Genomic DNA, 55,314 nt, shown 5'->3' on the forward strand with positions numbered 1-55,314 from the left:
ACAGCGTCGCGCTGCCTGGCGGACGGTCAGCCCTTCGATGAGGGCTTGCGCGTAGTCTTCCCAGCACTGGGCTTTGCGTAACCGGGCCAAAGGCGTTTTGGTCAGAACGGTGCTGGTGCGCAGACACAGTTTGCAACGGTAGCGGCGCAGCCCCCGACTCCATCCCCAAGGCGCCATCTGGGCGACATCAGCCTGACAATGTGGGCAGCCACTGCATGCCGGTAACTGAGTATTGAGCGAAGTAATGGTGTGGGGTGCAGTGAGTTCCTGCTGAGCAACACGGCGCTGGCGCAGTGTTAACTGGGGAAAGAGGGACAACAGGTGTTGAAAGGCTGGGGTATCCATGATGGTAGACCTCAAGGTGATGGCCTACTTCAAGCTTAGCCTTTCAACACGTAATTAGGACAGCGCCTAATAAAAGGGGGAGCAGTTTACAACTGCTCGCCCTGTTTGATGAAAAAAGATTAGCTCTATGCAACTTTTTATTACTGCAACTCAGTCAAGCCGTAAAGACCATTCTTGCGGCTCAACATCTGGCCTCCATCCCGTGTCAAAGGAACCCATCCAATGCTTCCTTTCGCGGTTGTTGGCTTGAGCAACATCAAATCAAACGGTATCGTGACATAAATTCCTTTGGTAAAGCTACCTTCACCATACTCGTCTGCAGAAACATTGGTAAATGTTGCATACCCCCCCAAGACAACACCCGAATCAAACCGTTTTGAGAAGTCGAATGTAGCGCCTTTATCACCAGCCAAATACTGACCTACGGAGACTTTAGCGGTGACATTACTCATGAATGGTAACTGCCAATATGCAGTAACATGTCCGGTCATCACATCGTAATCAGCCATTTTCAGGGTGTTGTTCCAGTCTCGCTGTTTCACCCAGTTTGCATCAACACCAATAGCCCAAGTCTTACCATATGGACGATAAAGCACCTCACTCCCGACCCCGGCATACATCATCTCCAAATATCCACCATAAGCTTGCCCGTACCAATCTTGAGCAAGTAGTTGCATATGGGTTAACTGCAAGTTGTTGAGTAATACATTAGAAGAATCGACATACTCACGAATCCACGTCCGAACCCGTGGTAAGGCAGCGCCATCTGGAGGAGGAGCTTTATAATTGAACTCATCGTAGTTATTAACCAGATTAACAAACAGCGTACTTTGCAAACTGTTGTTTTCATTTATACGCCAATCAGCATTTGCATTAATGCCTAACTGATACATATAGAAAGACTCAGCACCACCAAATGATTGCGTTAGGTCTGGGTCAAAAGAGTATGAAAATGACTTGCGCTCAGATGAGTAGATAGATTCTCCCTGAATTTTTCCTGCAGCCTGAACCATCGATTTTTCATGTTGTTCTTCTCCCAACACCTGTACCACATTGGCACGACGAACAGATGGGAGATCGATGCGGGTTTCTTGCAACTGGAAGTTCGCCTTACGTTCAACAACATTCAGCTCATCGACCGTACCCGGCAAATAATTTGCGGCTAACAAAGAGGTTCTCTTCATCGCCTCACTCTCATCGCGATACTTGCTCTGCGTGCCGATGACAGTCACAGAATTGGTGGTTGTGTAAAATTCTGTATCCTGCCAACCAGCATTCTCTTTCAAATCGTCAGTTAGCGCCTTCCACTTCACATCCGTCATAGTGGCTGGAACTTGGTCAGGCTGATAAATGGGTCTCGGCTGATCAATATGAGCGGGTTTCATATCATTAAAGTTAGTCCGAAAAGTCACCCCCCACATCAAGGTGTTTCCTCTCTGCCAGCTTAGATGGCTATCCATATTCTCGAAAACTCGGTACACAGCCCCGACATTCCAAGGTGAATCTTGATAAAGATGGCCAGCGAACTCCTTGCTATAATCATTGCCATCATATTCCAGCTTCAACCTGAGTGGCTGCCATGGTGTTTGATACTCAACACCGCCAAAGAGTGCTGCTGGCCCATGAAACAAGCTATCAAACTCAAACTTACCACCATTACCAGAGAAGCTATTATTTCTTTGACACCAGCTATCTTTATACTCACAAAATGGGTTTTTAATATTATCACTTTCGGCCATATTTCCCCAGCCGATACCGATAGTAAAATCAAAAGGGCCATAGCGTTTGCTAGCCGTCACAAATTCACTATCAAAGAGACCAGTCCCCATTAGATCTCTAAAGCCCAGTGACACCTGTGGCAGATAGTTGGATTCTTGCCAAAGGCGGAACTTGAAATCCATCCCTTTATCTTTATAAGTTTGATCACCACTAAAATCTTCGTAGGGACTGTACTTTTTTGTTCTTACATCGGTATATCTCAGTGTTGCTTCAAACCAGTCAAATGGCTGCGCAGAGATAGACCATCGACGATATTGGTCATTATCAACATAGTTGGCACTGAACTCACCTGTTTTAGCCATTCGTGCGGTAGGCATTTGAAGCAAACCCACACCACCGAAATCACCTTGTGAAGGACCATAAGGATCAATAACAGACTCTGCAGCACAAACAGTTCCTGAAACAAAGATCGCAATATATTTCAATTTAGGCAGCATTATTCTGGTACTCGATTAGCAAGCAGACTGGCAATACGAATATTGATATCTTTATATTGCTCTGGAAGGATTTGGGGATCAAAACCGACAAAGAGCGTAGCACCCGCCATAGGTTCACGATGCAGTTTGTTCCAATTCGCAACAGGAACCTGGCTGATAGAACCGTCAGGCTGGATCAGAAATGCTTCATACTGCGCAGCGCCAGCCAACAAGCGGTAATCCTGCCAATAGCTTGCCAAACTGGCACCAGGCTGAAGTGGCTGTTTACTGCGACCGTTAATCAGTCCCACGAAGTAGATAAAATCGGGCCTTGAAGCAAGGAAAAGGGTGTACTGCCCTTTTAATAGTGGATTACCATGCGGGTCAATTCTGGACTTGGCAGGATCTAATGCGATTGACAAACGGCCACTGACAGGAACTTTGTCCAGCTCTTGTAGTAACTGTTGCGTTGACTGGATCAATGAACCTTTGTCACCTGCTCGCATCCAAAGTACTTGAAGTGCTTTAATATCCTTGAGCAATTGCTCTTTAGTCATCTGAAATTCCGCTATGGTCTTTTCATTCGCAATTTGTGCAGTACGCCAATAGATATCATCTGGTAATTGAACATTAAATAACAGGTCTGCAAGTCTGGCACCATCATGCAACTCAATCTTCGCTGTTGCATGACGCTCAAAAATCACGTTTACATCAGCTTGAGCCAAAGCAAAAAATGGTATGAGACCGATCGTCAGGTATCTTTTCATAATGCGTACGGCTTTAATATTGTCATTTCAATCACCGGTAATTCCGGCCCCAATTGCTGCTGGCTTTTTAATACTCTGCTCGTACTAGGCTCAAACCAATAGTAGTTATGCCAAGAGTTCTGGTCATGTCCGACACTGACCAACTCATCAATCAACATAACATCATGTGTTTTATCAAGGATTAACAACTTTTCTGGAACAGCAGATATAAACTTAGCCCGCATGTCATATCCACTCAGATAATCCTTTTCCCATTCGGCAGTATACTGCCAAGACATAGCATCCAGGTTCAAAGATATATCGGGTACATTTACCATTTTTTTCAATGGATCAGGCCAGGATGATGCCACTAAATAGAGATCATTTTCCAAACCCACCGTCTTGTGTAGCCGACCTGATTTGGTAACAAAAAGCTTATTATCAGAGCTCACCCAGCTCAATGAACCATCAGGGTCTGCAAACGCAAGCACAACCAATGCCTGTGGATTATCACCCACTCGCAGATAGGCGCTCGCATAAGGTAATTCACGTATTTTTTCAGTCGTAACCTCCACATCATCCGTTCCCAAAAGGGCATAGCGGAGGGTTGCATAGGTATCTAAACTGGTGGCGGAACAACCACTCAAGAGTAACAATCCCAAAGGTATAAACAAACGAAGAGAAAACATAGATGGGTCACTCAGTGGAATTGGAAAATGATTGCAAAGTGACAAAAATAAGGCTGCCAATGTGGCAGCCTTATTACAATATCGAATAACTTACTTGGTAGCAGTAGTTGTGTTAGTGCTGGTACTGGTGGAGTCGTCATTTGCGTTAGAAATAACAACCGCCGCCAGTGCAGCAGCACCAACGCCAACAGCAACTGCGGCAGTGGTACCAATAGCAGCGCCAGTGGCAGCAGCGCCGCCAGCAGCACCACCGGTGCTAGCAGCAGCAGCTACTTCTTCAGCTGCAAATGCATTTGAAGAGAGAACCAACAATGCAGCCAGAGTCAATGCGGATTTTTTCATTACTCGTTTCCTTAGTTTAAAAATGACTTAAAGTAATAACAGGATATCGTGAAACAGACCAATAAACCAGAATAAGCCGCTCAGAAGAGCCTTCTCATCTGGCGTTACGAAGTGGACGCCCCATAGCATGGCGTACCAGCACGATCATAATACCTAACATGCCCCCAAGCAAAGTCCCTAATACTGCGATCAATGCCCGTTTGGGTTTCGCTTTTTCTTCAGCAACCACAGCAGGATCAAGGGTTTTAAACACGTACTCTTGATTCACTTCGGTTAACATCAAGGTTTTGGTCTGATCCTCGATCAGTTGGTAGAACACCTTCTGCATATCTGCAACTGGGGTTTTCTCAAGCTGTGCTTTGAGATAGGTAATGTTACGTGTCGCATCGGTTTGATCACGCAATTTCATGGCCTCATTGAGATCGGCCACCAACCAGTCAACCCACTGCTTGGCAGACTCCGGAGAGTAGTACTCCACCGCCACCGTCACCAACCCTGATTTTGTATCCTGACTGATACTGGCAAGTGCGCGAAATGCCTTAACCAGCTCCCAGTCGGTTGGTTCAACCGACTTGCCAGGTGGCACCTCACGCACCCACTTTTTGGTGTCGACATCGTAGATCTTTTTATCAACAAGTAACTCACCGGTCACCTTGTCAGCTTTCATAACAGCCAACAATGGCACTTCCAACTGATGCTGGCGAATAAAATGACTTAAAAATTGACGGGATTTCCCAATCTCGACTGCAATCGCTGTCTTGTCCGAACCACCGCCACTAAGATTTATGCCAGCCAAGCTGGCCAGACCACCAAACTGGGCAGCCATGGCGGCAAGTCCCCCTCCTTGCTGATCAGCAGACGGTGCGAGCAAGGCTTCCGAGCGATAAATATTTGGCAATGATATTGCTATCATGACAGCTATCACCGCCCCCACCAAGGTACTGGCGACTATCCACCACTTACCACGCCACAGCGCTGCGAACAACTCACGTAAATCGATTTCATCTTCGCTCTCCCCATTCATTACCAATGGCAAGGGAGGGTGTTCTTTTAGTTGTGTCATAACAAACCGAATCTCAAAAGAGTCAGGTAGTCTTCACTACCTGACTGAATAGGTTGTCAAATGAACGATGTCATTACTTGATTGCACTCCATGCGACACCCAGTTGGTAGAGGATCTGAGTTGCAGAGGTCATGATGCTCAGGTTATCCAGATAATCAGAATCAACAGGTACCACGATGGTATCCCCCGGCTCCAGGCTCTTGCGACCACCAAACCAGCTATCACCTGGCAGCATCACGCTACCATTAGCCTTGATCACGTAGATACGGTCGGTATCTGCCTGTTTCTTGGTTCCACCGGCACGGCTCAAGTAATCATTAACGCTCAGGTTGCCATCGTAAACGTGGGAAGAGGGGAATTGCACCATACCCTGAATAGAGACCACATTTTGTAACGCAGGCACATAAAGCTTGTCACCATCTTGCAGCATCACATCAGCCTGTTTGTCGCCAGACAAAATAGCCGGCATATCAATGGTCATGCGACCGACAGCCTTGCTGTTTTCCAGCTGATTGACCACAGTCATCGCCTCGGCTGGCGAGCTGGTGTAGTTGGCGATACTGGATTGACGACGCAGGGTCATCGTCGCGATCTCTTGCTTGAGTTCATCACGTAGTAACTCGATGCGTTCTTCCTCCTGCTTGCGCAGCGCCTCACGAGCAAAAACTGTACCATTCGGGTTAGCATAAGCAGTGATCCCCCCCACTCTCTGGATCAACTCCTGCAGGCTTTCACCACGACGGACCGTATAAGTACCCGGATACTTCACCTCGCCAAATACCTGTACGGTAGCTTCTTCACGCCATTGCGGATGCGGCAACACATTTAGGCTGTCTTTTGATTGCACCAACGGCGAACCAGTTACCCGATTTGCAGTTGCCAAATCCAGACGCTGATTTTCAATTGCAATATCGTTCCCTCGCTCACTCACACGAGATAACTCAATCACATTCGCCTGTTCGTTAAACCCGCCCGCGGCCATGATTAAATCATGGGTACGACTATAAGACGTCAAGGGATAGACCCCGGGATATTTAACCTCACCGCGAACTTCAGCAATCTGTACCGGTTTACCTTGTGCTGCTTGTGCTTTTAAACGCTCAATAACCGGAGCGAGCAAAGCTTGGCGAGAGGCACCAACCATCGCCTCAGTCTTGGTCGTGTTAGACACACTAGCCAAAGTCATCTTATCTTCTTTAGCCAGCTGGGCACGCCTAACATCGGCACCAGTACTGGTATCTACCGCATTGGCTTGCTGCTCAATGCGTTGGTTAGCCTGATTGTCAATACTTGTCGAAGAGCTCTGAGAACTCGCCAGCTGCTTCAGTCGGTCGGTCGCGTCATTGCTAAAAATAAGCACCTGATCTCGCGGTTGCAAACGAATGTCATCTTCCCCGCCCGGCATTTGCAACGCACGGCCCAGATTGAATTGCAATACCTCGATATTACGTTGGGCATCCACCTCACGTACAACCAGGGCATAATTCAAGTCAGTGACCGATGTCAGATCGCGGTCGGCACTTTGCAACACACGACTGATCCGTATTCCTGGCTGAAAACTGAAGACGCCTTCACGAACCACGGCACCTTTTACCACGATCGCTTGGCTATATTCAGTGCTGCTCGGCTTGACAGTGACTTTGTCACCATCACGCACGACAAACTGACGATCATGCTGATTTGACAAGTTCAGGTTAAATACCCGCATCCCGGTTTCACCATAACGGGTCACCGAAACCTCTTTGAGTGCAGCAGCCTTCATGCCGCCCGCCAACCCAAGCACATTAACCAAGGCTGCTGGGCCACTCAATTCATAAATAGCAGGGCGTTTAACCAAACCATCGATACTCACTTCACTGCCTTTAGCAGGGATGAACACTGTGTCGCCGGAACGCAAACGAATATCCTGACTGGTATCCCCCCATACCAACATCTTGTAGAGGTCTACATCAATCACTTTCTGCCCCGCACGCTTGACCTGGATCTTGCGCAGCGACCCTACCGTGTCGATACCACCCGCAGCCTGCAGAGCTTGGGTCACGGTAGCCATACCATTGACGTTATAGGCGCCGGGGCGATAGGCATCGCCCATCACAAACACCTGCATGGTGCGCAGGGCACCGAAGCTGACAAACGCCTCGACCCCGATTTTTTGCTCTTTGATGCGGCTTTCAAGCTCGCTGCGCAGTTGCTGAAAGGTTTGGCCGCTGGCAGCAATCGGCCCCAGGGTCGGGAAGTCGATAAAGCCTTCGCGGCCAATCGGCAGGGTGTAGTTGGCATTCTCTTTGCCATAGAGCTGCACCCGGATCTCGTCACCAGGTCCCAACACATAATCATCGGCAACCGGCATATCAACCACTGGCACATCGGTGAGCGGCTCACCTGCAAACACGTTATAGCCAAAGGGTTGTAGCTCACCCTCTTGCGCCACACCGGCCATTAACGGCCGCTGCGACGGCTGGCTGTAATCCACGTCACGCGGAGCCGCCACCGGCGCAGTATTGACTGGGGTCACACTATTTATCGCCGATGAGGCACCCAACTGAGAGGGGTCAATACCATATTGTGCTGCCAATGCCTGCTGTTGGGCAGGGGACAACTGTTTAAATTTTGCCATCATCTCTGGCGTGATTTGCGGCGCAGCCAGCACCGGCCACCCGAACAACGCCAGTGACAGCAGCCACCCCGATTGTTTCAATTTATTTACATTCACCCGTTATCAACCCCAAAAAATGCCCCCCTATCCAATATGGGAGGCCAAAAAAATCACCAGCCTATTGTGCCATCCTGTGCCAATGGTTACCACTGAACTCAGCCACAGCAGCACAAAAATCGAATACGTTGCGCGCGCGATACTTAAGTCCTGAAACCTGAATGTTTAGCCTCTGCTATAACACATTTATCTGACAATATGAATCATAGGAGGTAATTGAGTATGGTCGTGCGAAAAATAAGCTCAAGCTCAAGCTCAAGCTCAAGATATAATTGACCTCTAGAAAATATTAAAAAGCAACACCACTCCCAATGCTAATACCAATACCAATACCAATACCAATACCAATACCAATACCAATACCAATACCAATACCAATACCAATACCAATACCAATACCAATACCAATACCAATACCAATACCAATACCAATGCTAACCGGCCTCGCAACTTACTTCTTAATTCCCCAACGTGCCATAACAGATACAAGTTGCCCATATACCCATTATTTATGGCAAAATCTAAATACAGCTGCACTCTACAATTATAAATGCTCAGCAATTTTAATGAGCTGATTGCGATACCATTCATCCTTGATTAGTTTAATACGTTTTATAGCTGCAGCAAAGCTATTGTTAGTACCCACTTGATTATTAGCACGCTGACGATAATACATCATTAGCTCAGGGTCGATAGACCAATTATATCCCTAACTACGAGCAAACGCATATAGCAACCAGTCGTGCAGTGCGATATCTTTACCAATTTGCTCATAGCGTCTTCTAACCATGCTTTAAATTGCACGGCAACTTAATATTTAAACATATAAATGCAACCAGGGCCAGTCGATTAAAATAAACAATCCAACTCCCATTGCGGCCGCGCTTTATCAATCAACACTTCACGACCATCCTCCAAAAATGCAGTTAAATTGGCAGAGTGACAGTCGTCTTGCTGAAGTTTTTCGATGCCTTTAGTTAGTTTACTCTCTAGCCGAATATCGTCTCGATCGCTAAAAAATATAATCACAACTACTTACGCCTGTATCTTTCAACAGCTTATAGATATTTTTACCTGCGCCAAAAAAAATTTCTCGCCATACGGTAATAAAATGATATCTTGATGTTTTTTCTCAGCATAAACGTTAAAAATTGAAAACGTGTCGTCATTGCTCAAATCGATGCCAATCACAAGATCAATATTGTTTTGCTACAAGATAGATACAAGTTGCACATAAATTAAAGAACCACCATTGTATGCTGCAAGTAAGATTAAAGATTCTTCATTCTTCTGATTCACTCCAAACCACCGTTAAACCATGATGATGTCAAAAATTTTTGCTAGTTAAGTTAGTTAGCACTCTGGATACTAATTTTAGTGCCATTTTCACACAACCAGCCTCGGCGTAGCAGCGCAGTTCGGGGGCATTACCCGAGGGGCGCAGGTGAATAATGCAGCCGTCATTTAAGCTCAAGCGCAAACCATCAGTAGTATCTGCCGACATCACCTGAACATCATTAAAGCCAAGCTTAACTAACAAGGTTTGAGGATCGTTAAGGCCATCAACCAATATCGCCTGGCTACGAGAAGTGGCAAAATTTTGAATTCGGTCAGAATGGGTATAACGGGCAGGTAAGGCATTCACCAAGGGTGAAATCGTCCCCTTTCCCGTAGCCGCTAATAGCATTAAAAACGGCAGCACAGCATCACGGGTTGGCAAGGCCGACAGAGGTTTACCTGCAAATGCGATATCACTACCCAACAGGAAACCGCCGTTAGCTTCAAAGCCAGCAATGCGGGTGTAATCTTTAGCCAAATGAGCAAACTCGGCGATCACATAGGGTGACCCAATCTTGGTCAGTTGCACTTTGTTAAAGCGCCCGCAATTGGCAATCACGGTATTGCTGCTAACAGGAATGGCTAACGCCTCAATATGTAATGCGCTGGCACACAATAAACCCAATATATCACCGCGTAGCCATTCACCGTTTTCGTCAGCGACCAAGGGGCGATCACCATCACCGTCGGTTGAGAAAATTGCATCCAGTTGGTATTGGACAGACCACAACCTTGCCTTGGCTTTATCTTCTTCGCCCACAGCTTCAGTATCGATCGGCACAAACTGATCGCTACGCTCAATGCGAATAACCTCGGCACCTAACGATTCAAATAGCGGAGCATAGAGTTCACGACCGGCGCTCGAGTGTTCATAAATACCGATCCGCTTACCCGCCAACATATCGGCCGCAAACAAAGAGGCATAGCGGGCACAATAACTTTCGGCCGCGCGTGGGCTGGCTATCAATTCAGGCAACACGAGTAGGTTGTCAAACTCAACCTCAGCGGCCAAAATCGCTACTTCATCGGTTTTGGTGATCTCGCCATCGGGTCGATAAAATTTCAGGCCGTTACGATCAAACGGAATATGACTCCCCGTGACCATGATACAAGGCAGCTTGTCTTGCATCGCCTGATACGCCAATGCCGGAGTTGGGATCACTCCGTAATAAATCGGTTCCACCCCAGCTTGCATTAATGCGGCAGCACAAGCCTGCGCCATGGCATAACTGCTTGGGCGATTATCAATCGCCAACGCTAATTGCTTGGGGGCAAACTCTTTGCGCAATACGGCAACAAAGGCATGAGTAAAAGCAGCACACACTTCGGGAGTAAAATCGACTACCAAGCCACGGGCACCGCTGGTGCCAAATTGCACTCCACTCGTACAAATTACATTTTTTGTATTAAACATTAGCTACCATCCAAATAATGAACATGCTCATCAATAGCCCACTCCGGTAGATGGAATACGCACAACATCATCTTCCTCAAGATAAACACCGCTACGAACTTCAATCATCTCAAGCGGGATCTTGCCTGGGTTTTCAATGGCGTGCGCTACACCAAGTGGAATATAGGTAGATTGGTTTTCGGATAACAAAAAGCTCTCTTCACCTCGCGTCACCAGTGCGGTGCCAGAAACAATAATCCAGTGTTCAGCTCGGTGATGGTGAATTTGCATCGCGGTTTTTTGGCCTGGTTTTACCATCAACTGTTTAACGTGATAACGCAGCCCATCGGCAATCGCATCGTGGCTACCCCAAGGGCGAAACACTTCGCGGTGTTGCAATTGTTCGGGGCGATTGGCCGCTTTTAACTGATTGACAATGCCTTTGATCTCTTGCACTCGGTCTTTATGCGCCACCAACACCGCATCTTTGGTTTCAATAACCACCACATCATCAATGCCGACAGTAGCGGTTAAGCGGTGCTGGGCATAGATAAAGCTGTTGTGAGTCTGCTCGGTTAACACATCACCGTGCAGCACATTGCCTTGCGAATCTTTGTCACTCACTTCCCACAGAGCAGACCAAGAACCGACATCACTCCAGTTGGCATCCAGCGGCATCACCACTGCGTTGGCGGTTTTTTCCATCACCGCATAGTCGATGGAATCATCCGGGCAAGCGGCAAAAGAATCCGGATCAAGGCGGATAAAATCCAGATCATCTTGCGCTAAAGCCAAAGCTTGCTCACAGGCCACCAACATGGCAGGGTTATGCTTTTTAAGCTCTTGCAGGTATACAGAAGCCTTAAACAAGAACATACCGCTGTTCCACAGATAACGACCATCAATGAGATATTGCTGAGCGGTGGTTAAATCAGGTTTTTCGATAAATGCTGCGACCGTGCTGGCGCCGTGGCCCACATCACAGCCCTGCTGGATATAGCCATAACCGGTTTCTGGCGCGGTGGGCACTATGCCAAAGGTGACCAACTTGCCCAGTTCGGCCAAGGGAATAGCCGCTTGCACCGCTTGGCAAAAGGCGGCAGGTTTGGCGATCACATGGTCTGCGGCCAGCACCAGCAATAAGGGATCGTCACCTTGTTTACTGGCATGCTGGGCGGCAATGGCCACAGCTGGTGCCGTGTTGCGGCCAAACGGCTCCAGCGCAATCCCGCTGTGTTGCAAATGCCCCTTGCGCAACTGCTCCGCCACGATGAAGCGGTGCTCTTGATTGCAGATGATGAAGGCTGGCTGATGCGCCAGCGGGCTTAAGCGCTGCAAGGTCTCTTGCAGCAAGGTCGCCTCACTGGTCAGGGATAAAAACTGCTTGGGGAACAGTGTGCGTGACAAAGGCCACAGGCGAGTGCCAGAGCCCCCGGCCATTACAACTGGCAATATCATGGAATTACGTCCTAGCTAAAAAATAATCTTTGGTGTGCTGATGCACGCTTAGGTCTTGCAGCAAGTCCGCCACCTCAAACCACTGGTATTGGTCATGCTGGCTGATGGGCAAAACATCTTGCTGCCCTTGCCACGCCAATTCATACCCCAGCACCACGTAATGGGTGGTGAACTCGGTGCCGGAGAAGTTATCGGCATAAAAGTGCTCATAGTGCCCAAGCAAACGGGCACTATCACGGCTTGCTGCCAGCCCTAACTCCTCTTGAGTCAGGCGCAAAAACGCCGTATCCAAGCGCTCATTTTTGCGCACCCGGCCACCGGGCACAAACCAATATCCTTGAGCTGGACGGTTTAGCCGCCGCCCTAGCAACACCTGGCCTTGGCCATTTCGCACAATTAAATCCAGTGAGATAAGTGGCGTTGCCGCCACTATCTGTTGAAATTGCGCCTTGTCTAACCAAGGACTTGGCTGACGTTGGCTCATTTACGAAAATCATCCTGATGCGCTAAAAACCACTGATAAGTCAGGGTCAAGCCTGCCTCTAACGAGCGGGTATAACGCCAGCCCAGATTGACCAAGCGGCTGACATCCATCAACTTGCGCGGGGTGCCATCTGGTTTAGTGGCATCAAACACCACCTCACCGGCAAAGCCAACCACCTTGGCCATGGTCTGCGCCAACTCGCGAATGGTGCAATCAACCCCAGTGCCAACGTTGATGTGCGACAGCATCGGCTCGGTATTGGCCTGATAAATTGCATCAGCCAGCTCCATCAAATACACGCTGGCTGCGGCCATATCATCGACATGCAAAAACTCGCGCATCGGCGTGCCGCTGCCCCACACCACCACTTCGCTGTCACCGCGTAATTTGGCTTCATGAAAACGGCGCATCAGCGCCGGGATCACATGGGAGTTTTCCGGGTGGAAGTTGTCGTTTTCGCCATACAAGTTGGTAGGCATCACGCTGCGATAATCGCGGCCATATTGGCGGTTATAGGATTCACACAGCTTGATGCCAGCGATCTTGGCAATTGCATAGGGCTCGTTGGTGGCTTCCAGCATGCCGGTCAACAGGGCTGTCTCGCGCATCGGTTGCTCCGCCAACTTGGGATAAATGCACGATGAACCTAAAAACAGCAGCTTTTGCACCCCACCCAGATGCGCACCATGGATGATGTTGCACTCCATCATCAGGTTTTCAAAAATAAACTCGGCAGGGTAGCTGTTGTTGGCGTGAATACCGCCCACTTTGGCGGCCGCCAAATAAACTTGATCGATGCGCTCATTTTGGAAAAACGCCGTCACCGCCTGCTGAGAGGTTAAATCCAGCTCGCAGCGGGAGCGTACCACCAGTTCTACATCCGCACGCTGGCTTAGCTGACGGCAGATGGCCGAGCCGACCATGCCCCGGTGACCAGCGACAAATACCCGTTGTTTAGCCTGTTGCGTTGTCATCGATCAGTTCTCCACCGACAGGGAAACATCAAAGCCATGGGCTTTGAGCAGGACATGTTGCTTGGCCTTGTTTAGGTCACTTTGTACCATCTCGGCGCACATCTCTTCCACAGTGATCTCTGGTACCCAACCCAGCTTGGCCTTGGCCTTTGCCGGGTCGCCGAGCAGGGTTTCAACCTCGGATGGGCGGAAGAAACGTTCATCGACTTTAACGATCACATCGCCCACTTTCACGCCAGGGGCGTCATCGCCGCTGATAGCGCTGACGGTGGCGATTTCATCCACCCCTTCGCCGCTAAAAGTCAGTTCAATGCCAGCTTCTTTAGCCGACATGCGCACAAATTCACGCACAGAGATCTGCTTGCCGGTAGCGATCACAAAATCTTCAGCGGCATCTTGTTGCAGCATCATCCACTGCATACGTACGTAATCTTTGGCGTGGCCCCAGTCGCGCAGCGCATCCATATTGCCCAGATGCAGGCAGCTTTCGAGGCCTTGAGCGATATTGGCGATAGCGCGGGTGATCTTGCGGGTGACAAAGGTTTCGCCGCGACGCGGGGATTCATGGTTAAACAGAATGCCGTTACAGGCATACATGCCATAAGACTCACGGTAGTTCACGGTGATCCAATAGGCATACATCTTGGCCACCGCATAGGGCGAGCGCGGATAGAAGGGCGTCGTTTCCTTTTGCGGAATCTCCTGCACTAAACCATACAACTCGGAGGTAGAAGCCTGATAAAAGCGGGTCTTCTTTTCCAACCCACAAATCCGGATCGCCTCCAACAACCGTAGAGTGCCCATAGCATCGACATCGGCAGTATATTCGGGTGACTCGAAAGAAACAGCAACATGAGACTGAGCGCCCAAGTTGTAGATCTCATCCGGCTGGATTTCTTGTACCAGGCGAACCAGGTTGGAGGTGTCAGTCAAATCACCATAATGCAGGAAAAAACGCGAATTCGTTTCATGCCTGTCTTGATAGATGTGATCCACTCGACCGGTATTAAACAAGGAAGAACGGCGCTTGATACCGTGCACCTCATAGCCTTTATCTAACAAAAACTCGGCCAAGTAAGAACCATCTTGGCCAGTAACACCAGTAATAATTGCAACTTTCATAACTTATGGCCTCAACCTTTATTAGCATAGATGGACAGTGACTTAACAATATCTAGATATTTAAACCCATAATCAAGATCCGGTTCCAGATATGCCCCTTCAGACCATTCATTCCATGCATTAATGAAAAAAATAGTTTGTTTACTCGGTGAAACAGTACGTTCAATCAACGTCCTAAATTTACACTCAAAAACATCTGGAGTTGAGTCAACATAAACTTTTGACCTATTCTTGTATCTAGGAGTATTATCCCAACCCACAAAAGCACCTTGAAAAACAGCAGATGGATCAGCATTCTTTAAAATAACATCCCACACTGATGAATAATCCACTTTTTCATATCTTGTCAACGCATGTCTAATTTTTGTAATATAATTCAACATCGACTCAGGCAAATATCTTAGCGGTTGAAAAAAACGACTTGAAAAAAATGATTTGTTAGCATTAGCACTTGAATTATATGCAAATCTAGGTTCGAAATTTAAAGTGGAACTATATGATGAAACACTATCTTCATTTATGACCTCGGATACTTTCGTATACACAAAGTGAATTCCTGGATACCCCTCTTCTCGAATTAAGCAATTCCAAAAATCAAACATCGCCGCCGAATTCTTTATGAGATGAGGATTGTATATTATAAAAACAGGACATCCATCAACCTTTAGATACCTTTCATCTGAAAAGAATTTAAAGAGATAGCGAAAGTGTTTATCCCACATATCACGGTCATTGTTATGTGTTTGCTTGAAGATTATTGTGTTGTCATCGCCGACCCAACGCTTAGACCAAGTTTCGTTTGCCCAAGAAAAACAAAACTCCATGTTAATGTCTTTTTGGTTTAAAAATGCCTCAGCTGGTTTTTCAAGAACCAGCTTGCCATCAAACCAATAATGATAAAAGCAAAAACCATCAACACCATATGATGAAGCCAGTTTGCACTGATGACTTACGACGGAAGGATCTGACTGAAGATAGTATCCATTCAGTGGAACCCTCGGCTGCCTGTGCCCCAAAAAAAGTGGTTCAGAATTTTTTACATTATCCCAATCAGTAAAGCCACTCCCCCAGTGAAAATCATTTTCAGGTATTGGGTAGAACTGAGGAAAATAATAACAAAAGAATTTATTTTTAAATTGCATTTTTGAACTTCCCACACCAAAACAACATTTTTGATATTAAAAAAGGTACTACCCCATGGTGACGTTTAAACAATAAAGATTTATCATTGATGAATGATAAATCTTTGCTAGACTTACTAAGTCCGGTAATGTCATTATAAATAGAAATCTCATCAAAATCGTGATGAAAACGGAAAAATTTAAACAATTCGATATTTAAAGCCCAATCCGCTAGCACTGGATATTTTAATGAATAACGAACCGAATCAAAAACCTTCGTAGGATATACAACCCCCTGGTGACAAACATTTTTAAAAATAAAATAAAAAAGACTGCCACTTATATTAACTGTACGTCCATCACTCAACATCCTGACAGGGAAAACATGAACGTTACTATATTCAGTATCAAATTTAAGGACATTTAAGATATTTGTGAAATTCTCAGTAACACAATCATCAGAGCCAAGGAAGTATATCCATGGAGTATTTGACAGCTTGATCCCCTTATTCATTGCATCATAAACTCCATTGTCACGTTCTGATACAAATGAAATTGAAGAATGCAATTCACAAAATGAAGAAGCTATTTCTTTAGTATTATCTGTTGAGCCCCCATCAATAATGCATACATTTATACCATTTCCAATAAATGAATTGCACTTATCTAACAAACCATTCATACAATCGTTCAAATAATCAGCACAATTATACGTCGGTATAACCACAGTGAGAATACCACTATACTTTCTATCGAAATTTCTTCCGATTAGTTGGCAACCTGTCATTTAGCCCCCGTTAAATAACCAATATAAAAAAACAAATATTTTAATTTACACTTAAAGATGAATGCTTATTAAATATATGAAAAAAATCATACACACAAACTAAACCAAACAAAAATAACACTGACGGAATAAGTAATTGAAAAGCAAGGAAGTCTTGAGAAAAAATCCACAAAAGAGGAGGCAGAGATGAATAAATGTAAATCTTAATTGTAGGTGATTGCATAATCGTCTGCATTACTTGTGAGAAGTAATAAATTATGATAGGAACCCAGCCAATTAATAATACATTTGAAATTGTTGCTCCTGGGGAAGAAAAATATACAGCCAAGGCAATAAAAGAACTATTAGCGCCAATGTCTGCAGCATCACCAAACATATTTTCGTATAAATGAACCCCCAGTGGATGGAGCTTAGGGTAAGTACCAAAAAGTGAACTTAGCGATCGTAATGACTCGCTAACGAATGAATATTCGACATTCGAAAGTAGACCTCGTAGATCAAATGCCAGTGCTCTGGCATCATTCACCAAGAAGAATCTTGAAAAAGCCAAATCAGCAAATTGCTCATAAGTTATCCCAATAAAATCAGAGATGACTACAACACTAATAGAAAGTAAAGAGAAACAAAAGACACCAAAAAAAACGAGCATAGATATCCGGAATTTAACACGAGAATAATCAACTAGTGAGATCAGTTGAAAAAGCCAGATAAAAAAAGCCCCTTTTGAACCAGATAATACCGTAAGAACAAAGATAAACGCACATATACAAATAACTATCGGGGAAATTTTTCTCTTTGTTGATATGGAAGCAGAAATTAATGCTGCAAGAAAGCACCCCATGAGATACGTAATATATGTAATATACTTATATAACGGTGACTCATTCAGGTATGATATCCGTGACCCTGAAGAAAATAGCCCAAAACCATCCGACCAAAGTAAAGGAAAATTCAAAACCAACAGCAGCAGCAAACAAAAAACAAGAATTCGATCATTTATAACAACAACGCGTAAATAATGCCTTAATCGTAAAAATGAGCAATAATATAGCAATAAAATCAGCGACTCGAATAAATAACATGAGATTAAATCAAAGACATCAACATTTCTCGGATTAATTAGAATAAATAAAAAGAAAAAACCAGATGGAAATATCACTGAAAAATTAAACAACAGAAATGAAAAAACTTCAGACACTCTATGTTTATACCAAACCCTAGTGATAATACATAATATATATATATGTACTACAGAAATTAGTAATGTCAAAAGTTTATTTTGAAGTAGAAAGTCGTAAGCAGACATAGTATCACTCCAAAATCATTTGGACATTTGCTCATAAAGTGAAATGTACTGAGCAGAAACTACATCATAGCTCCACAACTCAGCAGCTCTGGCTATAGCATTATTTGATAGTTTTCGTCGTTTATCTTCACTAGCGAAAATAACACTAGCGATCGCTTCAGACATATCTACACAGTCAAACTTATTGACTAAAAAACCAGTTTCATTATCAATGATTATATCGATTAATCCTGTTGTTCTGAAGGATACAACAGGACAGCCACAAGCTTGAGCTTCAGACGCAGTTTGGCCAAATGACTCAACCATGGAAGGAACGACCATTACATCAGCCGCATTATATAATAGCGAAAGTGAAGTATCATCATACAAATGGCCAGTCCATATTGTATCAAATGGAATTTCAGCACATCCTTCTGGCTTTGACTGACCAAAAACAACACATAAAACTTCATTTTTATTCACTATGCGATTATATAGTTTATTAATGGCTTCAACTAAAAAGTGAAAACCTTTGTTTTTATCCTTCGCTCCACCGATAGCACCAAATAATATTATTTTTCGACGTTGAGGAAGCGAAAGTATTTCCCTGCAAAATCTCTTATCCAATCTTTTAAAAACTGACATATCTAGGCAGTTTGGTATCGTTGATATTTGACTATCCCGAAATAACAAACTTTTTTCTGCGCATGAACTCATCCATTGACTAGGCCCGACGATATGAAAATTATTTCTTTTATCCCAAAATTTTATTTTTTTATTCCAGACATGTTTATCAACATCAATCCAGCGATCATTGTTACTCCTATTTATTTTCGTATATCCACCGACCCATCGAGGCTCATTATCATAGTTATAATCCACATGTTCAGAACCACAAAATGGCCACATATCATGCAGCGTCCAGACTATCGGCTTATCAATTTTACCTAAATCAGCTATTGATAGCATTTCTCCCGCAACCCAGTGAAGATGAACAACATCAGCATTAGAGTTATTAATGTAGTTAGATAACTTAGATGGCAGCCAATTACCGGTATGTAAATTTTCATTACATGTTTGTTGTAGCTTTTGAATTTGCCCACCGATTTTAATTCGGAATGGATTCAAATGAGCGCCACCAAATACTTTCACGGCAGGATCATCTGTGGATTTTATTCGCACCAGCAACGTATTCTCAACATCAGAATTAGATAACCGTAATGCATTGTGAATACGATAAGCAGCCTTTGCAGCACCACCAATGTAATCAGTGTAGCTTAGTGACAAAACCTTCATTAACTCACCCCTTTTGCAGTGTCCTGACATATAAGTATCGGCACACACTTTTCAAATGCCAATAGAAATGCATAGATAGAATACGTCTATTAGCATGCTCAGCAAGGTGAACACCATGAACACATGGAACAAATGTCAAAGAATATCTCAACTTTCTTAATCTGTAGCAAATGTCTATATCTTCACAGTACATAAAGTAATTTTCATCAAAACCGGACAAATCAGCATACACTAGACTTCTGAACAAAATAAATGATCCTGCAGCCCAATCAATAACTGTAGGCTCACTGATCGTTGACTTATCAATAATTGTTTTATTTACTTTGAATAGGAATGAACTGAAAAAATCGTATGCAGAAGGAAATTTTCGAATTGAGTTATCATATAAGGACATAGATATATCGCGGTAAAGATTGATAGCTATTGCATCAAAGCTTTTACTTTTAACATATTCTAATAACCTTTGCGTGTTAATTTCATCAATCATAACATCTGGATTTATTACGCAGAACAAGTCATGTTCGACATCCATGCCAATTTTAGAGCAATACCCAAACACGAAATTATTATTTTCCCCGAACCCCAAACCATAGTTTTCATCTAAGCAAACAATGCTATTAGAATGACAGTATTTCTTAAAGTCATCATGACTACATGCTTTATTTGTTTTTACAATTACGACCACTGATTCATATTTCGCTAGTTTAGCTAAGAACCCTAAGCGCATAATCAATTTTTCGTGACCATGAGAAACAACCGAAATATATATCTTCATACACACCAGACCAAAATAGTCGCCATTATATTAATAGATAAATAACCAGACGCTTAAATTTAAAAGAGCAATTAACCATCGTTGACATACAATATGTTTATACATCATTGCATTGGATAATACATAAACCTATCGATTTATAAATCGATAGGTTTTTTTTAGCAATGGATACATCACATTCGATGCGCATATATACGCAACAACTCTTTTCGTTGAAAACAAAATACCTTGTCCAGAGTTAATGTCTTTACATTTACCACCTTGGGAAAATATTGAAATCATAAACCTCAAGCTACATATTTTCTTTTTGTATTGAGTCCACACCAATTCATTTAAATTCCTTCCTTCATTTGAGGATATAAGCTGCCGATATAATTCAAACTCTAAAGGTATATCTTTATAGTAGACACTAATGACATTGTAATTTTTTCTGGCAACTCTCAAAAAGACGCATGGAAAATCAGGAATTTCTATTGCGTATTGCCGCTCTGGGTTATTTAACATAGCCAACCAAAAGCAACCATACGCGTGTGAGCTTCCATACAATGCGGAGAATAAATCGTCACGAATGAGCTCTTTCTTAACCAGCACGGCGCCAAACATTCCTTTGTCTCTCAAATCCATAAAGGCTTCAGAGAACTGACTATATTTTCTTGATGGTAATTTAAAGTGATTTCCGACAACAACACTATCACCATCGACCAAGGTACCATTGAATATTGCCAAATCTACATTGTCGACAGAACACAGTTTGGATAGACGAGTGAATGCGTCATTTTGAAAAAAGTCATCATCACCAAGGTAATATATATAATCACCAGAAGCCATTTTTGTCACAAAATGCATATGTTTATCTAATGGCAGTCTATCATTGTGTATAAAATATTTAATGTTTTTATATTTGAGATTGCATGCATGGATAAACTCATCAACTTCTGAGTAGTCTGCATCAGAAGCATTATTTGATATGCAAACCTCAAAATCAAAAGTGTAATGTTGCTGATTATATATTGATTTAATGCCTTCCATTAAATACTGAGGTCTATTTAGCGTTGGGATGCATATACTTATCTTCATTCTATAAGCCCTGTTTCATTTCCCAAAAACAGATTTTACTGTAAGGAAAAACAATTCTTTACAAAAAAAATAGTTGATAAAAACAGATTGAATCAATTGCGCAATCAGAGTTGATATACACGCACCAATAACACCTAACATGTCAATTAAAAAATAATTCAACGTGATACTTATCAACGCTCCAGAAATCGTCTGATATAACGCTATCCTTGAACGACCTTCATTCACTATCCATAGTGATTGACAACAACCTATGGAGACTGGAATTAAAGTTGCTATTTGAACCAAAAAAACGTATTTACTATATTCATATGATGCGCCATATAAATGTGGAAGCAGAATATAACCAACAGTACCATATAGTACGACTACTGAAATGCTGCCCCAAAACATCCAAAACAACAACCGATGAAATAGTGACTTATATTCAACCTCATCTATGGCTTTTGTTTTCGCTAAAACAGGTGCAAAACTAGTCACTAATATCATTGGAATGAAGTACACAATCTCCGCTAACGAAACACCAATTGAATAAATGCCTACATCTTTATAGCCAATTTTGCTTTCTATAAAAAAAGCTCCAGATCGCATAAAGATAACTATTGATATACCGGATAAAGCAAATGGCCATGATTCTTTAAGAATTCGTTTGAGATAAGGCCAATCAAACTCTTTGAGAGGAATTTTTATCCCTCCGTGCTTCATTACAGCAAAGCACAAAACAATCGAAGATATGAAATACTCTAAAGGAACTGCCGCGAATAAAAACATTTCATCCAAACAAGAAACTATAATACCTACTTTAAAAAATACAATCATGAAGTATGAAATAAGCTTCGAAATGATGGTGACTTTACTTCTACTTTGGCTCTGAAACCAAAGATCAATCACATCACCAACAGAAAACAAAATAGATATTGACACAATGCAGATTAGCAACGATTTATCGCCATAAAGCTGAATCGCGACCAGCATGGCAACCACTGCACATATTACTGCTGATAGTCCTCTTAGCTTGATTATACTGACTAAAATCAACTCTTTGTGGTCTTTATTAGCCATATCCCTGACAACTAAGGCATCAACACCGAGATTTGATGCCGCCTGAAAGAATGCGATAAATGCCAAGCCATACGCTAACTGGCCATAACTTTCTGGACCAAGGTATCTTGCTATAAGAATATTTAAAAAAAATCCAACTGACAGCTTCACCAGCTTATCAAATAGTAACCATCCGAAATTGTTGACAGCCTTACTTATCAAGTTGTCTTGCCGAAAAACATTGAATACTTTCACACTACGCAGCTCTTATTTTATGATAAATGAAGGATAACCCATCAGAAAATGGAGAAAGTCCACCATGGTGACAATATATATTGTTATGCAAAGTTAACGCTGCTCTTAGTTTTACAGCCAAACTAAAAAAACTTTTAACGAAAATATTCAAACCAACGTCAGATTGGGTGGGATATCACCCAAATAATGAATTTTAATAAACGCACCAGATTTAATTTTTAGGTACAATCATTAGCACTGCCGTTAGCATAAAATGCTAAATCCATTAAGATAACACAGCACATTCTTGCAAGACGACACTTAATTTACTTATTATCACCCAACAAAAGAGATATTCCATCCTCAAATGAAACACTAGGTCTGAAATGTGTATGCCTGAATAATTTTTCTTGATCTATATGGTTAAAATCGATATCAAATCCCTCGAAATATTTTCTACCCAACCCTGAATCAATTGCTGGATTTATGCGGTCTCTAACAGCCAGAATGAACTCTCTCAACGGTCTCGGATGTCCATAACCAATATAGTATGATACATTTGGAGTTCCATTCTCAGCTACTGAAATTAATGCATTAGCGACATCTGACACATAGATAAAATCAGCCAACTGATTACCATTTGTTAAAACTGGAGTCTCGCCGTTCATATATTTACCAACCAAAAAATTGATAAAATTATTCGTTCTATCACCACAACCGTATAGATTTGCAATATATGTCCAATTAACATCAATACCTAAGTATGTACTAAGACACTTTGCCATATACTCAGCTGTAATCTTTGCAATCGCATAGCAAGTTACCATTTCCGGTTCTATCTGATCTTGCTTAAGATAATCTCTATACATTATCTGAGTTATGCTGCCAGAAAAAATAACCTTCTTTGCACTTAGTTTTTTGGCTATATGAATGATATCAAGTAGACACTCGACATTATTCAACTGTAACTTGTAATCTTCCCTTCCAACCCCAGATGAACCACTCCATGCCAGATGATATATATATTCGAAATAAACACCAGCAAATTTATCTGGGAGATTCTTATATTCATTCATGTCCGACAGAACAACCTTTAGATTGTCATCATTCGGAAAACATACTATTGACTCGCTATTTCTTACGACGGCATAAACAGTATAGCCGTCATTCAATAATTGTTTGACCAAGTAGGTGCCTATAAAACCATTTGCACCGGTAACCATAACATTTTTTTGCATACTACTTACCAGTAAATTCATAACAATATTGTTTGAATGACATTGCGTTGTTATCTTTTTCAGACACTATTAAATTTTCAATATCTAATTTCGGCCAAGGTATGCATAATTCAGGGTCATCCCACTTAATGGCATTACATAAGGCGGGTTCATACTTACCTATACAAGAGTATGAGAATACACAATCTTGTAAAGCAAGAAAGCCGTGAGCAAAACCGGCTGGAATAATCAACATATCCTTGTTCTCTGCTGAGAGTATTTGATAAAAAACTCGTCCAAAAGTGTTCGACTCTTCACGTAAATCCACACAAACATCAAAAACAGAACCTTTAACAACGTGAGCTATCTTAATTTGAGATTTACCAATCTGAAAATGCAAACCCCGTAATACCCCTTTCAAGGATGTAATTTCACTCGACTCAGTAATCTCGTCTGTTATGCCGATCTCACAGAAGCTATCACGTTCATAATACTTAATGTAGTCACCCCTTTCATCCGAAAATGAATGGGGTTTTGCTGTAAACAAACCACTAATATTTGTTTCATTAAATATGATACTCATATCACATATCCCTTCTAGCTACTTATTAGTTTCTATACTGCCAGTATAACTGCGATAAAGAATACAAGAACCACATTAAACAGAGTGCTACTCCTTGATTGAGTGCGTAACTGTATATTTCTCGTCATCAGCTGGCTTTAGCAACATCAGGTAATAGTCATTTTGTTTTAACTGATCGATTAGGGGCTGTCGTCATAAGATTGAGGCCCATAGGTATGCGCAGCGGATCTGCATTGCGGCTACAAACGAGCCCGTATTTTTGGCGTATCTTATTGCAATGCCTCGCCATTGCTTCAGATGAAAGAAGGCGTTTTCCACCAAATGCCTTGCCAGATGATAAAGCACCCTGTCGTGGTCTCGTTGTCCCTTACGATTCCGTTTGGAAGGAATAACGAACTCCATCCTCTGAGCATGGACGATCTCAATCAACGCATTGGTATCATATCACCTGTTAGCCAAGAGATACGCAGCCTCCAAGCCGTCAATCGACGGTCGCAGCTTGCGTACAAGCTGCGGTTGTACCCGATGTAATGATACATTTTATCGGCATTCCATGTCCGTCGACTGCCAAATGGATCTTGATGTTCAACCCCCCTAAGTGATCCCCATATCCTGATTACAACCTCGAACACCACTGGCATGGGGATAAACCTTGATATGGCTGGTGTCAATCGTCAGCCATTCGTAATCAGGTTATTTTATCAGAAGTTCTTGAAGATGAGCCCACATTCCCTTGTCACAAAAGCGGCGATGGGTGTTTTTCCAGTCCCCGTATTCAGACGGCAAGTCACGCCAAGGAGCCCCTGTGCGCAAAATCCAGAAAATAGCTTGATAAAAAATCTGTTATCACGAGCCAATGGACCCTTTTGTCCCAATAGATGAGGTTCGGGCAAGACCAAGACACGGCCTGAAATATCGTGGCGGCGATAATCTGGTGTTGACACGATGTCATGATTTTTACGTTAAGGGGGCAGGTATTGTAACGAAAACCATCAGTTCAAGACCCCCCCCTAAACACCATCTAACACCGCAGCCAATCAGTTTGCTCAGAGCTAAATACAACAGAACCAAATGAAATATTGACTAGCAAAGTCAACTGATCATGAACTGACTAAACGAGAGGTATAATTTTTTAAATAGTAAGAACATTCCATCATGTTATTTCACAATCTACAGATTTAAGACGGATTGATTTTACACCGTAAACACGTAGGAATTCTATTCAGGGCTAGCCATATACTCTCTGATTTCATGCAAAGAGAGCTCTCGCATGTTTTCTCCTGCCAACCAAGCCTTATGCCAATTGACAATACGGCCGAGGGTGGACACCAGACCCCAACGGGGATGCCAGCCCATCCTCATTTTTGCTTTAGAGCAATCGAGCTTGAGATAATGGGCTTCATGGGGATGGTCAACACCATCCAGCCGCCAGCTGGCATTTCCCCCCCACAGTTGTACCATTTTCTCGACGATAAACTGCACTGGCTGCGCATCGTTGTCATTTGGGCCAAAATTCCAACCCTCGGCAAAACCACAGCCCTCGGTATACAGTTTTTGCGCTACCAATAAATAGCCCGAAAGCGGCTCGAGCACATGCTGCCAAGGGCGAATGGAATGAGGATTACGGATCACCACCGGCTGATCATTCTGAAACGAGCGCAGTATATCCGGGATCAGCCGATCCTGCGCCCAGTCACCACCACCAATGACATTACCAGCTCGCACCGATGCCAACGCAACGCCGTGTTTTACATAGTCCTTAGAATTGAAAAAAGAACTACGATACGCCGAAGCAACCAATTCTGCGCATCCCTTACTGTTGGAGTAAGGATCATATCCCCCCATAGCCTCGTCTTCACGATAGCCCCACACCCACTCGCGATTTTCATAACACTTGTCACTGGTAATATTGACGACTGCTTTGACTCCACCCACTTGCTTGATAGCCTCAAGAAGATAGACCGTCCCCATCACATTAGTTGAGTAAGTATCTATTGGTTCATCATAGGAGAGTCGCACCAACGGCTGAGCTGCCATATGGAAAACAATTTCCGGCTTAAAATCCGCAATGGTTTCACGTAAATGGGCAAAATCACGAATGTCGCCTTCTTCCGAGAACAAGCCTTGGCGAACATTTGCCTCTTCAAACAGACTAGGCTGGGTGGGTGCAGGCAAAGAATAGCCACGAACCTCAGCCCCCATCTCTTCCAGCCAAAGAGCCAACCAGCCCCCTTTAAAGCCGGTATGACCGGTCATAAAGACCCGTTTATTTCTCCAAAAATCAGGATTTATCACGGCCATTACTCCCATACCTTCCAGGGAGCTTTGCCTTTTTGCCAGAGCTCTTCAAGGTAGTGCTTATCACGCAGAGTATCCATAGGCTGCCAGAAGCCACTGTGCTCATAAGCCATCAATTGACCCTGTTCTGCAAGTGCCATAAGCGGCTCTTGTTCCCATGTAGTCGCATCATTATCGATCAACTCAATAACTTTCGGGCTTAAAACGAAAAACCCACCATTGATCAAGGCACCATCGCCTCTTGGCTTCTCTTTAAAAGAGTGAACTTGCTGATTCTGGATGTCCAAAGCACCAAAACGTCCAGGTGGATATGTTGCTGTCAAAGTGGCCAACTTTCCATGGGTCTTATGAAAGTCGATACTGGCTTTGATATCGACATCGGCAACACCATCACCATAAGTAAACAAGAACGCGTCATCATCTTTTACGTATTCAGCAACTCGCTTAAGACGGCCACCGGTCATGGATGCATCCCCTGTATCAACGAGGGTAACATTCCATGGCTCTGCACGTTTTTCATGCACCTCCATCCGATTTTCTGCCATATGGAAAGTCACATCCGACATATGGAGAAAATAGTTAGCAAAATATTCCTTGATGACATAGCCCTTGTAACCACAGCAGATGATGAAATCATTGATGCCATGTGCAGAATACATCTTCATAATGTGCCAAAGGATTGGCTTGCCACCAATTTCAACCATAGGCTTTGGTTTTACGACCGTCTCTTCACTCAGGCGAGTGCCCAAACCACCAGCAAGAATTACTGCCTTCATTTCGTCTCTCACTTATTTTGATACGGTAAATGCGTCAGAAAAAACTGTTTTTCTAAAAGTCCAGCATGAATAAAATCCTGTTTGGCTGCAGTAATCATTTTAGGCTGACCACAGGCATAAACACAGCTATTGGACATATCTTGGATATCTTCAACTACTGCTTTATGTACTAAACTCTTTCTTTCATTCCAATAATTGCCGTCACCTGACACTGCGGGGATGTATTTGATATTTTTAAATTTAGAGGCCCATTTAATTCGTAAGTCAGAATAAAGCTCCTTACTAGAGTTCATGCCAAAACAAATGAAGATATCTCTGAATTTTTCTTGCGAGTTAAAATATTCGACCATTTATTTTACTGGTGCAAAACCAGTTTCTCCAGCAAAAATAATCGATTTGGTATCTGTCCTCACAAAAAATGTACTAGTTGGACCATCCGCTCTCATGGTGAGTTGACTGATATATCCGAGAAAAATAGCGCACTCATCACACCATTAGATACACATTTAATATGTAACTCTATATCGTCGTCACTATCGGCATTGGCGATAGTGTAACTTCTCGTCACACCTTGATAACTAATTTTTATATACTTACCAAGCTGATGTTTCAGTAAAACAGTAGGAAGTAATTTAAACTTAAAGATAGCAAACCGAGTTCTTTTACCTATCGATGAAACCTTACACAGAGTCACCTTTCTTATAATTCCTGCTAACTAAGGGTAATACTCAGCTTCAATAATAAATTTATTTGAAGATGGTTTGCACTGACAGGTCAGAAAGCTTTGGCCAGATATAAATATTGCCCCCTATTGACTAATCACCTTTCCCGAGACCAGTTGTGAAGCACACAAACCACAAGAGCCATTCTCGCAACTGTGTTCCATGATAACACCAGCCTTTAAAGCAGAATCAAGAATAGTAGCAGTCTCAACTGCATCAAACTTAACATTAGATGGTTGAACCTTTACAACAATATCCATCATTTACTCAAAGCATGTTGCAGTATTAAACTTACTACCCTGTAAATCTTTATTTGAAAGCAATGGAGAGTATGATAACGGCCACTCAATTGCGATGTCTTTGTCATCCCAATTAATGCTAGCCTCGAATAAGGGGGCATAATAATCTGTGGTCTTATAAAGAAATTCGGCAGTATCCGTTAACGTCACAAACCCATGAGCAAACCCTTCCGGGATCCACAACTGTCGCTTGTTTTCACCTGATAAGTGAACCCCAACCCATTGCCCGAAGGTCGGTGAGCTTTTGCGGATATCTACCGCCACATCAAACACTTCACCCGCTACACAACGCACCAGCTTGCCCTGGGCATGGGGGGGCAATTGATAGTGCAAGCCACGCAATACCCCTTTCGACGATTTGGAGTGATTATCCTGCACAAAGTTAACTTGATATCCGACGGCCTTTTCAAACAACTTGTGGTTGAAACTCTCAAAGAAAAAACCACGCTCATCACCAAATACTTTTGGCTCAAAAATAAGCACGTCAGGAATCGCTGTCTTGATTACATTCATCTGTCTATCCACTTTTGATTCAATTTTTATGGGGAGAGCATATTCCCTCCTCCCATATCACATCAGGCTTTCGCAACCATTCTTAACAGATATTGTCCATAAGCATTCTTTGCCAATGGCACTGCAAGTTCACAAACTTGCTCGGTAGTAATAAATTTCTGGCGATAGGCGATCTCTTCCGGACAAGCCACTTTCAACCCCTGACGGGTCTCGATAGTCTGAATAAAGTTGCTCGCTTCAATCAGGCTTTCATGGGTACCGGTATCCAGCCAAGCATAACCACGGCCCATCATGGCCACCGACAGATTACCTTGCTCCAGGTAGATACGGTTTACATCGGTGATCTCCAGCTCACCACGGGGCGACGGCTTCAAGCTCTTGGCGATCTCCACCACGCTGTTGTCGTAGAAGTAGAGGCCGGTCACCGCATAGTTGCTCTTGGGCTCCAACGGCTTCTCTTCCAGAGAGATAGCTGTCCCCTCTTTATCAAATTCCACCACCCCATAACGCTCGGGGTCATGCACATGGTAGGCAAAAACAGTAGCGCCGCTCTCTTTGGCTGCTGCGGCCGCCAACTGTTTCTGCAAGTCGTGGCCGTAGAAGATGTTGTCGCCCAGCACCAGCGCACAGGGATCTGAACCGATAAACTCTTCCCCCAGAATAAAGGCCTGTGCCAACCCGTCCGGGCTTGGTTGTACCTTGTATTGCAAATTCAGGCCCCACTGGCTGCCATCACCCAGTAGTTGCTCAAAACGGGGGGTATCTTGCGGGGTACTGATGATCAAAATATCGCGAATACCGGCCAGCATCAGGGTGCTGAGCGGATAGTAGATCATCGGCTTGTCATAAATAGGCAACAGCTGCTTGCTCACCGCCATGGTCACAGGATAGAGACGGGTGCCTGAGCCACCGGCCAGAATAATGCCTTTACGTTTGGTCATGATGCTTGTTTCTTATTTTTAAATTGCAAAAGAAAAGGATGGCTTGCGGCCACACCTTTCTGTTTATCCCTGTCAGCCAGGGAGGCAGTCACTGCATCCCTGACCAGTGATTTACTTGCCCAGAATCTCGGTCAACATCCGCTCCACTCCGACCGTCCAGTCCGGCAGTACCAGATCGAAGGTGCGTTGGAATTTGCCGGTATCAAGGCGGGAGTTATGGGGGCGTTTGGCTGGGGTCGGGAAGGCGCTGGTCGGCACCGGGTTGAGCTGCGTCACCGCCAGTTCAACGCCGGCTTCTCTGGCTTTGGCAAACACCAGCTGGGCGTAATCAAACCAGGTGGTGGTACCGGAGGCAATCAGATGGTACAGCCCGGCAACGTCCGGTTTGCTCTGCGCCACGCGGATCGCATGGGCGGTGCAATCGGCCAGCAACTCGGCACCGGTGGGAGCACCGAACTGGTCATTGATAACCGACATCTCGCTACGCTCTTTGCCAAAACGCAGCATGGTCTTGGCAAAGTTGGCGCCGCGGGCGGCGTAGACCCAACTGGTGCGGAAGATCAGGTGACGAGAGCAAAGCGCGGCGCCTTGTTCCCCTGCCAGCTTGGTTTCGCCGTAGACGTTGAGCGGCGCCGTTGCATCGGTTTCAACCCAGGGGCGCTCACCGCAGCCATCGAACACATAGTCGGTGGAGTAGTGCACCAACCAGGCTCCTAATGCTTCCGCTTCTTTGGCAATCGCCGCCACGCTGGTGGCATTGAGCAGCTCGGCAAACTCCCGCTCGTTCTCGGCTTTGTCGACTGCAGTATGGGCCGCTGCGTTAACAATCACATCCGGCTTGACCAGACGCACTGTTTCGGCCACCCCTGCCGGGTTGCTGAAATCGCCACAATAATCGGTGGAGTCAAAATCAACGGCAGTGATGCGGCCCAGCGGTGCCAGTGCACGCTGCAGCTCCCAACCGACCTGACCGTTTTTGCCAAACAGCAGAATATGCATCAGGTACGCTCCCCGTAATTCTGCTCAATCCAGGATTGGTAGGCACCGCTCTTGACGTTGTTGACCCACTGCTGGTTATCCAGATACCACTGCACAGTTTTGCGAATACCGGATTCAAAGGTCTCTTGCGGTTGCCAGGCAAGCTCGGCGCTCATCTTGCTGGCGTCAATGGCATAACGGCGGTCATGGCCAGGGCGATCCGCCACATAGGTGATTTGATCGCGGTATGAGCCAGCTTTTGGCACCATCTCGTCAAGCAGATTACACACTGTATGCACCACATCTAGGTTCTGCTTCTCGTTGTGACCGCCGATGTTGTAGGTCTCCCCGACCAAACCAGTGGTCACCACCTTGTAGAGCGCGCGCGCGTGGTCTTCCACATATAGCCAGTCACGGATCTGGTCACCCTTGCCATAGACCGGCAGCGGCTTGCCATCCAGCGCGTTGAGAATGACCAGCGGGATCAGCTTCTCGGGGAAGTGGTAAGGACCGTAGTTGTTGGAACAGTTGGTGACGATGGTCGGCAAGCCGTAGGTACGGCGCCAGGCACGTACCAGATGGTCACTGGAGGCTTTGGAGGCCGAATAGGGGCTACTAGGGGCGTAAGGAGTGGTTTCGGTAAAGAGCGGCAATGGCTCACCGGCGGCGACTTCATCCGGATGGGGCAGATCACCATATACCTCGTCGGTGGAGATATGGTGGAAGCGGAAGGCCGCCTTGCGCACCTCGTCCAGACCGTTCCAGTAAGCGCGAGCCGCTTCCAGCAACATATAGGTGCCGACAATATTGGTCTCGATAAAGTCAGCGGGGCCAGTGATGGAGCGGTCAACATGGCTCTCGGCGGCAAGATGCATCACTGCATCCGGTTGGTGCAGGGTAAACACCCGATCCAGCTCGGCACGATTGCAGATATCCACTTGCTCAAACGCATAACGCTCGCTTGTCGATACCTCGGCCAAAGATTCCAGATTGCCGGCATAGGTGAGTTTATCGAGATTGATAACGGAGTCTTGGGTATCACGGATGATATGGCGCACTACGGCAGAGCCGATAAAGCCTGCGCCACCAGTAACGAGTATTTTCATTCTCTTTATTAGGCCATGTTGATGTTAAATAAAAATCTCTGAGAGATAAAATGAACAAGGAATAATATATTCCTTAGCCTAAGGCTTGACAGAGCCTAGGCACGAATCAATTACTATTGTTACTTACTTGATTTTTACTACTCTTTATCCAACGACCAACTCGCCATGCATAGTTAAGAGATAGGGTATAACCTGTAAATAACCCCAAGTAGATAACCATCATTAACCATTCAGGCAATTTTGCCATTTCAGCCAAAATGCCCATGAAAACTATGCCAAGGTTGGTAACAACCATTAGCAACAATGCTTCACGATGAGTAAAGCCAGCATGTAACAAGATATGATGGAGATGATTACGGTCAGCCTTGAGTGGGGATTGACCTTTCCGAATACGCCGGATCATAATCCCGACCATGTCGATCAGCGGCAATCCCATCAGCCAAAGGGCCATCACAGGTCTGAACGCAGGGCGTTGTTCAGTGACTTGTGAACCATAAATTACCAAAAAGCCGATTATAAAGCCCAAAAACATTGAGCCTGCGTCACCCATAAAAATTTTGCGTTTAAAGGGGGGAATGGTGAGGTTGATCGCCAGATAGGGTACCAGTGCAATCGCGATCACCAAACAGAAGTTGGCCATATCGGGCATGGTATTGCTGAACAAAGTAGCCAACCCGACCAAGCTTATCCCCGCCATTGAACCAGCGAGACCATCAATGCCATCCATCATGTTAAAGGCGTTCACCGCTGCACAAACAGCCAGCACTGCAACAAAAACCTCACCCCAAGGTAGGTGAATATCACCCACCCCCACTACGTCACCAAAGTGATGCAGACCCACACCTGTGGATAGACACAACACAACAATAAGCAATGCCTGCAAACCTAAACGCAGCCTTGGTGAAATATCAAGTGCATCATCTACCGCACCAATCACGACAATAGCTCCAGCACAAAGCAATAACATAACCAGCGTGAGTGAAAGAGGCATGGTAATAAAGACACTTAGGTAAACACCTATACTCACTGCAAGTCCTCCAATCAACGGGATGGCCCCCACGTGCTGTTTACGCTGATTAGGCAGATCGACAAGTTGCAATTTACCTGCAATTGGACGTAAAAACATGATCGCCATTGCAGTGCCAAGAAAGGCAATAAGACCAGACATCTCCATGATTTGATTCCTGTTTTATCCCTTATCATTTGCGCTCAAGCTATATCCTAGCTAGCTTGAGCGCATCTTAATCTATTATTGACAAGCTCAATCATCCATCCGTTGAATCGCTGTTTACCATAAAATGACTAGCGCCATCATCAAAGAGTTAACCTTTCCGGGTTGGTTAAACCAGTGACAGGATTTCCAAACACAAGAACAAACGTATGTAAATATTGTTACAAAAAATGCCTAATCACATAAAAAACCTTAAAATATCAGTAAATTTAAACCACAAAAGCTGCATGGTATAAATAGTCAAAAAATCATGAGCATGGCTACCGCACTGGGTTGCAGCCCCCAGTTCGCTGATTTTAACCACGTTGTCCAAGCTGTTGGTCATTATGTCCTCCAGCATTTAATTGTATTTTGGCTATATGCGTCGCTAGATACTATCATAGATCGATCTCGACATTGCACACCACACAGACCCGATTTGATGCAGGATTCTATCTCGTATCCCCCCCATATGAACAGCAAAAACTACCTCATTGGGGGTCAATTTGAAGCTGAACACGAAGCCGATCACAGCCAGCTCGAGTACCATGCTACTTATTTAAGCAATCGGTAAAAAGAACCTATCGAGTCCCTGAGTGGCCCGCAGAGTGAGGTTGAAAATCCCCTTGAGCATCAGGAAGGTACAGATGGTCTGGTCAGTGTAAAGCTGGCTGCGGCCTCGGCATCAACCCAGAAGGTGAGAGAGCCACGAGAAATCAGAGACTTGTTGTATTTAGGCCAGTTGGTGATGGGGTTAAGCGACTTGCCCATGATGCAGACTTGAAGGGGATGGTGGTGATCAGATCACCGCTCCCTCAGTAAGTTCCATTCAAGCTGCATCGATTTGGGCAACAACGCCGTTGAAAGGCTAAGCTTAAAGTAGGCCATCACCTTGATGGTCTACCATCATGGATACCCCAGCCTTTCAACATCTATTGTCAGTTAACCCTGCATCAGCGCCGTGTTGCTCAGCAGGAGCTCACTGCCCCCCCCACACCATTACCTCGCTCAATACTCAGTTACCGGCATGCAGTGGCTGCCCACATTGTCAGGCCGATGTCACCGAGCTGGCGCCTTGGGGATGGAGTCGGGGACTGCGCCGCTACCGTTGCAAATTGTGTCTGCGCACCAGCACCGTTCTGACCAAAACGCCTCTGTCACGATTGCGCAAAGCGCAATGCTGGGAAGACTACGCGCAAGCCATCATCGAAGGACTGACCGTCCGCCAGGCAGCGCGGCGTTGCGGAGTCAGCAAAAACACCGCTTTCCTCTGGCGTCACCGTTTCTTGCGTGCCATGGCAGGTCATCAGGCCACCCGGGAAGAGGGCATCGTTGAGGTAGACGAGACCTTCTTCCTCGAATCGTTCAAGGGGCAACGGGGACTGCCGCGTCTGCCAAGGCATCGTGGTGGCAAGGGGTGAACCCGTGGAACCGGGCCGGATTACATCCCGGTGATGGTGGTGCAAGACCGGGCGGGCCATCATGCGGATTTTCAGCTGGAGAAGATAAATGCCGAGGCGGTCATCGCGGTGTTGAAGCCGTTGGTGTCACCGGATACGGTGTTGTGTAGCGATGGTGTGGGTGTGTATGCCAGTTTTAGCCAAGCGCAGGGCGTAACCCATCAGGTAGTGCACAATCGCCAAGGTGCACGGGTGGTCGGTGCGTATCACATCCAACACGTGAACGGATATCACCATCGGTTGAAAGAGTGGATGGAGCGGTTCCATGGCGTGGCGACGCACTACCTGAAGAACGACCAGGGTTGGCGCAGAATGCTGGAGCGTTACGGGAGGGACGAAAATATCAAAGCGTGTTTACATGAAGCGCTGGGGCGCCCCATGCAACCCATAATTGGGACATAGCCTAAAAAAAAACAGGGCAACCCATGGGGTTGCCCTGTTTGATTGTCAGCCAGACCACACTTGGCTGACGATTTATTGAACTCTGTTCAAATTAGCTCAACCTGCATGCCATCAGTCATGTTTTGACTCATGGGCATGGGTCAGGCGCGCTTCTTTGCTGCTGTGTTTGGTGAAGTAGCGCATCACCAGCACGAAGAAGAGCGGTACGAAGAAGATGGCGAGCACGGTGGCACTGATCATCCCCCCCATCACACCGGTACCGATAGCGTTACGGCTGCGGGCACCGGCGCCGGAGCTGATCACCAGCGGCAGCACCCCGAGAATAAAGGCGAGCGAGGTCATCAGGATCGGGCGCAGACGCAGACGCGCCGCCTCCACTACCGCTTCACCCAAGCCCATCCCCTTGTCATAAAGCTCTTTGGCAAATTCCACGATCAGGATCGCGTTCTTCGCCGACAGGCCTATGGTGGTGAGCAAGCCCACCTGGAAGTAGACGTCGTTCTCCAACCCGCGCAGGGTGGCAGCCACAATGGCCCCCAACACCCCGAGCGGCACTACCAGCATCACCGAAAACGGAATGCTCCAGCTCTCGTAGAGGGCCGCCAGACAGAGGAACACCACCAGCAAGGAGATGGCGTAGAGCGCAGGCGCCTGTGAACCGGCCTGACGCTCCTGGAAGGAGAGCCCGGTCCACTCGATGCCCACCCCTTCCGGCAGCTGTTTCACCATCTGCTCGATGGCGGCCATCGCATCACCGGTACTCTTTCCGGGCGCAGCCTCACCGACGATCTCCATCGCCGGTACGCCGTTGTAACGCTCCAGACGCGGCGAGCCGAAGCTCCACTCGGTGCTGGCAAAGGCAGAGAAGGGCACCATCTGACCGGCACTGTTGCGCACATACCAGAGTTTCAGATCTTCCGGGTTCATCCGGAAGGGGGCATCCGCCTGCATGTAGACCTTCTTGATCCGGCCACGGTCGACGAAATCATTGACGTAGGACGAGCCCCAGGCAGTGGCCAGGGTGTTGTTGATATCCGCGATGGATAGCCCCTGCGCCAGCGCCTTCTCGTAGTCGATCTTGATATCGAGTTGCGGCGTATCTTCCATCCCGTTCGGGCGTACCCGCACCAGAGTGGGATCCTGCGCCGCCATGCCGAGCAGCTGGTTGCGTGCCGCCATCAGCTTGTCGTGACCGATACCGCCGCGATCCTGCAGGAAGAAGTCAAAACCGGTCGCCGTCCCCAGCTCCGGGATCGGAGGCAGGTTGAAGGCGAACACTTGCGCCTCCTTGATGCTGAACAGATAGCCCATGGCACGACCGATAATGGCATTGGCGCTGCGATCCGGGCTCTTGCGCTCGCTCCAGTCCTTGAGCTTGATAAAGGCCATACCCGCGTTCTGGGCACTACCGGCGAAGCTGAAGCCGGATACGGTCAGCACAGAATCGACATTATCCTTCTCGTTTTTCAGGAAGTAGTCGCGCATGTCCGCCAGCACCACCTCGGTGCGCTGCTTGGTCGCCCCCACCGGCAGTTGCACCATGGACATGATAACCCCCTGATCCTCTTCCGGCAGGAAGGAGGTGGGCATCCGCATAAAGAGCACTGCCAGTACCGCCAGCATGGCACCGTAGATCAGGCTGTAGCGCACGCCCTGCTTGATCACCTTGCGCACACCGCTCTGATAGCGATTGGTACCCGCATCAAAGGCGCGGTTGAACCAGCCAAAGAAGCCGCGCTTGGCACCAAACTCGCCATGTTTCATCGGTTTGAGCAGGGTGGCACAAAGGGCCGGTGTCAGGATCAACGCCACCAGCACCGACAGCACCATGGCCGAGACGATGGTCAATGAGAACTGGCGATAGATGGCACCGGTCGAGCCGCCGAAGAAGGCCATCGGCACGAACACGGCGGAGAGCACCAACGCGATCCCCACCAGCGCGCCGGTGATCTGGGTCATCGACTTGCGGGTCGCTTCCAGCGGGGAGAGATCCTCCTCGCTCATCAGCCGCTCCACGTTCTCCACTACCACGATGGCGTCATCCACCAGCAGGCCGATGGCCAGCACCATACCGAACATGGTGAGGGTATTGATGGAGAAGCCGAACGCCGCCATCACCCCGAAGGTACCGAGCAGTACCACAGGCACCGCAATGGTCGGGATCAGGGTGGCGCGGAAGTTCTGCAGGAACAGATACATGACGCAGAACACAAGGAAGATCGCCTCGATCAGGGTCTGCACCACCTCCTCGATGGAGATCTTCACAAACGGCGTGGTGTCGTAGGGGTAGACGATCTCCATATTGGCCGGGAAATAATCCGAGAGCTCATTGAGCTTGGCACGCACCTTCTCGGCGGTATCCAGCGCGTTGGCACCGGTCGCCAGCTTGATGGCAACCGCGGCGGTAGACTGGCCGTTGTAGAGCGCATCGGCGTCATAGCTTTCGCCTGCCAACTCGACCCGGGCCACATCTTTCAGCCGTACCTTGGAGCCATCCTGATTCACCCGCAGCAGGATGTCGTTGAACTGTTCCACGGTAGAGAGACGGGTCTGGCCCATGATGGTGGCGGTGAACTGCTGATCTTCCACCGACGGGGTGCCGCCCAGCTTGCCGAAGGCCACCTGGGCGTTCTGCGCCTTGATGGCCGCCTGCACATCCCCCGGAGTCATCTGCACCCGGTTGAGTTTGTTGGGATCGAGCCAGACCCGCATGGAGTACTGGCTGCCGAACAAGGTGATGTCTCCTACCCCGTCCAGACGGCTCAGGGGCTCCTTGATGTTGGAGACCACATAGTCCGCCAGGTCGTCGTTGTTCATGCTGCCATCGCTGGAGATGAAGGCTGCGACCATCAGGAAGCTGCTGGAGGTCTTCTGTACCCGAATCCCCTGCTGCTGAACCTCTTGCGGCAGCAGCGACATCGCTTGCTGCAGCTTGTTCTGCACCTGCACCTGGGCGATATCGGGATCGGTCCCCGGCTGGAAGGTGAGGGTCACCGACACCCGCCCCGCGGAGTCAGACTGAGAGGACATGTAGAGCAGGTGATCCAGCCCGGTCATGTTCTGTTCGATGATCTGAGTTACCGAGTCTTCCACCGTTTTGGCAGATGCGCCCGGATAGCTGGCAGAAATACCGACAGCAGGCGGCGCAATGCTTGGATACTGGGCGACCGGCAATTTGATGATGGCCAGGCTGCCCGCCAGCATGATCACCAGCGCGATCACCCAGGCAAAAATGGGTCTGTCTATAAAAAATCGAGCCATGAAGCGACTACTCCATCCTACTTGTTGGCCGGGGTGTTGGACGCAGCTTGAGCAGACGGTGCATCAGCACCCTGCTCGGCGGGATTGACCACGGCGCCCGGTCGTACTTTCTGCAAGCCAGCCACGATCACCCGCTCGCCGGAGGTGAGCCCTGACTCCACCACCCAGTTGCTGCCAACGACACGGCTCAGCTGCACGTTGCGCAGCTCCACCTTGTTATCAGCGGTTACCACCATCACGGTGGCGCCGCCATTGGGGGTGCGAGTCACGGCAGTTTGCGGCACCAGCAGCCCTTGCGCCCGCTCACCCTCTTGCAGGGTGGCGCGCATAAACATGCCGGGCAGCAGCAGTTGGTGAGGGTTGGGCACAATCACCCTCAGGGTCACCATGCCGGAGGTCTCATCCACGGTCACATCGGAGAACTGCAGCGAGCCCTCTTCGCCATAAGTGGAGCCATCTTCCAGCAGGAAGGTCACCTTGGCCCCCTTCTGCTCGTCCTGAGTCAACTTGCCCTCGGCGACCAGTCGCTTGAGGCGCAACAGATCGGCGGTGGACTGACGCACATCCACATACATGGGATCGAGCTGCTGAATGGCAGTGAAGCTATCCGCCTGCTGGGCAGTCACCAGCGCCCCCTCGGTCACCGCAGATTTACCGATGCGGCCACTGATGGGGGCTGTGATGCGGGTGTAACCGAGATTGATCTCGGCGGTACGCAGGGCAGCCTTGCTCGCCATGATCTCCGCCTTGGCCTGCTTCCAGCTGGCGTCGGCGTCGTCATAGTCCTGACGGCTGATGGAGTTGACTTTGAGCAGCTCCTGATAACGTTTGGCTTTGAAGCGGGCACTCTGCTCGTTGGCCTCGGCCTTGGCCACATTGGCTTTGGCGCTGGCAACCGCCGCCTGATAGACAGCCGGATCGATTTGATAGAGCAGATCGCCCGCCTTCACATCACTCCCCTCGGTAAAGAGGCGCTTGAGGATGATGCCGCTCACCTGCGGACGCACTTCGGCCACCCGCAACGGGGCACTGCGACCGGTCAATTCGGTGGTCAACATCAGCGGACCGCTCTGCAGGGTCACCACGTTGACCGCCGCGGGGGGCATGTCGCCCTGTCCCTGGGGTGCGCCCCCCTTGTCACCACAACCTGCCAGCAAGCCTGTAGCCAGCAAGGCAAGACCAACTGAACGAGCAAGAATATGTTTATGCATGAAACACCTGAGCCTTTGCCAGTCAATGAACAATCAGGGCCGCATGGGCCCTGTTGGTAAATAGTCGAAAGATGAGGCAATATACATACATTCATAAATGTATGTAAGTGACTTTTTGCTTGCATGAGGCACAAATTTCGATGGCCAGACGAACCAAAGAAGAGGCGCAGCAAACCCGCTGCCACATCATGAGCACGGCGCTGGATCTGTTCTGCTCTCAGGGCCTGGCCAAGACCAGCCTGACCGACATCGCCAGGGCGGCAGACCTGACCCGCGGGGCCATCTATTGGCACTTCAAGAACAAGGATGAACTCTTCATTTCGCTCTGGCAGGAGCTCTGCAGCCCCCTTGCCCACCAGCTCGATGCCTGCCTCAATCCAGATGAGCCGGATCCGCTGGGGCAACTGCGCCTCTTCTTCGAAGGGGTGCTCCACAGCTTCATTCACAATCCGGCCCAGCGGCAGATGTTCACCATCCTGTTCAATCTCGAATCGCTGGAGGGGGAAGCCATTTCCCTGCGCGAACATATCCGCAGCCAGTCCGCCAACTTCTTCCGGGATCTGGAGACGACCCTGGCCAACGCGGTACGCCGGGGCCAGCTGCCCGCCAACCTCAACCTGCAGCGCGCCGCCACCCTGCTCCACTGCACCCTGGATGGCTACATCATCAACTGGCTGCACTTTCCGGGGCGGATCGACCTGCAGAGTGAGTCCGGCTTCCTGATAGAGAGCATGTTCACCATGCTGGCCCAGCCCCACGGGCCCGCCTGCGGCCGCTAACCGGCTCCGGCAACTCCCACACATCTAAACAACCGGGGTCTGACCGCTCGCTTTGGCAGTCAGGCCCCGATTTGTTAAAATGTGCGCCCCCTGCTTGAGGTAACCCCTGTGCCACACTCCGACGCCATCCCCGCTTCCCGGCCCTTGAACGACCAGCATGCCCGCGCTCGGGTCGCCTTTGTGGCGCGCCTCAAACCCGGTGCCCATCTGCTCAATGGTCAGTGCGGTATGGGGGAGGATCTGTGCTGGCTGCGTGCAGAGGGGTATGTGGTCACCGCCTGTGACGCGGTGCTGGCCGACGCCAAAGTTGCCTCGCAGCAATCCGGACAAGCGGTGCGGGTATGCCCGCTGGCGCCGATGCACTCGGTGCTCCCTTACGATGGCATCTGGCTAAGCCGCCCGCTTGATAGCGAAGCAGCTACCCTTGCCCCCCTGTTGCAACAACTGGCGACCCTGCTCAAAGCAGGCGCTCCGCTCTGCTTCCCTCTGCAGCCAAGCGGCAAGATAAGCCACGATCAGCTACAGCAACTGGTCACCACATCCGGCATAGCGCTGCAACTGGCTCCGTTCAAAACCGTACCAACCAACACGTCAGATTCCGCAAGTCAACACGCCAGCCAATACGTCATCATGCTGCGTGGCGATCATCCGGCTACCTAACGGGCTAATTCAGCACGGATTTTCCAGCTCAACGCCAAGCCGACAGCTAGTCGGCGATCTTGGCTTTCGACAATATTTAACTCGGCGTTAACGCATAAAAGGCAGACATAACACGGCTTACGTGTTAAAAAGTGTGATTAACATCAAATTTTAATAACAAAACAGACAATACAACCAACTCCGGATTTCCTTATGAAACTTGTCCTGAAACTCATTGCTGGCATCCTTGCCGGTCTCTTGCTCGGTCTCTACGCCCCTGAGTGGGTGGCGCGCGTGCTGTTTACGGCCAAGACAGTGATAGGTCAGCTGATCACCTTCACCATTCCGCTCATCATTCTGTTCTTCATCATGAGCGGCATCGCCAGCCTGCCGAAAAACTCCGGCAGGCTGCTGGGCAAAACCGTGGCCCTCTCCTACTGCTCCACCATTCTGGCGGGGCTGTTCGCCTTTACCGTGGCAAGCCACCTGATCCCGCAGCTCACCACCGCCGCCGAGCCCACCACGGCCACGGCCATCAAGCTCGCCTCCTACGTCAATCTGGAGATCCCGCCGCTGTTTGGCGTGATGTCGGCGCTGGCCGCCGCCTTTGTGTTCGGCATCGGCATCAGCGCCACCCAGGCCACCGATCTGCGCCGGGTAGCCGATCAGGGGCGTGACATCATCGACCGCCTGCTGGCCAAGGTGATCATCCCGCTGCTGCCGTTCTATATCGCCGGGGTCTTTGTCGAGATGACGGTAGAAGGCACCGTGTTCGCTACCCTGAAAACCTTCGGCGTGGTGCTGGTGATGGCGATCCTGATGCACTGGATCTGGCTCTCCGTGCTGTTTATCGGCACCGGTCTGGCCCTTGGCCGCTCACCGGCACAGCTCATCAAGAACATGCTGCCCGCCTACTTCACCGCGCTGGGGACCATGTCGAGCGCCGCCACCATTCCGGTCGCCCTGCAATCGAGCAAGAACAACGGGGTGAGCGACGGCATCGCCAACTTCACCGTGCCGCTATGCGCCACCATTCACCTCTGTGGCTCCACCATTACCCTGGTCACCTGCGCCACCGCGGTGATGTTCCTCTCCGAACATCTGGCCATTCCGGGCATCGAGACCATGCTCCCCTTCATCATGATGCTGGGGGTGATCATGATCGCCGCACCGGGTGCGCCGGGTGGTGGCGTGATGTCGGCGCTGGGCCTGCTCACCTCCATGCTCGGCTTCGGTGAAGCCTCCATCGCCCTGATGATCGCCCTCTATCTGGCACAGGACAGCTTCGGCACCGCCTGCAACGTCACCGGTGACGGCGTGATTGCCCTGTGGGCCGATCGCTTCGCCAACGGCAGCGAGAGCACTGAAAGCGCATCCCCTGTGGCCGAGGCCGAACAGGCGTAAGCTCGCCGGGAAGGCAACCGCCATCCTCTATCAAAAACCGCAGGCCCGAACCATGTTCGGGCCTGCGTCGTTTCTGCCACCTTCACTACTTTTGTACGTCTTCCTCTCCCCCCTCTTTACCCCTCTCTGCCATAAACAGCATTCGCGCAACCCTCTACATCCGACAAAATTATTGGCATATGCCACATATGAGCGTATAAATGGCGTATGCCAATTAGGAGCCACCATGCCAAGACCCAAGATTGCCCGCCAGATCTGTGGCCGCCCCGCCAACAGCTGCTTCAAACCCAATGGCCGCCCCATGCACCAGCTGGAGCAGGTCACCCTGGCCCCTGACGAGTTCGAGGCGCTGCGCCTCGTCGACCTTCAAGGAATGCAGCAGCAGGAGGCCGCTCTGGTGATGGGGGTCTCTCGTCAGACCCTGGCCAATATCCTGAAAAAAGGGCGCTACAAGGTGGTGGAATGTCTGAGTCTGGGCAAAGCATTGATGATGCAACCTGCCGAGCCCGACCACCAAACCAGTGGAGAAGATCCGAAATGAATGCTGTCACAAACATCCCCTGTAACAGCGCTCTGATGCTGAGTCAGGGCCTGCTGGCCGGCCACTTTACCCGTGCCGAGCAGTTGCAGATCCTCAGCCCCGAAGGGAGCGTCATCGCCACCCTGGCCAACCCGGCCGCAGCCGAAGGCTGCCACGGCAAGCAGGGGCTGCTCGACGCCCTCGCTCATCATCAGGTGGGTCAGTTGGTGGTGCGCAATATCGGCGAGCGGATGCTGGGGCGCCTGCTGGCGGCCAATATCCGGGTGCTGCAGTGCCGCTCTGCCCGCCTGCCGCTACCCGCGCTGCTGGCCCCTGCCAATCTGCAACCTCTCACCGAGGCCAGTCAGGGCCGCCCGTCTCGCCGTCATCAGAGCAAGGCGGCGATCCGTGCCATCCAGCCTGTTGGCACTGGCCAGAGCCATGCCGATTGTCATGGTGGTTGCAACAGCAACTCAGGTCACTGTTGCGCCAGTGGTGGCAATTAGGCAGAGAGCCCACGACAAGGCCATACTTGTTGTCACGGCAATGAGGGCGCAGGCCAACAGGGCGGTTGCTGCCATCATCACTGATGCCATCGCCGTGCATGTCATCACCATCAAGGAGAAGAGATCATGTCCATCTGGTTGTTGAGCCTGCTCGCCTCGTTCGTACTGATCCTGGCCATGGGCACCATCATCTGGTGGCGCCAATACCAGCTTGCCCAGAAGCGGGAAGATAAAGAGGTGCGCCCCTGTGGCTGCTCCAGCGCCTGCGCGGATCACCTCTACCAGATCAGCGAGCCGACGCCCAAAAAGTAAACTGACCGCAAACGCCATAATAAGGTCGGCAAAATAAAGGCGCATGAAATAGAAAGGCGCATAAAAGAGAGGGGCACCTGCTGGTGCCCCCTCTCTATTTATTCCTCGTCATGCTTGAACCACTGCTTGCCCCCGCACTCACCACGACCGCTCAACCCGACTCAGCACCGCTGGCCGTCTCTCCCGCCGAACGGGCCGGATCCTGATACTGCTGATAGATGGCATAAAACTCGGCCTTGTTGTGCAGGGCCGCGGCGACGCAGGCAGGATCGAACTGGCTGCCGGCATGCTCCTCCAGATAGGCAAACGCCATCTCGAACGGTCAGGCCTGCTTGTAGGGGCGCTCGCTGGTCAGGGCATCAAACACATCGGCTACCGTCACGATGCGGGCCGCCAGCGGAATGGCCTCCCCCACCAATCCTTGCGGATAACCGGTGCCGTCGAAGCGCTCGTGATGATAGGCAATAATATTGGTCAGCATATCGGTGTGATGAATGCCATCGAGACCAAACTCGTTGATCATCAGGTTGATCATCTCCTGCCCCTTGCCGGGGTGGCTCTTCATCACCTCAAACTCTTCCGGCCCCAACTTGCCCGGCTTGAGCAAAATGGCATCCGGCACCGCGATCTTGCCGATGTCGTGCAGCTCCGAGAAGAGATAGATAAACTCCACCTCCTCATCGCTCAACCCGCAACTCGGTGCCAGTGTCCTGGCGATCAGCCGGGAGTAGGCCGACATCCGGTGCAGATGGTTGGCGGTCTCCTCATCCCGATAACGGCTGAACTCCCGCGCCGTAGTCAGCGCGCCGCCAAGGGTCTGGATGGAGAAAAACTCCACCGCAATGATGGCCGACAACACCTGGGCATAGGCCGACAGCTCGCTGCGGATCGGCTCGTTGAAGTAGCGCGGCTCCATCGCATCGCAAAACAGAAAGCCAAACAACTTGCTGTTGAACAGCAGCGGCTCGGTATAGCTGGAGGCATAGCCCGCCTCCAGCAGCTTGCGGCTGTGCTCCGACGCCGAGCCACGCAGGGCGTCGAGATTGCCGAGCACCCGGGGCTGCTTGTGCTCCGCCAGATAGCGCAGGGAGGGGACATCGCTCAACTTCACCTCATACTGCACCAGCGGCGAGTGCCCCTCGGTACTGTGGGCGAAGGTCTTGAGCTGATCCGTATGGGGATCATAAATCGCGATGGCCACCCGGCTCAGCTTGTCAAAACGCTCGCGCAGCGTGGCATGCACGCTCTGCATTCTCTCGCCAAATGAACTTTCCATCGCCTTCTCCACCGGATCCCCGTGGTGGGAGTATAGTGACTCCCGTTGCAACCCTCCCTGCCATTGAGCCGAAAATGACAGGAAAGCCAACAAAGCGGGATCCCCGTAACAGGCCCCGCGACAGGGGCAATAGCCCTATCGAGGGTGCGTCATTTCCGGCCATTGGTGCGACCCAATCCTGCCTGCCCGGAGATATTGTTCGGTTCTGCCATGCTGGCTGTATAGTTTTTGGTTAACCATTCCGGTAAAATCCGCGCCCTTGAATAAGAGCCACCTAAGAGTGATTGAGCGATGTCCAACACAAAACAGGCCCCCAAAGTAGGATTCGTCTCCTTGGGTTGCCCAAAAGCGCTTGGTTATTAATAGCCCCCACTAGGGTGGAAATAAAATTTCCACATTGGCACTTACAATTAAGTTTAGGATTCGCAGATCAACGTTATCATCAGAAATTTTTCACTACGCAGTTAAAATAAATAAAGCCTCTAACATGATGCATGTCAGCGGCTTTATTACATAAAAAATAAACATGGTACGGTTAAATGGTCATATCAGGCACTGCGTGATGTAGCTTGAACCGTGTCGATCATAACATTTTCCTTAATCGAGAACCTCTTACTGTAAATAGCAGTAAGGATAGGGACAAGCACAGCCGTTACGATCACACAGGTTGCAACCAGCGCGGTTGCAGATTGAGCCACTGGTGCAAACGCCGGGTTCATCTGGGCGATTATCATCGGGTTGGCAACGGCAGCCCCGGCGGTGGAAGAAGCCGCTACCCCAGCAGTACCATTACCACCAGCCAGCCACTTGTCGGCGAAGATGAGTGGGATCCCGGTGATAACAATCACTGCCAAGCCAAGCAAAATTCCGAGTAACCCAGTCTCTATGATGACTGAGAAGTTGATGGTATTGCCCAGTGCAAAACCGAAGAAGGGGATCAGAGTACCGGTGGCTTTACTGAAGAACTCCTTAAGATCAGAGTCCAAATTACCAAGAGCAAAACCGATAAGGAAAGGTAGGACCGCCCCAACAAAATGGTGTCCCTGGAAGGAGGCCAGCCCTGTTGCACCAAGGATAACCATGGTCATCAGAGGACCGGACTCGATAGACATTAACACGAACGCGCCGGACTCTTCCTTAGTGCCGTACTGGTTCATCAGGCTGGCATAAAGACCGCCGTTAGTCATATCCATAGCTGAGACGAGAGCCAGAGTGGACAATCCCGCGAGCAGACCGGCCTCAATACCGTGCTCGGGTAGCAGTTGGGATGCCAGTACAGCAACCAACCAAGCTACCGCTATTTTGGTGACTACAAGTACACCGGATTTGCGGATCACGGTGCCGGTGGCTTTGAGATTGATGGAAGCGCCGATACAGAAGAACCAGACCGCCAAGATTGGTACTGTACCTGTGATGATCCCTTTGGTGAAGCCACCATAATACTCTGCGGTACCGGGAGCAAATGTATTCAAAGTTGCGCCCAGAAGCAGCGGGATCAGCATGATCCCCCCCGGAATTTTATCCAACGTCTGTTTGATTTTCATATAGACCTCAATAATGGCAAAAGAAATAATGTAAAAATTTTCAATTCTGAATTTTTAATAATTTTATTGATTGGCCAACCACGTTTTGCTGACCTTGAACACAGCTTTTTTTATCTTTTCCGATGTATTTACTTGGCAAGTCGGACGATGAACTTCACCCGGATAAAAAATGGCAAAATCACCCGTTCCAAGTAGTATCCGATTGGTAATTTCATCTTGGTCAATGAAAATCAAGTCAGGCTTGGTTTCCTGATATGAATGTGGAGAGGTAATGGTTGCACTGGTAGCGATTACCTCTTGGCCACACAACAGTATTTGAATATCGATAAACTGATCATGAAATTCACTCTTCAAGCAATCTTCAGGAGCAGTGGTTGGGCTTGAAATAAGATAAAAAACGTCATTCTCGATTATGTCGAACTTTCCATCCTGCTGGCTCAGCAAATGCTGATGGGAGCACTCTTCTCTTTGTAAAAGCTGCAATAACGGAGTGGGTAACATCGCCATTCCGAGTTGATTTATATTACCGATGATCATGAGCCGGATTTCCTTGTCGCGTTGTCCGTCTTGATCGTCGGTACAGGCAGGCGAGCGCCGTCCATCGAGCGAGTAAGATCGGAGTTATCGTTACGTATCTGTGGTATGGGCCCAGTGGCCGAGCCCGAATGAGAGTTAGAGTGCCGCCATGGCATCCCGTGCAAGCGAGCCAATCTTGTCCCACTCCCGCCGCTCGATGAGATCAGCCGGGACCATCCAGGTACCGCCGCAGGCAAACACTGTCCCTTGGGCCAGATAATCCTTCACATTACTCGGGCTGATACCGCCGGTAGGCATAAAAGTAACGGGATAGACGGCGCTTAGGGCCTTGAGCATGGCCAGCCCGCCGGAAGCCTCTGCCGGGAAGAACTTGAGTGTATGCAGACCAAGCTCCATTGCTTGCTCAACCAGGCTGGGATTATTGACTCCAGGGATGATAGGTACACCTCGCGCCTGGCAATACTGAACGATCCGTGGATTGAGTCCTGGGCTGACGATGAAATCCACCCCTGCTTCTATAGCCTGATCCACTTGGGCTGTAGTGAGCACGGTCCCCGCCCCGATGGTCATGTTGGGGAAGGCTGCTCGCAATTGACGGATTGCATCGGCCGCAGCGGGTGTGCGGAAAGTGATTTCCGCGCTCGGCATGCCGTTGTCCATCAAAGCCTGACCAAGGGCCACGGCATCATCGGCATTCTTGATAGCGATGACGGGGATGATCTTCAGGCTGGACAGTTGTTCAAGCAATACTGACATGGGATTCCTCACTGGCATTGGTGGTGGCTGGCATCGCCAGCAAAGGGATGATGGCGCCGCGATGCTGAATAACAGTGCTCGCCAGTCGATGGGCATATTGTGCTGAGTCGTTTACCGAGGCGTTGGCCAGTCGTTTGGCAAGGTAACCTGCGCTGAACGAGTCACCAGCCGCCGTAGTGTCTATCACCTGCGTCTGTGCCAGTGACACGGCAGGAACTTCATTGCACCGTTCGTCCTGCACGATGAGGCAGGACTCTGCACCACGTTTGACAACTATTTCACTGACTCCAAGGGCCTGAGTCCGCGCCAGCGTCTGATCAACCTGGCTATCTCCCCACAAGGCGTACTCGTCATCGAGTGTCAGGAAAGCAAGGTCAGTCAGCGTCAGCATGGCGTGATAGGCCTGCTGTGCCGCTTCGCGGCTTTCCCAAAGGCGTGGCCGGTAGTTGTTGTCAAAGGCGATCTTCACCCCGGCAGCGCGACACTCGGCAAGACGTTGCAGCAGGGTTTCCCTGTCCGCTTGGGACAGGATGGCTAGGCTGATACCACTCAAATAGATGTAGTCGAACTCGTGCAATTGCTGGCAGATATGCTCAGCTTCATCGCCTTGCAACCAGTAACGGGCAGCCGCATCGCTGCGCCAGTAATGGAAGGTCCGCTCGCCGTGCTCGTCAGTTTCAATGAGGTAGAGACCGGGCAATTTGTGAGCAAAACGCTGCACCAGATCGGTATGGACACCTTCCTGTTGCCACTGCTGCAACATGGTATTGCTGATGGCATCGGTTCCCATTGCGGTCACATAGTGTACGGCCAGCTCAGTGTTGGCTCGTGCCAGATAGACAGCCGTGTTGAGCGTATCTCCACCGAAATGGCGGACGATGTTCACCTTGCTCTCCGATAGCTCGATCATGCATTCGCCAATGACGGCAACCTTGATAGCCATATGTCCTCCCACTTTTATGATGGGTCCATTCTATTTAATGAAACGAAACTATCAAATGAATTGAAACGCCATTTCATTAAATTGTGACGGAACGCAAAGGTTCTTCAGCCTGAGGAGGATGCCCGGCGTGAGAAGCGTTTTAAATGGTTCTGTTTGATACCGTAATCAGGTAAGGTAGCTGCGACCTTGGCTATGATTGCGCGCTTGTTTCAAATATAATGAAACGATAGATTTTATAAGGGGATATAGATGTCAGCGGTAGATAACTCACCGGATTCGGTCTCGTCAGTACTGAAAGTGTTCGGTATCTTGCAGGCCTTGAGTGAACAAAAAGATATCGGAGTGACTGAGCTGTCCCAGCGGATCATGATGTCAAAAAGCACTGTTTATCGTTTTTTGCAGACCATGAAGACGCTTGGTTATGTCAATCAGGAAGGGGAGACTGACAAGTACACCCTTAGTCTGAAGCTTTTCGAACTGGGTGGAAGAGCGCTGGAGCACCAGGATTTGATCCAAATCGCTGATGTCCAGATGCACCGTTTGGGTAAGTTGACCAAAGAAACGCTGCACCTGGGGGCACTAGATGAAAACAGTGTCGTCTATCTGCACAAGATCGACTCCGAGTACAATCTGCGTATGTACTCCCGTATCGGTCGCCGCTGCCCACTCTACAGCACCGCGCTTGGCAAGGTAATGATGGCTTGGCTACCAGAAGAAGAGGTGCGGAGCATGTTGGCCGGAGTAACGTTTGAGCGCTTCACCGAACATACCCTGGCCAATGTTGATGCCCTGTTGGCGGAGCTGGCCCAGGTGCGCGGGCAAGGCTATGCGGAAGACAATGAAGAAAATGAGAACGGGCTGCGTTGCTTCGGTGTGCCTATCTACAACCGGATGGGACGCATCATCACCGGGCTCTCTTTGTCACTACCGATAGTCCGTTTTGAAGAAAGCAAACGTGCCGAACTTATTAGTTTACTACATGAAGCTGCTGCCCGCATTTCGGCGGAGCTTGGCTATCACGACTATCCCTTTACCTCAAACTGAGAGTGTAAGCGCCTTACTTAGCCTCATCATATGAGTGGATGCCAGTCAGGCATCCACTCAATGCTCCCGGTTATCGAACCCGACCGAGCGGCGCTACACCTTGGTGTCGGTAGAGGGAAACCATGGTGTAGCCATTGATGACGAAAAACATCCCCTCTAACAGACTCCCGCCGATCGAGCCAGCCCAGAGGTTGTGCACAACCCAACAGAGACTGCTGACCAGCATGCACCCTCGCAGTGGTAGTCCATCCAATCTGAACAGGGCATAGGTACTCAACGTGGTTCCCGTCAGGGTGAGCAATTGCATGGGATGTTCCAGCTGAGGAAGCACCAGCACCCAAACCAACACAATAAAGCTCCACATGACGCTTAACGTTCGGTGGTATCCAGAGACCCACGTGCGGACTGCACACAGCAGGCAGTTTATGGCGGCGACCGTCGCACCGAGCATCATAAAGTGCATAGCCAAAAGTACCCCATTAAGGGTCAGGTGCCGCCGCAATTTCTGATCCTGGTGTTGCAAAAAAGCGGTGGCACCGATAGCGCAAGCCAGCAACCCAAGGAGCTGGGCCAGCCAAGGTGCATCAAGATGCATAGGGTAAATTCCGTAACAGGATTGAACAAAAAAGGCGCCATTGGCGCCTTGTTGCATCTTAAGAGATCAGCGGGCCAACCAGCCACCATCCACAGCGATTGTGTAGCCATTGATGTAGTCGGAAGCCGCAGAGGCAAGGAAGACTGCCGGGCCCATCATGTCATCGGGTACACCCCAACGTCCGGCCGGGATCCGTTCCAGAATGGCGGCATTGCGATCCTCATCTGCACGCAGTGCTGTCGTATTGTTGGTGGCCATGTAACCGGGAGCAATGGCGTTCACGTTGATACCTTGGCTTGCCCATTCATTGGCCAGCAGGCGGGTGATCCCCATCACGCCGCTCTTGGAGGCGGTGTAGGAAGGCACTCTGATCCCGCCCTGATACGAGAGCATGGAGGCAATATTGATGATCTTGCCGCCCAGGCCCTGAGCGATAAACTGCTTCGCGACTGCTTGGGACATGAAGAAGACGCTCTTGATGTTGATGTTCATCACATCATCCCAGTCCTTCTCGCTGAAGTTGATGGCGTCTTCGCGGCGAATGATGCCAGCGTTGTTGACCAGGATGTCGACCCGACCAAACCGGGAGACGGCCTGATCCACCAGTCCTGGTAAGGTATCAACCTTGCTGACGTCGGCCTTGAGACTAAGGAACTGGCGGCCAATGGCCTCGACCTTGGCAATGGTATCGGTAGGCTCGACAATGTTGACACCAACGATTTCACAGCCTGCCTGAGCCAGGCCCAACGCCATACCCTGACCCAGACCGGTATCGCAACCGGTCACGATGGCAATCTTACCCTTCAAATCGAATGCATTGAGAATCATCTTATTTCCTCTGCTGCCACCCAGCGTGACAGTCTTGATGGTGGTGATGCGGGCCATCTGAAGCGGGCCCGGACATAAAGGGAATTAACGCAGATCCTCGATGGCAACATGATCCATGTCACCGAACACCTGATTCTCACCGACCATGCCCCAGATAAAGGTATAAGCCTGGGTACCTACCCCGGAGTGAATGGACCAACTTGGCGAGATCACTGCCTGCTCGTTGTGGATCAGCAAATGGCGAGTCTCGTCAGGCTTGCCCATCATGTGGAATACAGCCGCATCCTCTTTCATGTTGAAGTAGAAGTAGACCTCCATACGACGCTCATGAGTGTGGCAAGGCATGGTGTTCCACAAACTACCTTCCTCCAGCTGGGTCATGCCCATTACCAATTGACAGGTCGGCAGTACATCCGGCACCAGGTATTTGTAGATGGTGCGACGGTTGCTGGTAGACGCGTCACCGATGGTGCTGGGGGAAGCCTGCTCCTTGGTGACTTTGCGGGTCGGGAAATGCATGTGGGCCGGAGCACTGTTGTAGTAAAACTTGGCCGGTTGCGAGGCATCGACGCTGGCAAAACTTAGCTCCCTGGCGCCCTGTCCCACGTAAAGCGCTTCGGCATTACCGACTTCAAAGGTGGTTCCATCCACAGTAACCACACCGGGGCCACCGATGTTGATAAGCCCAAGCTCGCGACGTTCGAGGAAATAGCTGACACCAAAGGTCTTACCTAGCTCGTCTGAGAAACCAAGCGGACCGTTAACCGGCATCATGCCACCGAACACGATGCGATCGATGTGGCTGTAGGTCATGGTCAGCTTGTTCGGGGTGAAGATCTCCTCAACCAGAAACTCACGGCGCAGGCCCTGAGTATCAAGTTGCTTGGCATGGTCGCTATGGATGCTTTGACGAATTTGCATAATGAACCTCAATTCAGGGCCTTTACGGCATCAATGACTGCGTACTTACGCTTTACTTTGTGGAACGCACGATACCAATAAATGGAAACGTCATCAATTTAAAAATGAAACGTTGTTTTGATTTTGTGATTTTGAGCTAATTCCGGGAAACTGACACTTCGGGTGTTTGTCAGGCCACAAAGGCAAGTCGGTAAGTAGTAGCGATATGGGGATGGAAATAGCTGCTGAGAGCACAGGAGTCATCCCTGAGCTGAGTTCTCTTTGTAAAGTGAACCCTTCTTCGTGCCATCCGGGTGATTCTTGGGTACCAAGATGATGGCGAGCGAGTTTTGCACAAACCCCACTTTGCAGTTGGAGGATAGACTCATTTGTTTATGGTTGACGCGTATAATGCAGGCCAGAACAAGGCAACATTGTGGTGAGTTTTCAGTCTGGCTCATCAGGCACTCGCCTACCTCTCCCCAACGCCCCCGTAAAAATATTAGAAATACCCATGAGTCTCTGGAAAGTAGATTAAAAAACACCCAACCATGTTCTTCCTCTTTCCTGCTCATCAGGTATAATCCGCCATCTTTTTTTGCATCAGTGACCAGCGACCCCCTATGACTGTCAACCGTTTTGACCCCAGCTCAGACAGCCTGACGCCTGCAACCACGCAGGTTCAGCCATCGGACGACCAACCTGTCCAACAAGCGACTTCCAGCATTATTAGGTCTCACCATCCAAGGATTGGTTTTGTGAGCTTGGGTTGCCCCAAAAACCTGGTCGATTCCGAGCGCATCCTGACCCAGCTGCGTACCGAAGGGTACGACGTGGTGCCCAGCTATGACGATGCCGAGCTGGTTGTCGTCAACACCTGTGGCTTTATCGACAGTGCGGTGCAGGAGTCGCTCGAAGCGATCGGCGAAGCGCTAGCCGAGAACGGCAAGGTGATCGTCACCGGCTGCCTTGGCGCCAAAGAGAATCAGATCCGCGAGATCCACCCCAAGGTGCTCGAGATCACCGGCCCCCACGCCTACGAAGAGGTGCTGGGTCACGTCCACAAATATGTGGCCAAACCGGAGCACAACCCCTTCACCAGTCTGGTACCGGCCCACGGCGTCAAGCTGACCCCGCGCCACTACGCCTATCTGAAGATTTCCGAAGGCTGCAACCATCGCTGCACCTTCTGCATCATCCCCTCCATGCGCGGGGATCTGGTGAGCCGTCCCATCGGCGACGTGCTGGCGGAAGCCAAGCGCCTGAAAGAGGCGGGCGTGAAAGAGATCCTGGTGATCTCTCAAGACACCTCCGCCTACGGCGTTGATGTCAAACACCGCACCGGTTTCTACGACGGCATGCCGGTCAAGACCAGCATGGTCGCCCTGTGCGAAGAGCTGGCCAAGCTCGATATCTGGGTACGTCTGCACTACGTCTACCCCTATCCGCATGTGGATGACGTCATCCCGCTGATGCGCGATGGCAAGGTACTGCCCTACCTCGATATTCCGTTGCAGCACGCCAGCCCCCGCATCCTGAAACTGATGAAGCGCCCGGGTACGGTCGAGCGCACCCTGGAGCGGATCCAGAAGTGGCGCGAGATCTGCCCGCAGATCACCCTGCGCTCCACTTTTATCGTTGGCTTCCCGGGCGAGACCGAGGAAGAGTTCCAGATGCTGCTGGACTTCATCGACAAGGCGGAGCTGGATCGCGTCGGCTGCTTCAAATACAGCCCAGTCGAAGGGGCGCTGGCCAACGAGCTGCCAGATCCGGTACCGGAAGAGGTACAGGAAGAGCGCTTCCAGCGTTTTATGGAGCTGCAACAGCAGGTCTCCATCCGCAAGCTGGCCCGCAAAGTGGGTCAGGAGATGACCATCATCATCGACGAAGTGGACGAAGAGGGTGCCACTGGCCGCTCCTTCGCCGATGCGCCGGAGATCGACGGTCTGGTCTACCTCAACGGCGAAACCAGCCTCAAGCCGGGCGACATGGTCAAGGTGCGGATCGACGAATCCGACGAATATGACCTGTGGGCCAGCCTGATCAGCTAATTAAGGCTTTACCAGCCAAATGAAAAAAGCGCCTGCGGGCGTTTTTTTATGGCTATGTCCCAATTACGTGTTGCATGGGGTGCCCCAGCGCCTCATGCAAACACGCTTTGATATTCACGCCCTTCCCGTAACGCTCCAGCATCCTGCGCCAACCCAGGTAATTCTTCAGGTAGTGCGTCGCCACGCCATGGAACCGCTCCATCCACGCCTTCAACCGATGGTGATACCCGTTCACGTGCTGGATGTGATACGCACCGACCACCCGTTCGCCTTGGCGATTGTGCACTACCTGATGGGTGACGCCCTGCGCTTGGCTAAAACTGGCATACACACCCGCACCATCGCTACACAGCACCGCATCCGGTGACACCAGCGGCGTCAAGACCGCGATGACCGCCTCGGCATTTATCTTCTCCAGCTGAAAATCCGCATGGTGGCCAGCCCTGTCTTGCACCACCATCACCGGAATGTAATCCGGCCCGGTTCCACGGGTGCGCCCCTTGCCACCACGATGCCTTGGCGGACGCGGCAGTCCCCGTTGCCCCTTGAACGATTCAAGGAAGAAGGTCTCGTCTACCTCAACGATGCCCTCTTCCCGGGTGGCCTGATGGGTAGCCATCGCGCGGCGTTGTTGCCCAAATCGATGCAGCTTGAATGGAACTAACTGAGAACTTGGTGATCTGATCACCACCATCCCCTTCAAGTCTGCATCATGGGCAAGTCGCTTCACCCCATCACCAACTGGCCTACACACAACAAGTCTTTGATTAACCGTGGTTCACTCACCTTCTGGGTTGATGCCGAGGCCATGAGCAACTGGTTTCACCACGACCATCATGGGCGGCGGGGGCGCAGCCAGCTTTACACTGACCAGACCATCTGTACCTTTCTGATGCTCAAGGGGATTTTCAATCTCACTCTGCGGGCCACTCAGGGACTACTCGACTCCCTGTTCGAGTTGATGAATGTGCCGTTGTGCACACCGGACTATAGCTAATGGGATGGTCGCCCCTCCCCAAAACGGCATCTGAGTGCCAAAGTGGCGAATGTAAGTTCCCACTGATGAGAGAGGCGACCACCATGAAGGCTACGACTATCGGCATTGATCTGGCAAAACATCTCTTCCAATTACATGGCGTTGATCAACATGGCAAGACGGTCCTCAAGCGACAGTTGAAGCGGGATCAGATGCTCTCATTCTTTACCAATCTTCCTCCTAGCCTGA

Annotated in this window: 49 protein-coding genes and 7 pseudogenes; 11 read left to right on the forward strand and 45 right to left on the reverse strand. The window is 49.1% G+C overall.

What is annotated here, in order from left to right; all coding sequences use genetic code 11:
* From BN1115_RS21835 to BN1115_RS21885, 34 genes and pseudogenes are all read right to left on the reverse strand, one after another.
* Window positions 1-345, reverse strand: a 345-nt coding sequence (locus tag BN1115_RS21835) for an IS1 family transposase (RefSeq protein ID WP_167335560.1), incomplete at its 3' end; no start/stop codon positions are given.
* Between the two features lie 140 nt (window positions 346-485).
* Window positions 486-2,561 (reverse strand): YjbH domain-containing protein, encoded by a 2,076-nt coding sequence (locus BN1115_RS15210; RefSeq protein WP_082034868.1) that lies wholly within the window; start codon window positions 2,559-2,561, stop codon window positions 486-488.
* Window positions 2,561-3,307, reverse strand: coding sequence for a capsule biosynthesis GfcC family protein (locus BN1115_RS15215; RefSeq protein WP_042657814.1), 747 nt, complete (start codon window positions 3,305-3,307; stop codon window positions 2,561-2,563). Before BN1115_RS15215 ends, BN1115_RS15210 begins: the two co-directional genes overlap by 1 nt.
* Window positions 3,304-3,975, reverse strand: coding sequence for a YjbF family lipoprotein (locus BN1115_RS21840; RefSeq protein ID WP_042657815.1), 672 nt, complete (start codon window positions 3,973-3,975; stop codon window positions 3,304-3,306). Before BN1115_RS21840 ends, BN1115_RS15215 begins: the two co-directional genes overlap by 4 nt.
* Before the next feature lie 90 nt (window positions 3,976-4,065).
* Window positions 4,066-4,317 (reverse strand): hypothetical protein, encoded by a 252-nt coding sequence (locus BN1115_RS22700; protein WP_042657816.1) that lies wholly within the window; start codon window positions 4,315-4,317, stop codon window positions 4,066-4,068.
* Window positions 4,318-4,411: 94 nt separating this feature from the next.
* Window positions 4,412-5,380 carry a Wzz/FepE/Etk N-terminal domain-containing protein gene (locus BN1115_RS22805; protein ID WP_042657817.1) on the reverse strand — a complete coding sequence of 323 codons (969 nt, stop codon included), beginning with the start codon at window positions 5,378-5,380 and terminating at the stop codon, window positions 4,412-4,414.
* 73 nt (window positions 5,381-5,453) lie between these two features.
* Window positions 5,454-8,093, reverse strand: a complete 2,640-nt coding sequence (locus tag BN1115_RS15235; RefSeq protein ID WP_128821666.1) for an SLBB domain-containing protein — start codon at window positions 8,091-8,093, stop codon at window positions 5,454-5,456.
* Window positions 8,094-9,420: 1,327 nt separating this feature from the next.
* On the reverse strand, window positions 9,421-10,845 hold the full coding sequence (locus BN1115_RS15240) for a phosphomannomutase (RefSeq protein ID WP_042657818.1): 1,425 nt from the start codon (window positions 10,843-10,845) through the stop codon (window positions 9,421-9,423).
* 30 nt (window positions 10,846-10,875) lie between these two features.
* Entirely contained in the window at window positions 10,876-12,282 is a 1,407-nt protein-coding gene (locus BN1115_RS15245) for a mannose-1-phosphate guanylyltransferase/mannose-6-phosphate isomerase (protein ID WP_042657819.1), read from the reverse strand.
* A 4-nt stretch (window positions 12,283-12,286) separates the two neighbouring features.
* Window positions 12,287-12,766, reverse strand: coding sequence for a GDP-mannose mannosyl hydrolase (locus tag BN1115_RS15250; protein WP_042657820.1), 480 nt, complete (start codon window positions 12,764-12,766; stop codon window positions 12,287-12,289).
* Window positions 12,763-13,740, reverse strand: coding sequence for a GDP-L-fucose synthase (fcl, locus tag BN1115_RS15255; RefSeq protein WP_042657821.1), 978 nt, complete (start codon window positions 13,738-13,740; stop codon window positions 12,763-12,765). Before fcl ends, BN1115_RS15250 begins: the two co-directional genes overlap by 4 nt.
* 3 nt (window positions 13,741-13,743) lie before the next feature.
* Entirely contained in the window at window positions 13,744-14,862 is a 1,119-nt protein-coding gene (gene gmd, locus BN1115_RS15260) for a GDP-mannose 4,6-dehydratase (protein ID WP_042657822.1), read from the reverse strand.
* 11 nt (window positions 14,863-14,873) lie between these two features.
* On the reverse strand, window positions 14,874-16,004 hold the full coding sequence (locus BN1115_RS21850; RefSeq protein WP_082034869.1) for a glycosyltransferase WbsX family protein: 1,131 nt from the start codon (window positions 16,002-16,004) through the stop codon (window positions 14,874-14,876).
* A complete protein-coding gene (locus BN1115_RS21855; protein WP_082034870.1) occupies window positions 15,994-16,770 on the reverse strand; it encodes a glycosyltransferase in 777 nt (258 codons plus the stop codon). The genes BN1115_RS21850 and BN1115_RS21855 overlap by 11 nt, the downstream gene beginning before the upstream one ends.
* Window positions 16,771-16,810: 40 nt before the next feature.
* Complete coding sequence (locus BN1115_RS22710) at window positions 16,811-18,076, reverse strand: hypothetical protein (RefSeq protein WP_139245514.1); 1,266 nt, start codon at window positions 18,074-18,076, stop codon at window positions 16,811-16,813.
* A gap of 15 nt (window positions 18,077-18,091) precedes the next feature.
* Window positions 18,092-19,351, reverse strand: a complete 1,260-nt coding sequence (locus BN1115_RS21860) for a glycosyltransferase (protein WP_167335561.1) — start codon at window positions 19,349-19,351, stop codon at window positions 18,092-18,094.
* Window positions 19,352-19,355: 4 nt separating this feature from the next.
* Complete coding sequence (locus BN1115_RS22370) at window positions 19,356-20,126, reverse strand: glycosyltransferase family 2 protein (protein WP_128821664.1); 771 nt, start codon at window positions 20,124-20,126, stop codon at window positions 19,356-19,358.
* Between the two features lie 129 nt (window positions 20,127-20,255).
* A complete protein-coding gene (locus BN1115_RS15270) occupies window positions 20,256-21,203 on the reverse strand; it encodes a glycosyltransferase family 2 protein (protein WP_042657824.1) in 948 nt (315 codons plus the stop codon).
* A 15-nt stretch (window positions 21,204-21,218) separates the two neighbouring features.
* Window positions 21,219-22,499, reverse strand: coding sequence for a flippase (locus tag BN1115_RS15275; protein ID WP_042657825.1), 1,281 nt, complete (start codon window positions 22,497-22,499; stop codon window positions 21,219-21,221).
* Window positions 22,500-22,804: 305 nt separating this feature from the next.
* Entirely contained in the window at window positions 22,805-23,737 is a 933-nt protein-coding gene (locus BN1115_RS15280) for an NAD-dependent epimerase/dehydratase family protein (RefSeq protein WP_082034872.1), read from the reverse strand.
* Entirely contained in the window at window positions 23,718-24,278 is a 561-nt protein-coding gene (gene rfbC, locus BN1115_RS15285; protein WP_042657827.1) for a dTDP-4-dehydrorhamnose 3,5-epimerase, read from the reverse strand. Before rfbC (BN1115_RS15285) ends, BN1115_RS15280 begins: the two co-directional genes overlap by 20 nt.
* A 192-nt stretch (window positions 24,279-24,470) precedes the next feature.
* A pseudogene (locus BN1115_RS21865) lies at window positions 24,471-25,222 on the reverse strand (IS5 family transposase).
* Window positions 25,223-25,496: 274 nt separating this feature from the next.
* A complete protein-coding gene (gene rfbG, locus BN1115_RS15295; protein WP_197971621.1) occupies window positions 25,497-26,579 on the reverse strand; it encodes a CDP-glucose 4,6-dehydratase in 1,083 nt (360 codons plus the stop codon).
* Window positions 26,579-27,352 (reverse strand): glucose-1-phosphate cytidylyltransferase, encoded by a 774-nt coding sequence (rfbF, locus tag BN1115_RS15300; protein ID WP_042657829.1) that lies wholly within the window; start codon window positions 27,350-27,352, stop codon window positions 26,579-26,581. Before rfbF ends, rfbG begins: the two co-directional genes overlap by 1 nt.
* Before the next feature lie 8 nt (window positions 27,353-27,360).
* A complete protein-coding gene (locus tag BN1115_RS21870) occupies window positions 27,361-27,702 on the reverse strand; it encodes a hypothetical protein (protein ID WP_082034873.1) in 342 nt (113 codons plus the stop codon).
* A 92-nt stretch (window positions 27,703-27,794) separates the two neighbouring features.
* On the reverse strand, window positions 27,795-28,046 hold the full coding sequence (locus BN1115_RS22970; RefSeq protein ID WP_167335562.1) for an FAD-binding oxidoreductase: 252 nt from the start codon (window positions 28,044-28,046) through the stop codon (window positions 27,795-27,797).
* A gap of 114 nt (window positions 28,047-28,160) precedes the next feature.
* Complete coding sequence (locus BN1115_RS22975; protein WP_082034875.1) at window positions 28,161-28,337, reverse strand: 2Fe-2S iron-sulfur cluster-binding protein; 177 nt, start codon at window positions 28,335-28,337, stop codon at window positions 28,161-28,163.
* The gene (gene rfbC, locus BN1115_RS15310; protein ID WP_042657830.1) at window positions 28,338-28,886 is read right to left on the reverse strand and encodes a dTDP-4-dehydrorhamnose 3,5-epimerase; all 549 of its coding nucleotides are present in this window, start codon (window positions 28,884-28,886) and stop codon (window positions 28,338-28,340) included.
* Window positions 28,887-28,948: 62 nt separating this feature from the next.
* Window positions 28,949-29,827, reverse strand: a complete 879-nt coding sequence (gene rfbA, locus BN1115_RS15315; protein ID WP_042657831.1) for a glucose-1-phosphate thymidylyltransferase RfbA — start codon at window positions 29,825-29,827, stop codon at window positions 28,949-28,951.
* Between the two features lie 111 nt (window positions 29,828-29,938).
* The gene (rfbD, locus tag BN1115_RS15320) at window positions 29,939-30,826 is read right to left on the reverse strand and encodes a dTDP-4-dehydrorhamnose reductase (RefSeq protein ID WP_042657832.1); all 888 of its coding nucleotides are present in this window, start codon (window positions 30,824-30,826) and stop codon (window positions 29,939-29,941) included.
* Window positions 30,826-31,911 (reverse strand): dTDP-glucose 4,6-dehydratase, encoded by a 1,086-nt coding sequence (gene rfbB, locus BN1115_RS15325; protein ID WP_042657833.1) that lies wholly within the window; start codon window positions 31,909-31,911, stop codon window positions 30,826-30,828. Before rfbB ends, rfbD begins: the two co-directional genes overlap by 1 nt.
* Before the next feature lie 106 nt (window positions 31,912-32,017).
* Window positions 32,018-33,085, reverse strand: coding sequence for a UDP-N-acetylglucosamine--undecaprenyl-phosphate N-acetylglucosaminephosphotransferase (gene wecA / locus BN1115_RS15330; protein WP_042657834.1), 1,068 nt, complete (start codon window positions 33,083-33,085; stop codon window positions 32,018-32,020).
* Between the two features lie 235 nt (window positions 33,086-33,320).
* Window positions 33,321-33,467 (reverse strand): hypothetical protein, encoded by a 147-nt coding sequence (locus tag BN1115_RS22375; protein ID WP_156135279.1) that lies wholly within the window; start codon window positions 33,465-33,467, stop codon window positions 33,321-33,323.
* A gap of 240 nt (window positions 33,468-33,707) precedes the next feature.
* A pseudogene (locus tag BN1115_RS21885) lies at window positions 33,708-33,892 on the reverse strand (transposase); the annotation flags it as partial.
* A gap of 137 nt (window positions 33,893-34,029) precedes the next feature.
* Here BN1115_RS21885 and BN1115_RS15335 point away from each other — a divergent pair.
* Window positions 34,030-34,983, forward strand: a pseudogene (locus tag BN1115_RS15335) (IS1595 family transposase).
* Between the two features lie 111 nt (window positions 34,984-35,094).
* Here BN1115_RS15335 and BN1115_RS15340 read toward each other — a convergent pair.
* Together BN1115_RS15340 and BN1115_RS15345 are read right to left on the reverse strand one after the other, a co-directional pair.
* Window positions 35,095-38,244 (reverse strand): efflux RND transporter permease subunit, encoded by a 3,150-nt coding sequence (locus BN1115_RS15340; RefSeq protein WP_042657835.1) that lies wholly within the window; start codon window positions 38,242-38,244, stop codon window positions 35,095-35,097.
* Window positions 38,245-38,261: 17 nt separating this feature from the next.
* Entirely contained in the window at window positions 38,262-39,455 is a 1,194-nt protein-coding gene (locus BN1115_RS15345; protein ID WP_042657836.1) for an efflux RND transporter periplasmic adaptor subunit, read from the reverse strand.
* A 140-nt stretch (window positions 39,456-39,595) separates the two neighbouring features.
* On the opposite strand from BN1115_RS15345, the gene BN1115_RS15350 reads away from it, so the two are divergent.
* The 6 genes from BN1115_RS15350 to BN1115_RS15375 all read left to right on the forward strand — a co-directional run bounded on the left by BN1115_RS15350 (window position 39,596) and on the right by BN1115_RS15375 (window position 43,615).
* Window positions 39,596-40,234 (forward strand): TetR family transcriptional regulator, encoded by a 639-nt coding sequence (locus BN1115_RS15350; protein WP_042657837.1) that lies wholly within the window; start codon window positions 39,596-39,598, stop codon window positions 40,232-40,234.
* A 108-nt stretch (window positions 40,235-40,342) separates the two neighbouring features.
* On the forward strand, window positions 40,343-40,894 hold the full coding sequence (locus BN1115_RS15355) for a class I SAM-dependent methyltransferase (protein ID WP_042657838.1): 552 nt from the start codon (window positions 40,343-40,345) through the stop codon (window positions 40,892-40,894).
* 192 nt (window positions 40,895-41,086) lie between these two features.
* Window positions 41,087-42,277, forward strand: a complete 1,191-nt coding sequence (locus BN1115_RS15360; protein WP_042657839.1) for a dicarboxylate/amino acid:cation symporter — start codon at window positions 41,087-41,089, stop codon at window positions 42,275-42,277.
* 226 nt (window positions 42,278-42,503) lie between these two features.
* Window positions 42,504-42,818, forward strand: a complete 315-nt coding sequence (locus tag BN1115_RS15365; RefSeq protein ID WP_042657840.1) for a DUF134 domain-containing protein — start codon at window positions 42,504-42,506, stop codon at window positions 42,816-42,818.
* Window positions 42,815-43,303, forward strand: coding sequence for a NifB/NifX family molybdenum-iron cluster-binding protein (locus BN1115_RS15370; protein WP_042657841.1), 489 nt, complete (start codon window positions 42,815-42,817; stop codon window positions 43,301-43,303). The genes BN1115_RS15365 and BN1115_RS15370 overlap by 4 nt, the downstream gene beginning before the upstream one ends.
* Window positions 43,304-43,429: 126 nt before the next feature.
* Window positions 43,430-43,615 carry a hypothetical protein gene (locus BN1115_RS15375; RefSeq protein WP_005338109.1) on the forward strand — a complete coding sequence of 62 codons (186 nt, stop codon included), beginning with the start codon at window positions 43,430-43,432 and terminating at the stop codon, window positions 43,613-43,615.
* Between the two features lie 151 nt (window positions 43,616-43,766).
* Here the strand turns inward: BN1115_RS15375 and BN1115_RS15380 are convergent.
* The 5 genes and pseudogenes from BN1115_RS15380 to kdgK form a co-directional block, all read right to left on the reverse strand.
* Window positions 43,767-44,891 (reverse strand): annotated as a pseudogene (locus BN1115_RS15380) (HD domain-containing phosphohydrolase).
* A gap of 548 nt (window positions 44,892-45,439) precedes the next feature.
* Window positions 45,440-46,435, reverse strand: a complete 996-nt coding sequence (gene kdgT / locus BN1115_RS15385) for a 2-keto-3-deoxygluconate transporter (protein WP_042056852.1) — start codon at window positions 46,433-46,435, stop codon at window positions 45,440-45,442.
* 63 nt (window positions 46,436-46,498) lie between these two features.
* Window positions 46,499-46,972, reverse strand: a complete 474-nt coding sequence (locus BN1115_RS15390) for a NanQ anomerase/TabA/YiaL family protein (RefSeq protein WP_042657842.1) — start codon at window positions 46,970-46,972, stop codon at window positions 46,499-46,501.
* A gap of 135 nt (window positions 46,973-47,107) precedes the next feature.
* Window positions 47,108-47,728: a bifunctional 4-hydroxy-2-oxoglutarate aldolase/2-dehydro-3-deoxy-phosphogluconate aldolase gene (locus tag BN1115_RS15395; RefSeq protein ID WP_042657843.1), complete on the reverse strand. Its 621-nt coding sequence runs from the start codon at window positions 47,726-47,728 to the stop codon at window positions 47,108-47,110.
* On the reverse strand, window positions 47,712-48,671 hold the full coding sequence (kdgK, locus tag BN1115_RS15400; protein ID WP_042657844.1) for a 2-dehydro-3-deoxygluconokinase: 960 nt from the start codon (window positions 48,669-48,671) through the stop codon (window positions 47,712-47,714). Before kdgK ends, BN1115_RS15395 begins: the two co-directional genes overlap by 17 nt.
* Window positions 48,672-48,920: 249 nt before the next feature.
* Here kdgK and kdgR point away from each other — a divergent pair, with 249 nt between their 5' ends.
* On the forward strand, window positions 48,921-49,715 hold the full coding sequence (kdgR, locus tag BN1115_RS15405) for a DNA-binding transcriptional regulator KdgR (protein WP_042657845.1): 795 nt from the start codon (window positions 48,921-48,923) through the stop codon (window positions 49,713-49,715).
* A gap of 70 nt (window positions 49,716-49,785) precedes the next feature.
* On the opposite strand, the gene BN1115_RS15410 is transcribed toward kdgR, so the two are convergent.
* The 3 genes from BN1115_RS15410 to kduI all read right to left on the reverse strand — a co-directional run bounded on the left by BN1115_RS15410 (window position 49,786) and on the right by kduI (window position 52,059).
* Window positions 49,786-50,367, reverse strand: coding sequence for a YgjV family protein (locus BN1115_RS15410; RefSeq protein ID WP_244152288.1), 582 nt, complete (start codon window positions 50,365-50,367; stop codon window positions 49,786-49,788).
* A 9-nt stretch (window positions 50,368-50,376) separates the two neighbouring features.
* Window positions 50,377-51,138 carry a 2-dehydro-3-deoxy-D-gluconate 5-dehydrogenase KduD gene (gene kduD, locus BN1115_RS15415; RefSeq protein ID WP_042657847.1) on the reverse strand — a complete coding sequence of 254 codons (762 nt, stop codon included), beginning with the start codon at window positions 51,136-51,138 and terminating at the stop codon, window positions 50,377-50,379.
* Between the two features lie 84 nt (window positions 51,139-51,222).
* Entirely contained in the window at window positions 51,223-52,059 is an 837-nt protein-coding gene (gene kduI, locus BN1115_RS15420; protein WP_042020308.1) for a 5-dehydro-4-deoxy-D-glucuronate isomerase, read from the reverse strand.
* A 602-nt stretch (window positions 52,060-52,661) separates the two neighbouring features.
* Here kduI and rimO point away from each other — a divergent pair.
* On the forward strand, window positions 52,662-54,089 hold the full coding sequence (rimO, locus tag BN1115_RS15425; RefSeq protein ID WP_244152289.1) for a 30S ribosomal protein S12 methylthiotransferase RimO: 1,428 nt from the start codon (window positions 52,662-52,664) through the stop codon (window positions 54,087-54,089).
* Window positions 54,090-54,141: 52 nt separating this feature from the next.
* Here the strand turns inward: rimO and BN1115_RS15430 are convergent.
* Window positions 54,142-54,714 (reverse strand): annotated as a pseudogene (locus BN1115_RS15430) (IS1595 family transposase); the annotation flags it as partial.
* 87 nt (window positions 54,715-54,801) lie between these two features.
* Between BN1115_RS15430 and BN1115_RS15435 the strand changes: the two are divergent.
* Window positions 54,802-55,083: pseudogene (locus tag BN1115_RS15435) on the forward strand (IS5/IS1182 family transposase); the annotation flags it as partial.
* An 86-nt stretch (window positions 55,084-55,169) separates the two neighbouring features.
* A pseudogene (locus BN1115_RS22380) lies at window positions 55,170-55,314 on the forward strand (IS110 family transposase); the annotation flags it as partial.

This window comes from Aeromonas allosaccharophila, assembly GCF_000819685.1.
Taxonomy (GTDB): Bacteria; Pseudomonadota; Gammaproteobacteria; order Enterobacterales; family Aeromonadaceae; genus Aeromonas; species Aeromonas allosaccharophila.

Coding starts and splice junctions, on each gene's coding strand:
- kdgK (WP_042657844.1), bottom strand. CDS start 48,671: ATGGCTATCAAGGTTGCCGTCATTGGCGAATGCATGATCGAGCTATCG.
- rfbC (WP_042657830.1), bottom strand. CDS start 28,886: ATGAATGTAATCAAGACAGCGATTCCTGACGTGCTTATTTTTGAGCCA.
- BN1115_RS15215 (WP_042657814.1), bottom strand. CDS start 3,307: ATGAAAAGATACCTGACGATCGGTCTCATACCATTTTTTGCTTTGGCT.
- BN1115_RS15210 (WP_082034868.1), bottom strand. CDS start 2,561: ATGCTGCCTAAATTGAAATATATTGCGATCTTTGTTTCAGGAACTGTT.
- BN1115_RS15395 (WP_042657843.1), bottom strand. CDS start 47,728: ATGTCAGTATTGCTTGAACAACTGTCCAGCCTGAAGATCATCCCCGTC.
- BN1115_RS15270 (WP_042657824.1), bottom strand. CDS start 21,203: ATGAAGATAAGTATATGCATCCCAACGCTAAATAGACCTCAGTATTTA.
- BN1115_RS22700 (WP_042657816.1), bottom strand. CDS start 4,317: ATGAAAAAATCCGCATTGACTCTGGCTGCATTGTTGGTTCTCTCTTCA.
- rimO (WP_244152289.1), top strand. CDS start 52,662: ATGACTGTCAACCGTTTTGACCCCAGCTCAGACAGCCTGACGCCTGCA.
- rfbA (WP_042657831.1), bottom strand. CDS start 29,827: ATGACCAAACGTAAAGGCATTATTCTGGCCGGTGGCTCAGGCACCCGT.
- BN1115_RS21840 (WP_042657815.1), bottom strand. CDS start 3,975: ATGTTTTCTCTTCGTTTGTTTATACCTTTGGGATTGTTACTCTTGAGT.
- fcl (WP_042657821.1), bottom strand. CDS start 13,740: ATGACAACGCAACAGGCTAAACAACGGGTATTTGTCGCTGGTCACCGG.
- kduD (WP_042657847.1), bottom strand. CDS start 51,138: ATGATTCTCAATGCATTCGATTTGAAGGGTAAGATTGCCATCGTGACC.
- BN1115_RS15375 (WP_005338109.1), top strand. CDS start 43,430: ATGTCCATCTGGTTGTTGAGCCTGCTCGCCTCGTTCGTACTGATCCTG.
- BN1115_RS22375 (WP_156135279.1), bottom strand. CDS start 33,467: ATGACCAACAGCTTGGACAACGTGGTTAAAATCAGCGAACTGGGGGCT.
- BN1115_RS15350 (WP_042657837.1), top strand. CDS start 39,596: ATGGCCAGACGAACCAAAGAAGAGGCGCAGCAAACCCGCTGCCACATC.
- rfbB (WP_042657833.1), bottom strand. CDS start 31,911: ATGAAAATACTCGTTACTGGTGGCGCAGGCTTTATCGGCTCTGCCGTA.
- BN1115_RS15245 (WP_042657819.1), bottom strand. CDS start 12,282: ATGATATTGCCAGTTGTAATGGCCGGGGGCTCTGGCACTCGCCTGTGG.
- BN1115_RS15240 (WP_042657818.1), bottom strand. CDS start 10,845: ATGTTTAATACAAAAAATGTAATTTGTACGAGTGGAGTGCAATTTGGC.
- gmd (WP_042657822.1), bottom strand. CDS start 14,862: ATGAAAGTTGCAATTATTACTGGTGTTACTGGCCAAGATGGTTCTTAC.
- BN1115_RS15410 (WP_244152288.1), bottom strand. CDS start 50,367: ATGCAACAAGGCGCCAATGGCGCCTTTTTTGTTCAATCCTGTTACGGA.
- rfbG (WP_197971621.1), bottom strand. CDS start 26,579: ATGGCCGTGATAAATCCTGATTTTTGGAGAAATAAACGGGTCTTTATG.
- kdgR (WP_042657845.1), top strand. CDS start 48,921: ATGTCAGCGGTAGATAACTCACCGGATTCGGTCTCGTCAGTACTGAAA.
- BN1115_RS15280 (WP_082034872.1), bottom strand. CDS start 23,737: ATGAATTTACTGGTAAGTAGTATGCAAAAAAATGTTATGGTTACCGGT.
- kduI (WP_042020308.1), bottom strand. CDS start 52,059: ATGCAAATTCGTCAAAGCATCCATAGCGACCATGCCAAGCAACTTGAT.
- BN1115_RS15360 (WP_042657839.1), top strand. CDS start 41,087: ATGAAACTTGTCCTGAAACTCATTGCTGGCATCCTTGCCGGTCTCTTG.
- BN1115_RS22805 (WP_042657817.1), bottom strand. CDS start 5,380: ATGACACAACTAAAAGAACACCCTCCCTTGCCATTGGTAATGAATGGG.
- BN1115_RS21860 (WP_167335561.1), bottom strand. CDS start 19,351: ATGAAGGTTTTGTCACTAAGCTACACTGATTACATTGGTGGTGCTGCA.
- BN1115_RS21870 (WP_082034873.1), bottom strand. CDS start 27,702: ATGGTCGAATATTTTAACTCGCAAGAAAAATTCAGAGATATCTTCATT.
- BN1115_RS15370 (WP_042657841.1), top strand. CDS start 42,815: ATGAATGCTGTCACAAACATCCCCTGTAACAGCGCTCTGATGCTGAGT.
- BN1115_RS21850 (WP_082034869.1), bottom strand. CDS start 16,004: ATGCAATTTAAAAATAAATTCTTTTGTTATTATTTTCCTCAGTTCTAC.
- BN1115_RS22975 (WP_082034875.1), bottom strand. CDS start 28,337: ATGATGGATATTGTTGTAAAGGTTCAACCATCTAATGTTAAGTTTGAT.
- kdgT (WP_042056852.1), bottom strand. CDS start 46,435: ATGAAAATCAAACAGACGTTGGATAAAATTCCGGGGGGGATCATGCTG.
- BN1115_RS22370 (WP_128821664.1), bottom strand. CDS start 20,126: ATGAAGATATATATTTCGGTTGTTTCTCATGGTCACGAAAAATTGATT.
- BN1115_RS15365 (WP_042657840.1), top strand. CDS start 42,504: ATGCCAAGACCCAAGATTGCCCGCCAGATCTGTGGCCGCCCCGCCAAC.
- BN1115_RS21855 (WP_082034870.1), bottom strand. CDS start 16,770: ATGACAGGTTGCCAACTAATCGGAAGAAATTTCGATAGAAAGTATAGT.
- rfbC (WP_042657827.1), bottom strand. CDS start 24,278: ATGAGTATCATATTTAATGAAACAAATATTAGTGGTTTGTTTACAGCA.
- BN1115_RS15345 (WP_042657836.1), bottom strand. CDS start 39,455: ATGCATAAACATATTCTTGCTCGTTCAGTTGGTCTTGCCTTGCTGGCT.
- wecA (WP_042657834.1), bottom strand. CDS start 33,085: ATGGAGATGTCTGGTCTTATTGCCTTTCTTGGCACTGCAATGGCGATC.
- BN1115_RS15340 (WP_042657835.1), bottom strand. CDS start 38,244: ATGGCTCGATTTTTTATAGACAGACCCATTTTTGCCTGGGTGATCGCG.
- rfbD (WP_042657832.1), bottom strand. CDS start 30,826: ATGCATATTCTGCTGTTTGGCAAAAACGGTCAGGTCGGTTGGGAGCTG.
- BN1115_RS15390 (WP_042657842.1), bottom strand. CDS start 46,972: ATGATCATCGGTAATATAAATCAACTCGGAATGGCGATGTTACCCACT.
- BN1115_RS15250 (WP_042657820.1), bottom strand. CDS start 12,766: ATGAGCCAACGTCAGCCAAGTCCTTGGTTAGACAAGGCGCAATTTCAA.
- rfbF (WP_042657829.1), bottom strand. CDS start 27,352: ATGAAGGCAGTAATTCTTGCTGGTGGTTTGGGCACTCGCCTGAGTGAA.
- BN1115_RS22710 (WP_139245514.1), bottom strand. CDS start 18,076: ATGTCTGCTTACGACTTTCTACTTCAAAATAAACTTTTGACATTACTA.